Source organism: Polaromonas sp. P1_E11 (genome assembly GCF_056405995.1).
Window position 1 is genome coordinate 280851 of record NZ_JBFUBA010000003.1, and the last position, 55476, is coordinate 336326.

At 61.9% G+C, this 55476-nt stretch carries 58 protein-coding genes and 1 pseudogene (2 of these 59 running past the window's edge); 13 read left to right on the top strand and 46 right to left on the bottom strand.

The window, feature by feature from the left end; all coding sequences use genetic code 11:
• The 10 genes from odhB to AC1D11_RS15190 form a co-directional block, all read right to left on the bottom strand.
• Window positions 1–6, bottom strand: the start of a protein-coding gene (odhB, locus tag AC1D11_RS15145; RefSeq protein ID WP_477651148.1) for a 2-oxoglutarate dehydrogenase complex dihydrolipoyllysine-residue succinyltransferase. It extends 1263 nt beyond the left edge of the window; the window shows 6 of its 1269 coding nt (coding positions 1–6); the start codon lies at window positions 4–6; its stop codon lies beyond the left edge, outside the window.
• Between the two features lie 57 nt (window positions 7–63).
• Complete coding sequence (locus AC1D11_RS15150; protein WP_477649463.1) at window positions 64–2952, bottom strand: 2-oxoglutarate dehydrogenase E1 component; 2889 nt, start codon at window positions 2950–2952, stop codon at window positions 64–66.
• Window positions 2953–3228: 276 nt separating this feature from the next.
• The gene (soxB, locus tag AC1D11_RS15155) at window positions 3229–4947 is read right to left on the bottom strand and encodes a thiosulfohydrolase SoxB (RefSeq protein WP_477649462.1); all 1719 of its coding nucleotides are present in this window, start codon (window positions 4945–4947) and stop codon (window positions 3229–3231) included.
• A 106-nt stretch (window positions 4948–5053) separates the two neighbouring features.
• Window positions 5054–5713 carry a sulfur oxidation c-type cytochrome SoxX gene (gene soxX / locus AC1D11_RS15160; protein WP_477649461.1) on the bottom strand — a complete coding sequence of 220 codons (660 nt, stop codon included), beginning with the start codon at window positions 5711–5713 and terminating at the stop codon, window positions 5054–5056.
• A gap of 18 nt (window positions 5714–5731) precedes the next feature.
• Entirely contained in the window at window positions 5732–6538 is an 807-nt protein-coding gene (gene soxA, locus AC1D11_RS15165) for a sulfur oxidation c-type cytochrome SoxA (protein WP_477649460.1), read from the bottom strand.
• Window positions 6539–6599: 61 nt separating this feature from the next.
• Window positions 6600–6911 (bottom strand): thiosulfate oxidation carrier complex protein SoxZ, encoded by a 312-nt coding sequence (gene soxZ, locus AC1D11_RS15170; protein ID WP_457280652.1) that lies wholly within the window; start codon window positions 6909–6911, stop codon window positions 6600–6602.
• Window positions 6912–6961: 50 nt separating this feature from the next.
• Window positions 6962–7429 (bottom strand): thiosulfate oxidation carrier protein SoxY, encoded by a 468-nt coding sequence (soxY, locus tag AC1D11_RS15175; RefSeq protein ID WP_477651150.1) that lies wholly within the window; start codon window positions 7427–7429, stop codon window positions 6962–6964.
• A 147-nt stretch (window positions 7430–7576) separates the two neighbouring features.
• Window positions 7577–8716, bottom strand: a complete 1140-nt coding sequence (locus AC1D11_RS15180; protein WP_477651464.1) for a c-type cytochrome — start codon at window positions 8714–8716, stop codon at window positions 7577–7579.
• 34 nt (window positions 8717–8750) lie between these two features.
• The gene (gene soxC / locus AC1D11_RS15185) at window positions 8751–10085 is read right to left on the bottom strand and encodes a sulfite dehydrogenase (RefSeq protein ID WP_477651152.1); all 1335 of its coding nucleotides are present in this window, start codon (window positions 10083–10085) and stop codon (window positions 8751–8753) included.
• 17 nt (window positions 10086–10102) lie between these two features.
• Complete coding sequence (locus tag AC1D11_RS15190; RefSeq protein ID WP_477649456.1) at window positions 10103–10486, bottom strand: ArsR/SmtB family transcription factor; 384 nt, start codon at window positions 10484–10486, stop codon at window positions 10103–10105.
• 254 nt (window positions 10487–10740) lie between these two features.
• Here AC1D11_RS15190 and AC1D11_RS15195 point away from each other — a divergent pair, with 254 nt between their 5' ends.
• From AC1D11_RS15195 to AC1D11_RS15205, 3 genes are all read left to right on the top strand, one after another.
• Window positions 10741–12072 carry a surface lipoprotein assembly modifier gene (locus tag AC1D11_RS15195; protein ID WP_477651465.1) on the top strand — a complete coding sequence of 444 codons (1332 nt, stop codon included), beginning with the start codon at window positions 10741–10743 and terminating at the stop codon, window positions 12070–12072.
• Between the two features lie 38 nt (window positions 12073–12110).
• On the top strand, window positions 12111–13535 hold the full coding sequence (locus AC1D11_RS15200) for a FecR family protein (RefSeq protein ID WP_477649454.1): 1425 nt from the start codon (window positions 12111–12113) through the stop codon (window positions 13533–13535).
• Window positions 13536–13600: 65 nt separating this feature from the next.
• Window positions 13601–14920 carry a FecR family protein gene (locus tag AC1D11_RS15205; protein WP_477649453.1) on the top strand — a complete coding sequence of 440 codons (1320 nt, stop codon included), beginning with the start codon at window positions 13601–13603 and terminating at the stop codon, window positions 14918–14920.
• Between the two features lie 19 nt (window positions 14921–14939).
• Here the strand turns inward: AC1D11_RS15205 and AC1D11_RS15210 are convergent, their stop codons facing one another.
• The gene (locus tag AC1D11_RS15210; RefSeq protein WP_477649452.1) at window positions 14940–15956 is read right to left on the bottom strand and encodes a glycosyltransferase; all 1017 of its coding nucleotides are present in this window, start codon (window positions 15954–15956) and stop codon (window positions 14940–14942) included.
• 61 nt (window positions 15957–16017) lie between these two features.
• Between AC1D11_RS15210 and AC1D11_RS15215 the strand changes: the two genes are divergently transcribed.
• Window positions 16018–18216 carry an O-linked N-acetylglucosamine transferase family protein gene (locus AC1D11_RS15215; protein WP_477649451.1) on the top strand — a complete coding sequence of 733 codons (2199 nt, stop codon included), beginning with the start codon at window positions 16018–16020 and terminating at the stop codon, window positions 18214–18216.
• Window positions 18217–18301: 85 nt separating this feature from the next.
• Here the strand turns inward: AC1D11_RS15215 and AC1D11_RS15220 are convergent, their stop codons facing one another.
• Genes AC1D11_RS15220 through AC1D11_RS15230 form a run of 3 tightly spaced genes read right to left on the bottom strand, consistent with a single transcriptional unit; the run spans window position 18302 to window position 22021 of the window.
• Window positions 18302–19330: an XdhC family protein gene (locus AC1D11_RS15220; RefSeq protein WP_477649450.1), complete on the bottom strand. Its 1029-nt coding sequence runs from the start codon at window positions 19328–19330 to the stop codon at window positions 18302–18304.
• Between the two features lie 55 nt (window positions 19331–19385).
• The gene (locus AC1D11_RS15225) at window positions 19386–21545 is read right to left on the bottom strand and encodes a xanthine dehydrogenase family protein molybdopterin-binding subunit (RefSeq protein ID WP_477649449.1); all 2160 of its coding nucleotides are present in this window, start codon (window positions 21543–21545) and stop codon (window positions 19386–19388) included.
• 11 nt (window positions 21546–21556) lie between these two features.
• Window positions 21557–22021: a (2Fe-2S)-binding protein gene (locus tag AC1D11_RS15230; protein WP_477649448.1), complete on the bottom strand. Its 465-nt coding sequence runs from the start codon at window positions 22019–22021 to the stop codon at window positions 21557–21559.
• A gap of 229 nt (window positions 22022–22250) precedes the next feature.
• Between AC1D11_RS15230 and AC1D11_RS15235 the strand changes: the two genes are divergently transcribed.
• Window positions 22251–22793: a hypothetical protein gene (locus AC1D11_RS15235; protein WP_477651155.1), complete on the top strand. Its 543-nt coding sequence runs from the start codon at window positions 22251–22253 to the stop codon at window positions 22791–22793.
• A 28-nt stretch (window positions 22794–22821) separates the two neighbouring features.
• Here AC1D11_RS15235 and AC1D11_RS15240 read toward each other — a convergent pair.
• The 15 genes and pseudogenes from AC1D11_RS15240 to AC1D11_RS15310 form a co-directional block, all read right to left on the bottom strand.
• Window positions 22822–24741 (bottom strand): annotated as a pseudogene (locus AC1D11_RS15240) (propionate--CoA ligase); the annotation flags it as partial.
• A gap of 27 nt (window positions 24742–24768) precedes the next feature.
• On the bottom strand, window positions 24769–25746 hold the full coding sequence (gene acuI / locus AC1D11_RS15245; RefSeq protein ID WP_477649446.1) for an acrylyl-CoA reductase (NADPH): 978 nt from the start codon (window positions 25744–25746) through the stop codon (window positions 24769–24771).
• A gap of 391 nt (window positions 25747–26137) precedes the next feature.
• Window positions 26138–26560 carry an SgcJ/EcaC family oxidoreductase gene (locus AC1D11_RS15250; RefSeq protein WP_477651156.1) on the bottom strand — a complete coding sequence of 141 codons (423 nt, stop codon included), beginning with the start codon at window positions 26558–26560 and terminating at the stop codon, window positions 26138–26140.
• Window positions 26561–26666: 106 nt separating this feature from the next.
• On the bottom strand, window positions 26667–27338 hold the full coding sequence (locus tag AC1D11_RS15255; RefSeq protein ID WP_477649444.1) for a glutathione S-transferase family protein: 672 nt from the start codon (window positions 27336–27338) through the stop codon (window positions 26667–26669).
• A 96-nt stretch (window positions 27339–27434) separates the two neighbouring features.
• Window positions 27435–27830: an NAD(+)--rifampin ADP-ribosyltransferase gene (arr, locus tag AC1D11_RS15260; protein WP_477649443.1), complete on the bottom strand. Its 396-nt coding sequence runs from the start codon at window positions 27828–27830 to the stop codon at window positions 27435–27437.
• A gap of 89 nt (window positions 27831–27919) precedes the next feature.
• Window positions 27920–28309, bottom strand: coding sequence for a hypothetical protein (locus tag AC1D11_RS15265; RefSeq protein ID WP_477649442.1), 390 nt, complete (start codon window positions 28307–28309; stop codon window positions 27920–27922).
• A gap of 113 nt (window positions 28310–28422) precedes the next feature.
• The gene (locus tag AC1D11_RS15270) at window positions 28423–28641 is read right to left on the bottom strand and encodes a hypothetical protein (RefSeq protein WP_477649441.1); all 219 of its coding nucleotides are present in this window, start codon (window positions 28639–28641) and stop codon (window positions 28423–28425) included.
• Window positions 28642–28994: 353 nt separating this feature from the next.
• The gene (locus tag AC1D11_RS15275) at window positions 28995–29357 is read right to left on the bottom strand and encodes an energy transducer TonB (protein WP_477651466.1); all 363 of its coding nucleotides are present in this window, start codon (window positions 29355–29357) and stop codon (window positions 28995–28997) included.
• Between the two features lie 62 nt (window positions 29358–29419).
• A complete protein-coding gene (locus AC1D11_RS15280) occupies window positions 29420–29791 on the bottom strand; it encodes a hypothetical protein (protein ID WP_477649731.1) in 372 nt (123 codons plus the stop codon).
• 177 nt (window positions 29792–29968) lie between these two features.
• Window positions 29969–30772 (bottom strand): hypothetical protein, encoded by an 804-nt coding sequence (locus AC1D11_RS15285; RefSeq protein WP_477649730.1) that lies wholly within the window; start codon window positions 30770–30772, stop codon window positions 29969–29971.
• 68 nt (window positions 30773–30840) lie between these two features.
• Window positions 30841–31464: an isochorismatase family protein gene (locus AC1D11_RS15290; protein ID WP_477649729.1), complete on the bottom strand. Its 624-nt coding sequence runs from the start codon at window positions 31462–31464 to the stop codon at window positions 30841–30843.
• Window positions 31465–31506: 42 nt separating this feature from the next.
• A complete protein-coding gene (locus tag AC1D11_RS15295; protein ID WP_477649728.1) occupies window positions 31507–32130 on the bottom strand; it encodes a TetR/AcrR family transcriptional regulator in 624 nt (207 codons plus the stop codon).
• Between the two features lie 267 nt (window positions 32131–32397).
• Entirely contained in the window at window positions 32398–33405 is a 1008-nt protein-coding gene (locus tag AC1D11_RS15300) for a Bug family tripartite tricarboxylate transporter substrate binding protein (protein WP_477651157.1), read from the bottom strand.
• Between the two features lie 75 nt (window positions 33406–33480).
• Complete coding sequence (locus AC1D11_RS15305) at window positions 33481–33852, bottom strand: AtuA-related protein (protein ID WP_477649726.1); 372 nt, start codon at window positions 33850–33852, stop codon at window positions 33481–33483.
• On the bottom strand, window positions 33849–35252 hold the full coding sequence (locus tag AC1D11_RS15310; RefSeq protein ID WP_477651162.1) for an acyclic terpene utilization AtuA family protein: 1404 nt from the start codon (window positions 35250–35252) through the stop codon (window positions 33849–33851). The genes AC1D11_RS15305 and AC1D11_RS15310 overlap by 4 nt, the downstream gene beginning before the upstream one ends.
• Before the next feature lie 91 nt (window positions 35253–35343).
• On the opposite strand from AC1D11_RS15310, the gene AC1D11_RS15315 reads away from it, so the two are divergent.
• On the top strand, window positions 35344–36330 hold the full coding sequence (locus tag AC1D11_RS15315; RefSeq protein ID WP_477649733.1) for a LysR family transcriptional regulator: 987 nt from the start codon (window positions 35344–35346) through the stop codon (window positions 36328–36330).
• Window positions 36331–36351: 21 nt separating this feature from the next.
• On the opposite strand, the gene AC1D11_RS15320 is transcribed toward AC1D11_RS15315, so the two are convergent.
• The 3 genes from AC1D11_RS15320 to AC1D11_RS15330 all read right to left on the bottom strand — a co-directional run bounded on the left by AC1D11_RS15320 (window position 36352) and on the right by AC1D11_RS15330 (window position 38591).
• Window positions 36352–36906, bottom strand: coding sequence for a hypothetical protein (locus tag AC1D11_RS15320; protein WP_477649724.1), 555 nt, complete (start codon window positions 36904–36906; stop codon window positions 36352–36354).
• 384 nt (window positions 36907–37290) lie between these two features.
• Window positions 37291–37743 carry a DUF2721 domain-containing protein gene (locus AC1D11_RS15325; RefSeq protein WP_477649723.1) on the bottom strand — a complete coding sequence of 151 codons (453 nt, stop codon included), beginning with the start codon at window positions 37741–37743 and terminating at the stop codon, window positions 37291–37293.
• Between the two features lie 92 nt (window positions 37744–37835).
• Window positions 37836–38591 (bottom strand): DNA-formamidopyrimidine glycosylase family protein, encoded by a 756-nt coding sequence (locus AC1D11_RS15330; protein ID WP_477649722.1) that lies wholly within the window; start codon window positions 38589–38591, stop codon window positions 37836–37838.
• A gap of 281 nt (window positions 38592–38872) precedes the next feature.
• On the opposite strand from AC1D11_RS15330, the gene AC1D11_RS15335 reads away from it, so the two are divergent.
• Window positions 38873–39661, top strand: a complete 789-nt coding sequence (locus AC1D11_RS15335; RefSeq protein WP_477649721.1) for a glutathione peroxidase — start codon at window positions 38873–38875, stop codon at window positions 39659–39661.
• 3 nt (window positions 39662–39664) lie between these two features.
• Here AC1D11_RS15335 and AC1D11_RS15340 read toward each other — a convergent pair whose 3' ends face one another.
• The 5 genes from AC1D11_RS15340 to AC1D11_RS15360 form a co-directional block, all read right to left on the bottom strand.
• Complete coding sequence (locus AC1D11_RS15340; protein ID WP_477651158.1) at window positions 39665–40573, bottom strand: hypothetical protein; 909 nt, start codon at window positions 40571–40573, stop codon at window positions 39665–39667.
• A gap of 363 nt (window positions 40574–40936) precedes the next feature.
• Window positions 40937–42283, bottom strand: coding sequence for a type II toxin-antitoxin system HipA family toxin (locus AC1D11_RS15345; protein WP_477649719.1), 1347 nt, complete (start codon window positions 42281–42283; stop codon window positions 40937–40939).
• 3 nt (window positions 42284–42286) lie between these two features.
• Window positions 42287–42613, bottom strand: coding sequence for a helix-turn-helix domain-containing protein (locus AC1D11_RS15350; protein WP_477649718.1), 327 nt, complete (start codon window positions 42611–42613; stop codon window positions 42287–42289).
• Between the two features lie 168 nt (window positions 42614–42781).
• Window positions 42782–43756 carry a tripartite tricarboxylate transporter substrate-binding protein gene (locus tag AC1D11_RS15355; protein ID WP_477649717.1) on the bottom strand — a complete coding sequence of 325 codons (975 nt, stop codon included), beginning with the start codon at window positions 43754–43756 and terminating at the stop codon, window positions 42782–42784.
• Window positions 43757–43774: 18 nt separating this feature from the next.
• Entirely contained in the window at window positions 43775–45124 is a 1350-nt protein-coding gene (locus AC1D11_RS15360; protein WP_477649716.1) for a class-II fumarase/aspartase family protein, read from the bottom strand.
• Window positions 45125–45244: 120 nt separating this feature from the next.
• Between AC1D11_RS15360 and AC1D11_RS15365 the strand changes: the two genes are divergently transcribed.
• Entirely contained in the window at window positions 45245–46105 is an 861-nt protein-coding gene (locus AC1D11_RS15365) for a LysR substrate-binding domain-containing protein (RefSeq protein ID WP_477649715.1), read from the top strand.
• Window positions 46106–46134: 29 nt separating this feature from the next.
• Here AC1D11_RS15365 and AC1D11_RS15370 read toward each other — a convergent pair whose 3' ends face one another.
• The 3 genes from AC1D11_RS15370 to AC1D11_RS15380 all read right to left on the bottom strand — a co-directional run bounded on the left by AC1D11_RS15370 (window position 46135) and on the right by AC1D11_RS15380 (window position 48492).
• A complete protein-coding gene (locus AC1D11_RS15370; RefSeq protein WP_477649714.1) occupies window positions 46135–47391 on the bottom strand; it encodes an Hsp70 family protein in 1257 nt (418 codons plus the stop codon).
• Complete coding sequence (locus tag AC1D11_RS15375) at window positions 47388–47912, bottom strand: hypothetical protein (protein WP_477649713.1); 525 nt, start codon at window positions 47910–47912, stop codon at window positions 47388–47390. The genes AC1D11_RS15370 and AC1D11_RS15375 overlap by 4 nt, the downstream gene beginning before the upstream one ends.
• A 112-nt stretch (window positions 47913–48024) precedes the next feature.
• Window positions 48025–48492, bottom strand: coding sequence for a nuclear transport factor 2 family protein (locus tag AC1D11_RS15380; protein WP_477649712.1), 468 nt, complete (start codon window positions 48490–48492; stop codon window positions 48025–48027).
• Between the two features lie 118 nt (window positions 48493–48610).
• Between AC1D11_RS15380 and AC1D11_RS15385 the strand changes: the two genes are divergently transcribed.
• Window positions 48611–49189, top strand: coding sequence for a TetR/AcrR family transcriptional regulator (locus AC1D11_RS15385; RefSeq protein WP_477649711.1), 579 nt, complete (start codon window positions 48611–48613; stop codon window positions 49187–49189).
• On the opposite strand, the gene AC1D11_RS15390 is transcribed toward AC1D11_RS15385, so the two are convergent.
• Together AC1D11_RS15390 and AC1D11_RS15395 are read right to left on the bottom strand one after the other, a co-directional pair.
• A complete protein-coding gene (locus tag AC1D11_RS15390; RefSeq protein WP_477649710.1) occupies window positions 49186–49644 on the bottom strand; it encodes a MerR family transcriptional regulator in 459 nt (152 codons plus the stop codon). The genes AC1D11_RS15385 and AC1D11_RS15390 overlap by 4 nt on opposite strands.
• 18 nt (window positions 49645–49662) lie before the next feature.
• Complete coding sequence (locus AC1D11_RS15395; RefSeq protein WP_477649709.1) at window positions 49663–50097, bottom strand: nuclear transport factor 2 family protein; 435 nt, start codon at window positions 50095–50097, stop codon at window positions 49663–49665.
• Between the two features lie 224 nt (window positions 50098–50321).
• Between AC1D11_RS15395 and AC1D11_RS15400 the strand changes: the two genes are divergently transcribed.
• The gene (locus AC1D11_RS15400) at window positions 50322–50561 is read left to right on the top strand and encodes a hypothetical protein (RefSeq protein ID WP_457280605.1); all 240 of its coding nucleotides are present in this window, start codon (window positions 50322–50324) and stop codon (window positions 50559–50561) included.
• A gap of 21 nt (window positions 50562–50582) precedes the next feature.
• Here AC1D11_RS15400 and AC1D11_RS15405 read toward each other — a convergent pair whose 3' ends face one another.
• From AC1D11_RS15405 to AC1D11_RS15420, 4 genes are read right to left on the bottom strand one after another with little or no spacing between them, the layout of a single operon-like run.
• Window positions 50583–50888 carry a hypothetical protein gene (locus AC1D11_RS15405; RefSeq protein ID WP_477649708.1) on the bottom strand — a complete coding sequence of 102 codons (306 nt, stop codon included), beginning with the start codon at window positions 50886–50888 and terminating at the stop codon, window positions 50583–50585.
• Between the two features lie 33 nt (window positions 50889–50921).
• Window positions 50922–51599, bottom strand: coding sequence for a hypothetical protein (locus AC1D11_RS15410; RefSeq protein ID WP_477649707.1), 678 nt, complete (start codon window positions 51597–51599; stop codon window positions 50922–50924).
• Complete coding sequence (locus tag AC1D11_RS15415) at window positions 51596–52621, bottom strand: MlaD family protein (protein ID WP_477649706.1); 1026 nt, start codon at window positions 52619–52621, stop codon at window positions 51596–51598. Before AC1D11_RS15415 ends, AC1D11_RS15410 begins: the two co-directional genes overlap by 4 nt.
• Before the next feature lie 39 nt (window positions 52622–52660).
• On the bottom strand, window positions 52661–53467 hold the full coding sequence (locus tag AC1D11_RS15420; RefSeq protein WP_477650004.1) for an MlaE family ABC transporter permease: 807 nt from the start codon (window positions 53465–53467) through the stop codon (window positions 52661–52663).
• A gap of 231 nt (window positions 53468–53698) precedes the next feature.
• Between AC1D11_RS15420 and AC1D11_RS15425 the strand changes: the two genes are divergently transcribed.
• The 3 genes in view from AC1D11_RS15425 to AC1D11_RS15435 are tightly spaced (at most 1 nt apart) and all read left to right on the top strand, a layout consistent with a single transcriptional unit that may run on beyond the window.
• Window positions 53699–54169, top strand: a complete 471-nt coding sequence (locus AC1D11_RS15425) for a hypothetical protein (protein ID WP_477650003.1) — start codon at window positions 53699–53701, stop codon at window positions 54167–54169.
• Window position 54170: 1 nt separating this feature from the next.
• Complete coding sequence (locus AC1D11_RS15430) at window positions 54171–54680, top strand: hypothetical protein (protein ID WP_477650002.1); 510 nt, start codon at window positions 54171–54173, stop codon at window positions 54678–54680.
• Window positions 54677–55476 carry the 5' portion of a cohesin domain-containing protein gene (locus AC1D11_RS15435; protein ID WP_477650001.1) on the top strand. It continues 1501 nt past the right edge of the window, so only the first 800 of its 2301 coding nucleotides appear in the window; its start codon is at window positions 54677–54679; its stop codon lies off the right edge, out of view. The genes AC1D11_RS15430 and AC1D11_RS15435 overlap by 4 nt, the downstream gene beginning before the upstream one ends.

Below are 55476 nucleotides of genomic sequence, written 5' to 3' on the forward strand. Positions count from 1 at the left end.
AGCCATGTTGATTCTTTCGGGTTCGTTCTTGTGTTCGTGTTCTTGGTTCGGGAAGGGGCGACCTTACTTGGTCAGCACAAAGCCCTTGAGCTTGGCAAACGCGCCGTCCACCAGCGCCTTTTGCTGCTCCTGGTGCAGGTGCGAATAACCCACAGCCGGTGATGCCGAAGCAGCACGGCCGGAATAGCCCAGTTTTTGACCTTCGAACATGTTCTCGTGGATGTAGTGCTGCACAAAGAACCAGGCACCCTGATTTTGTGGCTCGTCCTGGCACCACACGATGTCGGTGACGTTCGGGTACTTTTTCAGCTCGGCCGCAAAAGCCTTGTGCGGGAACGGATAAAGCTGCTCAACACGAATAATGGCCGTATCGTCAATGCCCTTTTCTTCACGCTTCTTGGCCAGGTCGTAATACACCTTGCCCGAGCACGCGATGATGCGCTTGACCTTGTCTGCCTTCTTGTTAATGTCATCCTTGGTCTCGGGGATGATGGTCTGGAACCCACCCTTGGTGAATTCGGACAGCGGCGAGGTGGCGTCCTTGTTACGCAGCAGCGACTTGGGCGTCATGATGACCAGCGGCTTGCGCAGGTTGCGCACCATCTGGCGGCGCAACACGTGGAAGATCTGGCTGGCGGTCGTCGGTTGCACCACCTGCATGTTGGTGTCCGCCGACAGCTGCATGAAACGCTCCAGGCGTGCCGAACTGTGCTCCGGGCCCTGGCCTTCATAACCGTGCGGCAGCATCAGCGTGATACCGTTGACACGGCCCCACTTCACTTCACCGGAAGCGATGAACTGGTCGATCACGACCTGCGCGCCATTGGCGAAGTCGCCGAACTGGGCTTCCCAGATCACAAGCGTGTTCGGATCGTTCGAGGCATAGCCGTATTCAAACGCCAGCACGGCCTCTTCCGACAGGATGGAGTCGATGACAACGAACGGAGCCTGGTTGTCGGCCACGTTCTGCAGCGGCACATAGGTGCCGGTGTCGAACTTTTCGCGATTCTGGTCGTGAATGACGGCATGGCGGTGCGTGAACGTGCCGCGTCCGCAATCTTCGCCCGACAGGCGCACCGGATAGCCGCTTGCCACCAGTGAGGCAAACGCCATGTGCTCGCCCATGCCCCAGTCCACAGGGACATCCCCGCGGCCCATGGCTGCGCGGTCGTCATATACCTTCTTGACCAGCTGGTGCGGCGTCACGGTCGCGGGGATGGCCGTGATCTTGTCGGCAAGACGCTTCCACTCGGCCATCGGGATCGCGGTGTCGCCGGCATCGGTCCACTTCTTTCCCAGGTAAGGCACCCAGTCAACCGCATACTTGCTCTTGAAGTTGGTGAGAACCGGATCAAACGTGCTCTTGCCGGCATCCAGCGCGGCGCGCGTGGCCTTGACCATGTCATCGCCCAGGGTGTCGCCCATGCCCTGTGCCGTCAGTTTGTCGGCGTATAAGCGGCGGGTTCCGGGGTGCTGCGCAATCTTCTTGTACATCAGCGGCTGGGTCAGCGCAGGCGTGTCCTGCTCGTTGTGGCCCAGCTTGCGGAAGCAGATGATGTCGACCACGACATCCTTCTGGAACTCCATGCGGAACTCGAGGGCCAGCTGGGTAGCCAGCACCACGGCTTCCGGGTCGTCGCCATTGACGTGCAGCACCGGCGCCTCAATCATCTTGACGACGTCGGAGCAGTACAGCGTCGAGCGGCTGTCGCGCGGGTCGCTGGTGGTGAAACCGATCTGGTTGTTGATGACGATGTGCACCGTGCCGCCCGTGAAGTAACCACGGGTCTCGGCCAGCGCCAGCGTTTCCATGACAACGCCCTGCCCTGCAAAGGCGGCATCACCGTGCACCAGCACCGGCAGCACCTGCAGGCCCTTGGGGTCAGCGCGGCGGTCCATACGGGCACGCACGGAACCTTCAACCACCGGGTTGACGATTTCCAGGTGCGAGGGATTGAAAGCCAACGTCAGGTGGACCGGGCCGCCGGGGGTGGTCACGTCGGAGCTGAAGCCCTGGTGGTATTTGACGTCACCGCTTGGCAGGTCTTCAGGTGCGGTGTGGTCGAATTCGGCGAACAGGTCGGCGGGGACTTTGCCCAGGGAATTGACCAGCACATTCAGGCGGCCGCGGTGGGCCATGCCGATCACGATTTCCTGCACGCCCTTGATACCGCCTTGCTGGATCAGCTCGTCCATGCAGGCGATGAAGCTCTCGCCGCCTTCCAGCGAGAACCGCTTCTGGCCGACGTATTTGGTGTGCAGAAAGCGCTCCAGGCCTTCGGCCGCCGTCAGGCGGTCCAGGATGTGGAGTTTCTTTTCCTTGTTGAAATTGGGCTTGCTGCGAATCGACTCGAGCTTTTGCTGCCACCAGCGCTTGTGGTTCTGGTCGGTCGCGTACATGTATTCGGCGCCGATGGTGCCGCAGTACGTTTCGCGCAGTGCGTTCATGAGCTCGCGCAGGCTCATGGTGTCTTTGCCGAAGAACGTGTTGCTGGTGTTGAACACGGTTTCCTGGTCAGCGTCGCTGAAACCGTAGAAAGACGGCTCCAGTTCGGGAATTTTGTCGCGTTCGGCACGCTTGAGCGGATCCAGGTCGGCCCAGCGTGCGCCGACGTTGCGGTAGGCGGCAATCAGCTGCTGGACGGCCGTGCGCTTACGGCCCATTTCGGAGTCGGCGCCGCTGGCGACCACGACCTTGGTCTGGCCCTGCTTGGCGCGCTCGGCAAAGGCGTTGACGACCGGCAGGTGTGGAACGTCCTTGGCATTGCTGCCGTCGACGGCGGGAACGTGCTGGAGTGCGTCGAAATACTCGCGCCAGTTATCGGGCACGCTGCCAGGGTTGGCAAGGTAGTTTTCGTACATCTCTTCGACATAGGGCGCGTTGCCGCCGAAGAGATAGGTGTTGCCTTGATAGGCAGAATAGACAGACGATGCTGCCGGGTTGGAACTCATATCCGCTGACCTCCGTTTCCCTTTGGGAAACATTAGCTGGTTAAAGCTTGTTAATTAACCTTCCGCAACACGGCTGGACCGATTAGCGGATGCGACTGTGGCAGGAAGGGCCTTCAGAAACAACCCAGATTGTGCCACCGAACTGTGACAGCGGAAAGACGGTGCTCCTGACCATACCCGAAAAGGCCATGGTTTCTGCGCGCGCCCAACGCTCCCACATACCTCTTACATGCTCTCACATGCGTTGAAGTTACTGCTGTATTTGGGGGCTGAAAGTCAGGCGGCAAGGCCCGGATTGCCGGCCACACCCACAAGCCGCGGGGTGTTGGGTTTGACAGGTTGAATGACCTTTTTGGCCTTCAGGTAGCTTTCCACCACCTCCCAGACCGGAGGACCGGCATTTTTGCTGGCCTCGGCCACCGGCGCCCAGCCAGCCACCTTGTAAGTCTTGCCGGCTTCGATGGGCTTGCCGCCCAGACGCATGTCCTGGATGCGTTCACCCATTTTGGCGCCGGGCTCGCAGGTGTAGGTCAAACCGCCCACACGCACCATGTCGCCGCCCTGCTGGTAATACGGGTCGGGGTTGAACAGGTTGTCGCCCACGTCCTCGAGGATGGTCTTGATCATGTCGCCGCGCATGTCCGTCAGCGTGGTCCAGGGATACGTGATCGCGGTCTGGTCCATCACGTGCTCGCGTGTGATGGCCTGACCGGGCAGCAGAGAGGTTCCCCAGCGGAATCCGGGTGAAAACGCGATCTCGGCGCCGCGCACATCCATCAGGGCGTCCAGGATCAGCTGGTCAAAACTGCCGTTGAAATTGCCCCGGCGGTACAGCGTGCCTTCCGTCACCGCCAGTTTTTCACCCAGTTTGGCGGTGTAAGGTGCCCTCACCTTGTCGATCAGCGCATTCATGGCCGCATCGGCGGGCAGCAGATTGGCAAACACCGGCAGCAGCCGGTAGTTGAAACCGGCCACCTTGCCGTCCTTGACGTTGAGGTCCAGCACGCCCAAAAACTTGCCGTTGCTGCCGGCATTGGTCACGATGGTCTGGCCGCCGGGGTTTTTGACGATAACAGGCACTGGCACGCCGTCGTGGGTATGGCCGCCCAGAATTGCGTCGATTCCCGTGACGCGCGAGGCCATCTTCAGGTCCACATCCATGCCGTTGTGGCTGAGCAGCACCACGGCTTGCGCTCCTTTGGCACGCGCCTCATTCACCGTTTCCTGCATTTCGCTCTCGCGGATGCCGAAAGTCCAGTTCGGTGTGAGCCAGCCGGGGTTCGCAATCGGCGTATAGGGAAAAGCCTGGCCGACGATGGCGACGCGCACGCCATTCATTTCCTTGATGACGTAGGGCTTGAACACCGGGTCGCCAAAATCGCTGGTTTTGACGTTTTGCGCAATAAAGTCGACCTTGCCGGCAAAGTCCTGCTCGACGATTTTTTTGATGCGCTCTTCGCCATAGGTGAAGTCCCAATGGCCCGTCATCACATCCACGCCCAGCAGCCTGGCTGCATCCACCATGTCCTGGCCCTGTGTCCAGAGCGCCGTAGCGCTGCCCTGCCAGGTGTCACCGCCGTCGAGCAGCAAGGCACCCGGCCGGCCAGCCTTCAGTTGCTTTACCAGCGTTGCAAGGTGTGCAAAGCCGCCCACCTTGCCGTACTGGCGCGCCGCCCGCTCAAAGTTCAGGAAGGTCAGCGCATGCGCCTCGGGCGTACCCGACTTCAGGCTGGCGGCCTTGAGCAGATGTTCGCCCACCAGGTGCGGCGCCTGCCCGCGCATCGCGCCCACGCCCAGGTTGACGGAGGGCTCGCGGAAATAGATCGGCAGCAGCTGGGCATGGCAATCGGTCATGTGCAGCAGGTGCACATTGCCGGTGCGCGGCAGCTCGTACAGGCTTGCAGCCTGGGCGGCGCCGGCCTCACGCTGGAGGGGAAAACCGGCGGCCAGCGCAGCGGCCATGACACTTGCAAACTCTCGACGGGACAGGTTCATGGCGTTGGTCATCCTGCCCGGTTACCCAGGCAAAGCATCAGATTGCTATCAATTCAGGAGCTGCTTGCGCGCGCCACTATTGGCCTGGCGGCACAAAACACTCAAATCACTTGTTGACAGGCGAGTTCGGATCCAGCAGCAGCGCCATCACGTCACGGATCTGCTGCTCGTTCAGGATGGCGGCATGGCCAAACCTCGGCATGTCGGAACACGCGTTGTAGGCTTTGGCGTTCCACAGCTTGCCCCAGGTGTACTCCACGATAGGTTTGCTCTCGGGTGACGCCGGATTGCTTACACCGCGCAGCTTGCCGTAGTTGTAAAGGCTGGGGCCGATGGAGCCGAAAGACAGCTCGGCTTTGCTGATCTGGTGGCAGTTGTAACAGCTGCCGCCATTGGCTTCGCCGGGCTTGTCGCTCCAGGTCAGGCCGCGGCCGTTCTGCGCAATTTTTTCGCCCTCGCTCCAGTTGCCGAGGTACTTGCCATCGGAAGGCAGCTTCACGGTCTTGAGGTTGGCTTCTTCAATGGCTTTGGCTGCTTTTTCCTCCAGCGGTTTGCCGGCGGCTTCCGAGCAGGCCTGGTTGGACGCATCCAGCGTCAGGCGGTCCATCTTCGCGATGCCCTGCTCACGGAAGGAGCTTTTCAGCACCTGCCGGGTGGCTTCGTCTACCTCCTGCGCCGTGGGCGCAATGGCGCAACTGGACAGGAAAAAGGCGGTCAATGCCAGGCAGGCGGAAGACAGGGCGGCTTTGGTGTAAATCGTGTTCATCAGTTCTCTCCTGCCTGATTAGCGTTTGAGGGCCGGCGCAATGGAAGCACCGCCCTTGCTGTTGACGCCCATGAACACGCCCAGGGCGATGGTGGCGTCGGAGGCGTAGCCCGGGAAAGGGAAACGCTGCTGGCGATAACAGTCATTCAGTCGGCGCTGCATGCTCCACAGATCCCCGCTTGAGACACGGTAGGCCGGCCAGGCGCCAAAACCGTTGCCGGCGCCGGGCTGTTTGGTCAGGTTGGGCAGGTCCTGCAGCCGGACACGCTTGTTGTCCTCGCCATGGCACGATGCACAGGAAAAGTCGTAAGGCCCGCCGCGCAGGTAAAACACCTTTTTGCCGACTTCGTACATCAGCTTTTCCTTGGCGTGCGACTGGGGCACCTTGAAGGTCATGTCGCGCGATTCAGCCGAGATATAGGCCACCAGCGACTCGATCGATTTCTGCTCGCCCGCGCCGAAGGGGGTTTTGGCGATCTCCGCGGCATTAAAACCCTGCAGCTGCTCCATACAGGTCAGCAGGCGGGACTCCATGTCCTGCACCTTCTGGGTATCGGCAAAAAAACGCGGCAGCTCGACGAAAGCACCTTTCACGACGCCCGGGCCCTTGCCCAGGTCGCATTTTTCGAGCGAGGCATTTTTGGGGCCGCGCGCCTGTTTCCAGAGTGCCTCGCCACGGGCTTCGTACAGCTCGGCCGGGTTGCCGTCAGCCAGCATGGCGCGGTATTCGGCAATACCTTCAGCCGTGCTCTTCTGCGCCGCAGCAGGCAATGACACGGTGGCCATGGCGGCCAGGGCCGCCAGCCCAAACAGGCTCAACTTCATCGTGGACTCCTCAAATATCGTTGTGGGCAGCAAAGGTGCCGCGACGGGAAACCGTCGGGATTCAGGCAATGACGGCTTCGTCGGTGCGCTTGTCGCCGTGGTTGTCGACCCAGCTGACCGCGATCTTGTCGCCGGCCTTGCCACCTTTGAAGCTGAACTGCACAAAAGGGTTCTTGGACACGGCCGTGCCCCACTGCGCGCTCATCACGGTCTTGCCGTTCCAGGTGGCGCTGATGTTCTGGATAAACCAGGCCGGAACGGTCTTGCCGGCCGCATCCTTGCGCTGGCCGCTCTCCATTTCGTGGCTCACCAGCACGCGCACGGTGGTTTTATCGCCTTGGGCCTGTGCCCGGATTCGCATCGGTTCTGACATTTTTTTCTCCTGATTTCAAGGGTTGTGGCGGTGATCGGGTGCGGGCGGGCCTAGCCGCCGCAGCCTCCGAGCGTGACCTTCACTTCCTTGACCGCATAAAAGTACTTGTCACCGGCCTTTGCCAGCGCGTAAACATTGGAGGACTGGCCCATCTTGATGTTGGTCGAGACGTTGGCGTCGGTGCCGGCGGGAATCTCGAACATGGCAGCCAGCGCGCTGGGATTCTTTTCGACAACGAGCGCAATTTGGGTGGTGTTGGCAATGTTGCTTTGCGCGCCGACACGCACCACATTGCCGTTCTCGGCAATTTCGGGCGCCTGCAGCAGCAGGTCCTTGCTTTCAACCGGAGCGCTGGTCGCGCCCATGGCTTTGGCGGCATCGGCCAGGGACTTGCTGTCAAAAGCGGCCTTGTTCCAGCCTGGCGCGTTTTGCGCGTGGGCCGGGTTCAGCCCGGTGGCAGCTGCCAGCACCAGCGCAGTGGCGCCAGAACTGCTGGCCAGAAAATCACGACGTTCCATGGTGAACTCCTTTTTCATATAACTTGAATGTCTGAAAACTAACAACGATTGGACACAAAAACGTCAAGCCGTGGAACGGTACTTATCCCGGGCATGCTGTCAAAAAAATGAAGCCGGCTGTCTCGACATCGTAAATTTCCATGCGCCTCATTTTGACGCGCCCTGAACCAGCCATTGGGAAATCTGCGCCGACTCCGCCGCACTCAGTGCCTGCGGCGGCATGGGGATTGCGCCCCAGACACCCTGCCCTCCGGCCTTGATTTTGCCCGAGAGGTAAGCCGTCGCATCGGCGCGGTCTTTATATTTGTTGGCTATATCCTTGAAGGATGGCCCCACCAGCTTGCTGTCCATGCCATGGCAGGCGGTGCAGGTATTTTTTTGCAGCAACGGCATGACGGACGCAACGCCGGGCGCGGCGGTTTTACCGGCAGCTGGCGGCTGCACGGCAACAACCGGCGTGGAGCTTGCTATCTTTTCAGGAGCTGCTTGCGCTCGTCCTGCCTGGTCTGGAGGCGTATTTGGTTCAAATATTACGGCCATGGGGGGCCGGGTGGTGTCCACACCCCGGCTGGCACCCACCAGCCGCGACTGCTCGGCCAGGTTGCCATGGGCGTTGCGCGCGTAGTCAGGCAAAAAGCTTTTGACCACCACCTCGCCGGCGCAATTCTTCATGCAGGCCGAGCCCTGGACATCGGGGCGCGCCGTGCCGCCCAGCTCCTTGCCCGGCCACATCGCGTGCGACGTCGTCATGCCGTTGCGGTTGGGCAAACGGGCCTGTACGTCGCGGATATTGGCGTCCGACAAAGTGAAGTTGTCGGGCAGGATATTGCCCAGGTTCAGGATGTAGGCGGTGACGGCGTAAACCTCGTCGGCCGTCAAAGTTTTCGGGGCGTTCCAGGGCATGGCGCGGTTGATGTAGTCCCAGAGCGTCGACAGCGTGGAGACTTTCATCAGCGTGGTGCGGTTCGGCTGGTTGGAGCCAGGCATCAAGCCGTCCACACGGCCATTCTTGATGTCTTCAGCCGTGACGCCGCCGGCAATCGGCGTGAACACTTCGGACGACTCGGCAAAAACGCCGTGGCAGGACGCGCATTGCGCCTCCCAGATCACCTCGCCCTGCCGCACCGAGCCCTGCCCTTTGGGCAGGCCCTTGAAGTCGGGCCGCACGTCGATGTCCCAGGCCTTGATTTCAGCCGGTGTCGCCGTGCGGCCGATGCCGGAGAGAACCGCCGGTTTGTCAGCAGCCGCAGCCCATGGGGTGACACCTGCCATCAGCAGTGAGCCCATCGCAATGAGAACGCCATGAGAAACGGACAAAGCCTTAAATCTGGACATTTTTCACCTCGCCGTTTTCTTCCAGCGACCACGACTGGATGGCGTTGTTGTGATAAATGCTGCGGGACGCGCGCACTTTGCGCAGTTCGTTGTACGTGGGCTGGATCTGGCCGGTTTCATCAACGGCACGGCTCTGGAAAATGGCCGGTTTACCGTCCCACACAAAATCGGCATTAAAGCGCGTCAGGCATTTGGCCAACACCGGCCCCTCGAGGCGCGCCGGCGCCCAGTTGCGCCCACCATCCACGGAGACATCCACACGTTTGATCTTGCCCCGGCCGCTCCAGGCCAGGCCGGTGACGTTGTGAAAGCCCTTTTGCAACAGCACCTGCCCACCGCTGGGCGAGGTCACCACGCTTTTGACTTCCTGGATGCTGGTGTATTGCCGGTGCAGGCCGCTGGGCTGCAGGTCGACGTAATGGATCGTCTCATCCTTGGCGCCATAAGGCATGTCGCCCACCTCGATGCGCCGCAGGTATTTGATCCAGCTCACGCCCTGCACGCCCGGCACGACAAGCCGCAACGGGTAGCCGTTTTCAGGACGCAGCATTTCACCGTTCTGCCCGTAGGCCACCAGCACTTCGCCGCTCATCACCAGGCTCATGGGGATGGTGCGGGTCATGCCCGAGCCGTCAGCCCCCTCGGCCAGGATGAACTTCGCGCGCTTGAGGTCGGCGCCGCACAGCTCCAGCAGGGCCCGCAGCGGCACGCCGGTGAACTCGCTGCAGCTCAGCATGCCGTGGGTGTACTGCACCGTTGGCACCGCCGCATTGCCCCACTCCATGCCGGTGTTGGCGCCGCATTCGATGAAGTGCATGCGGCTGACATTCGGCAGGCGCATCAGCTCGTCCATGCTGAAGACCATAGGGCGTTTGAGCATGGCGTCATCGGAGCCATTGACCATCAGGCGATGTTTCGAAGGGTCGATGTCCCACCAGCCCTGGTGGTGGCGCTCAAAGTGCAGGCCGCTGGGCGTGATGATGCCGAACAGGCCTTGCAATGGGCAAAAGCTCACACTGGCCTGGCCGATGCGCGTGAGGCCCGGGCTCTCGCGGCGCTGCAGGTTTTTTTCCCATTCGCTGGGCAGGCCGTAACCACGGGCCGCCACGGGCTGGCCCAGGCCCTTGCTGTGGGCGGGAAGGTCCAGGATATTGGCATCGCCTTCCGGTGTCGCTGCCCGCGCCTGGCCCACCGCCGCCACCCCGGCTGACGCAGCCGCAAACGCGCCGGCCAGAAAACCGCGGCGCCCGGCACGCACATCCGCTATTTGCGCCCTTGAGAGGAAATTCTCAGGCGCACGCTGTATGAAACGGCTCAGCATAAAAGCGTTCTTTCGGTTCAGGCATCGTGGGAGGCAGGTCGCGGCGACAGGCTTTCGGCCGGCGACAATCCGCCCGGCTCATCCAGCTCAATGGCGATCTGGGTGCAGACGCTGCGGCACAGCGCCACGGCTTTTTCGCTCTGAACGCGGTAAATCACCTGGGTGCCTTCCTTGCGCTTGGCCAGTACACCGGTGCGGTACAGCACGGCCAGATGCTGGGAAAGATTGGGCTGGGTGGTGTCGATCTCCGCCAGCAACTCGTTCACGGACTTTTCACGTTCGCACAGGGCGCTCAAGACGCGAAGGCGCATCGGCGTCGCGAGCACGGCGAACAACTCGGCAGCCAGTTCAAACACACGGCCCCTCTCGACTTGCGCACTGGTCTGGATCATCTCGTTCATAGCGATTTATTCTTAATATAAGTAATTGCTGATATTACGCGTGGAGCCGCCCCAAAAAACCCGTAAATACCCTAGGCAAGCAAGCCGAACCGGTAAATATCACCAATCAACCCGCCAAACGCTCAAAAGGTGTTGCCTCCATGCACTTGAACAGGGTGGCTGGGGTGTAATAAAGCGCTGAAAGACCCCTCATCGTGATATAAAACTTTTGTTACTTACGAGTTGTTACCCGGGGCCCGTAAAACCCAATACTTATGTCTTCAAAAAACACATTCATCTTCAAAAGTACCGGCATTCTTCTTGCCGTCATGATGGCCACCGCGGCGCATGCGGAAATCGATGCACTGGTCAATGATGCGCGCACCCTGCTGGACCAGAGCCAGGCACAAAAAGCCTTTGACCTGCTGGAGCCTCAGGAAACCACGCGCGCAGGCGACCCCGACTTCGACACGGTGCTGGGTATTGCCGCCAATGAAACAGGGCAATTTACCCGCGCCATATTCGCGCTCGAACGCGTGCTGGCGGTCCAACCGGCCAACTCGCGCGCACGCGCAGAGCTTGGACGGGCGCTTTTTGCCGTCGGGGACAACGCCGGCTCACGCAAGGTGCTACTGGAAACCAAACAGGACAACATCCCGGCGGAAGCTGCTGCCACCATTGACCAATTCCTGCAGGCCATCGACCGTACGGAGGAAGCCGCCCGCTCGTCCGTCAAACCGTATCTGGAGGCCAGCGTCGGCTACGACACCAATGTCAACAGCGGCCCCGGGAACCCCAATGTCGCGGTTCCGCTTTTCGGCGGCGCAATTTTCACACTCAATGCTTCGGGTGTTGAGACCAAGGACGCCTTCATGACTCTGGGCGGCGGGCTGTCAGCCCGTTACGTCGTCGACCCACGCTGGTCGTTGATCGCGAACGCGAGCGGGAATTCGCGCATCAATGCCAAGTACAACGACTTCAACACCGGTCAGGTTGATATCAACGCCGGCGCCAGCTACCGCTACGAAAAGCACGAATTCACCGGTGTCGTCCAGGCCGGCACCTATACCGTCGCCGGATCCCGCGCGCGTGACCAGCAAGGCCTGGTCGGCGAATGGACCTACCGCATCGACGGCTTCCGCCAGTGGAGCACCTACTTGCAATGGGGCCAGTTGAGCTATCCGGGCCAATCGCTCCGTGACACGGACCGCACCGTACTGGGTACTTCCTACGCCCATGCATTCCGCGACGGTTTGCTGGTCTTCGGGGGCATCTATGTAGGTACCGAAAAGGAAAAGGCCAGCGGCGTTCCGCACATGGGCCACAACCTGTTCGGCATCCGGTTGGGTACGCAGAAATCCATCAGGGACGACCTCGCATTTTTTGGCAATATCAGTTATGAAGACCGCAAATATGGCGGCACCGATCCGCTGTTCCTGGTCACCCGCAGCGACAGGCAGCTCAACCTGAACCTCGGCCTCAACTGGATACCCGCCAAACTCTGGCGCGTGACGCCCCAGCTCTCGCTGACCTCCGTCAAGTCCAACATTGCCATTTCCGATTACAACCGCAGCCTTTTCTCCGTGACGGTGCGCCGCGACTTCTAAACCGGCTGTGCCGACTGAACACGCCCGCCAGACACTCCATGAAAACCTTCCGGAAACTCCTCCTCAAACACGCCGCCCTGCCGGTCGTGATTGCGGCGGCCTTTCCCGCGCAATCGTTCGCCGCCGGCTCGGCCGGCGTGGCCCAGTTCGTCGCCGGCGACGTCAACGTGTTGCGTGCGAACGGCAAAACCGAGGCGCTGACCAAGGGCAAACCGATTGAAAGCGGCGAATCCATACTGACGAGCACCGCCGGCCGCGCCCAGGTTCGCTTCACCGACGGCGGCCTGGTGTCCCTGCAGCCCAACACCGAATTCAAGATCGCGAACTATGTCGACGAGGCCGACCCCAAGCAGGACCGTTTCCTGGTCGATCTGTTGCGCGGCAGCATGCGGGCCATCACCGGCCTGATCGGCAAGCGCAACCGCGAGAACTACAAGGTCACTACCACCACGGCCACCATAGGCATACGCGGTTCCGGCTTCAGCGTGGGCTACAACCCGGACGGCTCACTGGGCATCACGACCGAGCTGGACGCCATCGAGGTCTGCAACGCCGGCGGCTGCGTCGGCCTGACGGCCGGCGAGTCGGTACGGGTCATTAACAGCTCCGAAGCGCCAGTTCGTACCAATACGCGTGCCAACGTACCGACACCGCCACCCGTTCAGGAGGCGGTTGTTGCGGGCAACCAGGCCACCTCCGACGGCAAGGCCGCCATTGTCCCCATCACGCCCGTCAAACAGGTGTTCACCGACCTGGCCGCAGCGATTGCGTTCACTGACAGCGCGGCCAACCCGGTGATCGAAAGCTACTACCCCGAGGCCGGCACCGCTGTGCTGACCAGCTTCCTCAGCGGCAAACCCATCGACTTCGACAGCCTCGATAGCCGCAACCTCCTGACCCAGTTCCGCAGCACGCCCGGCCTCACCACGATGGAAAAAGGCTCGCTGGGCGCACCAGCTGACCCCGACTTCGTCGGCTGGGGCAGCTGGGTGACGGGACAAAAGTTCGTGGGGGGCGCGCCCAGCGCGATTGAATCCGTTCACTTTGTGATGGGCCGGCCGACACCGACGGCCCAGATGCCGGCCGACAACATGCAGGGCACCTACCAGTTCGCCGGCGGCACCGCCTTCTCCAGCCTGCTGGGTGCGGGTCAGGTCGTCAGCGGTTCGCTGGTCGCCAATTTCGGCGCCTACAGCCCGGGCCAGGGCTATGGCAACCTGGACCTCACCACGCGCTTCGGCGGCAATGACTATGGCGTCAGCAGCAGCATCGACATCAACAACGCCAAAATCACTAACTCCTCAGGCGCGAATGTCACCGGCTTCTTCACCGGCAACAATGCCAGCCGTGCCGCACTGGTCTACAGCGCCTCATCGGTTACCGGCGCGGGCCCCAGCGCGGGCCAGGTTTCCGGTGCGGCCGTTTTCCAGCAGCTCAATTTGGTCGTAAGACCCCCCCTTTGAACGGGCCGTACCTTGCCCCACAGCAGCCCAGTGCGCACCCCTTAAAAAATACCGGAGAACCCACCATGACCCCGCAGTTCAAACTAAAGCACACCGCCCTGGCCATGGCACTGGCCGCCATTTACCCACTGCAGGCCCTGGCAGCGCCTTCCGCGGGCGTGGCCCAGTTCACCACCGGGGAAGTCAGTTTGCGGCGCACGGACGGCAAGACCGACGCACTGGTCAAAGGCAAGGACATCGAAAGTGGCCAGGCCATCATTACCGGCCTCGATGGCCGCGCCCAGGTAAAGTTCTCCGATGGCGGTGTCGTTTCGCTGCAGCCGGGAACGGAGTTCAAGGTCGCCAACTATGTGGACAAGGCCGACCCGAAGGAAGACCGCTTCCTGGTCGACCTGCTGCGCGGCAGCATGCGGGCCATCACCGGCTTGATCGGCAAACGCAACCGTGAAAACTACCGCGTCACCACCACGACGGCCACCATTGGTATCCGAGGCTCTGGTTTCAATGCAGGGTACAACCCGGACGGCTCGCTGAGCGTGACAACCGAGCTGGATGCGATTGAGGTCTGCAATGCGGGGGGATGTGTCGGGTTGACGGCAGGTGAGTCTGTCCGGGTGGTCAACAACACAGACACGCCGAAACGAACGAATGTACGCCCGCCCATACCCACGCCCGAACCTCCAATAGAGCCCATCATCATCAATAAAGCGGTTGTGACCGATGTCAAGCCAGTCAACACAGGCACGTTCACAAATTTCAAGTCAACCGCAACCTACCACTCGCAGGGCAATTTTGGCCCTTCCACCATTTCGCCTGTTGCCACGGGCACTTCCGCAACCATTGACACCGGCAAACTGACCGCACTCAGCGCCAACGGCAAGGATTTCACCCCCACCATCAACGCCTTTGCGGGCTCGGCGGGCTCTACCGATGCGGGCGACTTCATCGGGTGGGGTTCGTGGACCACGGGCACACGCAACCCAAGCACCACGAACATCAACGATCTCCACTACATCGTCGGCCAGCCTACCCTCGTGATGCCCACAGCGGGCACCCTCAGCTACAACCTGATCGGCCAGACACCAGTCACGGGCTACGACACATCCGTACAGGCGGCAGTAGCCTCCGGAACCCTGACCTCCGCAACGTTCAGCGTCAACTTCGGCACGGCCAAGCTGAGCATGGGCGTGGTCACGACACTTGGCGGTTTTGCGGCATCCAATATCAGTGTTGCAGGCGGGCAGTTCAGCTACTCCAACGGTGGACCGGTTTTCACCGTGGACGGTTTCTTCACCGGGGTGAATGCAAGCCGCGCCGGCATGGTTTACACCGGTACCAACGGAAACATCCGCTATTCAGGTGCTGCAGCGTTTGCCGCACCTTGACGGCGGCAAACGATCGAATTCACCTGAGATAAAACGCCAGGTCGCGCTCAGTTGCCTCGGGGCCGTGCACCTGGCTGGCCCGCTGTTGGGCTGCCATGCCCAGCCGAAGCCTTAACTCGACCGAATCGTTGAGCGACATCAGGGCATCGAAAGCCTGCTCCTGCGAACGGATCAAAAACCCCGAGACGCCCTGCTCGATCACTTCGGCGTAGCCGCCGTTCACGTGGGCCACTACCGGCAAACCGGCGCCCATGGCCTCCAGCACCACCCGTCCGTATGCCTCGAAAAAGTTGCCGGTGCGGTAGAACATCGCATCCAGCGACCGGTAAAAGTCCGGCACGGATTCTGCCCCCGCAGGCAGCAATTCAACACCTTCGGTTCCGGCCAGACCCGGCGCCAGGCAGGTTCCTCCCATGATGCGAACCCGTATGCCGCGGCTGGCCAGCATGCGGTAAAGCGAAAGGTCCTGCGGGTTATGCTTTTCCAGCAGATCGCGGCTGGCACGCCCGACAGTGAAGGGCCGCGGCTGGGCTCCACCATGCGGCCATCGGGCAAAACGTTCAACGGCAACCTCTGCAAAAGGCGTGAGGTCGAGCAGGCTGGGAATGACCCGCGCGGTCAATGCCGCGGTGCGGCGCAACCAGTCGGACACAGAAACGATTTCCGGGTCAAGGCCGGTGTATTCCCGCACGCCTTCGACAATGGCAAACAGCTGCCCCTGGTGGGAAATGTTGTGCAGAAGCACGATGCGCTGGAATCGCGTGTATTTCAGCCAGACTCCCGGTTGCAGGTGCACGCCGCCTATCAGCAGCGTGCCCTCCCTGGGAAACTGGTGCGCAAATGGCTGCACAGTGGTAATGCCTTCCGCGGCGTACCCTCGGTGCACCGGCACATCGGACCACAGCTTGACCGGGCGCCTGCCGGCCAGAAGCCGCGAAAGGTCCAGCAGCTCCCGCTCCGCGCCCGTGTACAACTCGCCGAAACGGCCAAGCAGGTGCAGGACGCCGGGGTCGTTGGAAGTCAGGCCTTGGGTCATCAGCCGCGATTATCTCCGCGCCCGGTGCATCCCCGGGCCCACCGTGCCACATAATTCCTGCATGCAAGATGGCGACAAAGTTGCGATGGACCAGGCCCGCCCGGCATCCCACGAGGCGGATCACGGGGAATGGATGTCGCGAGGCAGCCAGCTGGACAACGCCGGCCAGCCCGAACTGGCGCTTGCGGCTTTTGAAAAGGCACATGCCCTCTCGCCGACGGATGTCAATTCGGCATCCGCCTGCGCCACCCTGCTCAGCGTGCTGGACCGCCCGCAGGCCGCCTACCGAACGCTGCGGGGCGTTGAAGCATCGCTGCTGCAGGACGCCGACGGCGCCGCCAACCTGGCGATTGCAGCAGAGGGTTGCGGTGACCTTGAAAAGGCCCAGGCAGCCTACGCGCGGGCCCTGGAACTCAACCCCGACCACCTGCGTTCGCTGAACAACGTCGCCATCCTGGCGGCCGGTTCATCGCAGTGGGACCTGGCCATTCACCTGGCCCGCAAGTGCCTTGATCTTCAGCCCCGCCACCCGCCCTATCACGCCAACCTCGTGGAATACCTCTCAGGCGCGCGGCGCTACGCCGAGGCCGTGGAGGCCACCAGGCTGGCCCTGGCGCAATTTCCGGAACATGCCGAGCTGAGACTTCGGCACCTCGCGCTTCTGGCTTTCACCGGTGAGCTCGAAAAAGCCGACGCTACCCTGAAAGACCTCGATGGCAACACCCGCAACCTGTTGGGTGAGTTCCTGCTGAAACTGGAAACCGCCGAAGGTGCTGCGCTGGAGGGCACCATCCAGGGCAAGGCCATCGACCACTTGGCGGACGACGCGCTGCAGATCCACACCCGGCAAGCCTTCCGCAATATCGCCATCGGCGATTGGCGGCATCACCACAAGCTCACGGATATCCTGCAGAAAGCCCTGGCCGAATCCCTTGCCCCCCAAACGCCCCGCGACTGGGGCGATGCGCCTTTCCACGGACTGGTACTCGCCATGGATGAAGACGCGCTGCAGCAGATGCGCCGGCAAACTCTCGACGCAGTGAGAAGCCGGCTCAACCCCTGCCCGCCGTTCAAGCCCGATTCGCGCACACGCCGCCTGCAGAGCGACTGCCGCATCCACGTCGGCCTCGCCGTGCAAAGCCTGGCCGACGCCCGGCACATGCGGGCGCTCGAGCAGCAACTCGCGCTGCACGACAGTGGCCGCTTTGCCATCCATGTCTATGCCTTCACGGGGCGCCCGCAGCCGGAGCACCTTGAGGTTTTGCGCCGCCATGCGGCCAGCGTGAACGAACTGGGGCACATGACTGACCTCGAAGCAATGAGACGCATCCGCCTGGACAGGCTTGATATTTACATGGAACAGGCCCTGAACCCGGCCTGGACGCGGCAGGAAATCGCCTTGATGCGGGTCGCGCCCGTGCAGCTGCGCGAGCCCGGCCTTTACGGGCATCACGTACCCGGCGCATGGGACTACACCCTTTCCGACCACTTCATCCACCCGCGGGTGGAAGATCAGGCCGGCCCCGTCGTTCGCCTTCCGCAGACTTGCTGGCCGGGAAGCTTTGGCATGGATGCCGAGCCCACAACCCCCTCCCGCGAAAAAGCCGGGTTGCCCGGGGACGCCCTGGTACTGTGTTCATGCCTGTTGCCGCCCCTGCTGGATGCCGCCACCTTCGCCAGCTGGATGAAAGTGTTGCGGTCGCTGCCCGACGCGGTGCTGTGGCTGCCTTTTTGCAGCCGGGCCGCAGCCAATCTCGTGCGCGAAGCACAGGCTGCGGGCGTGGGCGCACAGCGGCTGATCTTTTCAGCCCTTGCCGCCTGGCCCGAGATACCTGCCCACCTGGGCTGTGCCGACCTCTTCCTGGACACGTTGCGCCTCAATGCCGCGCCCGGACTGGAAGAAGCCCTGCGCCAGGGCGTTCCCGCGCTCACCTGCCCCGGCAGCAGCATGGCCGCGCGCATGGGCGCAAGCATTCTGCGGGCTGCCGGCCTGCCTGAATGCATTCTGGAAAGCCCGCAGGCTTATGTTGCGGAGGCCGTCCGCCTGGGCCGCAACCCCGAGGCCTTGCAGCAGCTACGAGACAAGCTGCATGCCGCACGACAAACAGCGCCCTTGTTCGACATGACTGCGCGCGTAAGGGATCGGGAGGCTGCGTGGGCCCAAATGGTGGAACGCTCACACACTGGTTTGCCGCCAGCGGCTTTCGATGTGAACCCTGCGTCCTCCGCCAAGGCTGGATCGCTGCTATCAATAAAATAGCGGCTTGCGCCCGTCCTTATTGGGTTTAATCCCGATTTAATGCCTGAAAATTCTGCTTTGACGCACCGCAATCACGGTGCAAGAGTCACTGCGTGATGGCGCAGACTTCGCCGGTCGGCGGCAAACCAAGCTGGCTCTTGGCAGCGGCGACATTGGCCATCTGTCCTGACGTCACACCATTCTTGACGGCCGTCAGCTCCGCCAGGATGGAAATCGCAATCTCGGGCGGCGTCTTGCTGCCGATGTAGATACCGATCGGGCCGTGCAGCTTGTCCAGCTCCGCCGCCGTCATGTCGAAGTGCTCAGCCAGCCGCTCGCGGCGGCGCTGGTTGTTCAGCCGGGAGCCGATGGCGCCGACGTAGAACGCGTCGGAGCGCAGCGCCTCCATCAGCGCCAGGTCGTCCAGCTTGGGATCGTGCGTCAGCGCGATCACTGCGCAGCGTGCGTCCAGCTTCATTTCCTGCACCACGTCGTCCGGCATGCCGGTGGCCAGCTCCACGCCTTCTACCTGCCAGCTGTCACGGTATTCCTCACGCGGGTCGCACACCGTCACGGCGTAGTCCATGCCCCGCGCAATTTGCGCCACAAAACGGGAGAGTTGTCCGGCACCGATGATCAGCAGTCGCCAGCGCGGGCCGTGCAAGGTGACCAGCGCCGCTTCAGACACCTGCATGCCCTGGCTGGGCTGGGCCGTGCTGAGCGTGACGGCGCCCGTGTGCAGGTCAAGGCGGCGCGCCACCAGCTCACCCGCCTGCAGACGCTGCAGCAATTCATCGATGCGGCTGGCTTTTGACAAAGGCTCAATGGCCAGCTCGATGGTGCCGCCGCAAGGCAGGCCAAAGCGGCGCGCTTCGTCGGCTGAGACGCCGTAGGTCACGATGGCCGGTTGCGTCTGGCTGAGGCCCTCGCGGCGGGCCCGGTCAATCATGTCGTCTTCAATACAGCCGCCCGACACCGAACCCACCACCCGGCCGTCTTCACAGATGGCCAGCATGGAGCCTTCAGGCCGCGGGCTGGAACCCCAGGTTTTGAGCACAGTCACCAGCTCGCAGCGCAGGCCCGCGGCCAGCCACTGCGATGAGGTTTTCAGAACTTCGAGGTCGATGTTGTCCATGCATCAAATGCTAGCAGCCCATGCTCATCCTCGCCTCGGCCCGGCTCCAATACCCTCAAGCCTTGGCCAGGTTGTCATTCAACGGCAGCGTGCGCACCCGCTTGCCGGTGGCGGCAAACACCGCATTGGCCACCGCTGGCGCCACCAGCGCGGTAGCCGGCTCGCCAATACCGCCGGGCTTCTCGGTGCTGGGTACCAGGGTGATGTCCATCACCGGCGACTCATGCATGCGCAGCACCGGGTAATCGCCAAAATTGGTCTGCTGCACCCGGCCCTTGTCCAGCGTGATCTGGTTGTTCAGCGCGGCTGACAGGCCAAACACGATGCTCGACTGGATCTGCGCCTGCACCGTGTCGGGGTTGACCATGCGGCCCAGGTCGGCCACCACCGTCACCTTGTGCACCGTGATCTGGTTGTCCTTCACCGACACCTCGGCTACCTGCGCCATGTAGGTGTCATAACCCTCCATCAGCGCCATGCCGCGGCTGCGGCCCGCCGGCGGCGGTGTGCCCCAGCCGGACTTGTCGGCCGCCATCTTCAGCACATTGGCAAAGCGCGGCTGCTTTTCCAGCAGGGACATCCGGTAGGCATACGGGTCTTTGCCCGCCGCCAGCGCCATTTCGTCGACAAAGCTTTCATTGGCAAAAGCATTGAGCGCATGGCTCACCGAACGCCAGTAGCCCACGCGCAGCCCGCTGTCGTGGATCACCAGGTCGTACTGCGTGTTCGGGATGTCGTAAGGCATCACGCCGGCTTCGGCCATGAATGGGTCCAGCGTGTCTTTGGGCAGGCCAAAGGCGCGTTGCGTGATGGACTGCGAGGTCACCTTGAAGTTAAACGCCACCGGCTTGCCGTCGGCGCCCAGTCCGGCCGAAAGCTGGTTCACCGCCATGGGCCGGTAGAAGTCGTGCGTGGTGTCATCTTCGCGGCTCCAGAGCAGCTTGACGGGCTTGCCCACGGCTTTCGATATCTGCGCCGCCTGCACGATGAAGTCCAGCTCCAGCCGCCGGCCAAAACCGCCCCCCAGAAAGGTCGTTTTCAGCGTGATGTCTTCGGGCTTGATGCCCAGCGCCGCGGCCACACTGCCCTCAGCACCCTGCTGGAACTGCGTGGGTCCGATCAGCAGTATCTTGCCGTTCTTGTAATCCGCCGTGAAGTTCATCGGCTCCAGCGTGGCGTGCGCCAGCAACGGTGACACGTACTCGGCCTTCAGCGCCTTGGCCGCTCCCTTCATGGCGCCCGCCGTATCACCCTTGGGCGCGATGATGGGTATCACCTTGCCACTGTCGGCCGCCTTGCGGATGCCCTCCAGCATGCTCGCATTGCTGATGGACGCGACCGGGCCTTCGTCCCACTGCACCGTCAGCGCCTGGCGTGCCTTGTAAGCATGCCAGTAACTGTCAGCTACCACCGCCACGCCGTCGGGAATCTGCACCACGTCAATCACACCGGGCATGGCTTTGGCCTTGGTCGCGTCAAAGCTGATGACTTTTCCGCCGATCACCGGGCATTGCTGCAGGCTGGCGTAGACCATGCCGGGCAGCTTCACATCGATGCCGAATTCGGCCGTGCCGTTGACCTTCATCGGCGTATCCAGCCGCTTGGTGGGCTTGCCGATGACAGTAAAGTCTTTCGGGTCTTTCAGCGCCACATTCTCCGGCACCGGCAACTTGGAGGCCGCTTCGGCCAATGAACCGTAAGTCGCCTTCTTGCCATTGGGGCCAATCACCATGCCGTTCTCAGCCTTGAGCGTGGAAGCATCGACATTCCATTTGGCAGCCGCCGCCGACACCAGCATCATGCGCACCTGCGCGCCCGCAATGCGCAGCTTTTCCCAGCCGTCACGCACCGAGGTCGAGCCGCCGGTGATCTGCGCGCCCAGCAGTGCGTTGGTGTAGACCTTGCCCGGAGGCGCAATCGCCACCTTGATCTTGCGCAAATCGACATTGAGCTCTTCAGCAATCAGCATGGGCATCGAGGTGTACACGCCCTGCCCCATCTCGGAGCGGGCCGACAGCAGCGTGATGGTGTTGTCGTCGGCAATGTGCACCCAGGCATTGGGGGTGTAGAGCGTGCCGGCGGCCTGCGCGGACGTCACGGCCAGCGGCAGGCCCAGCGTGACGCCCATCATCAGCCCACCCGTGACGGCAGATGAGGCTTTGAGGAAGGTACGACGATCAGGGCGATCGAGGGAGACCAGTGTGTTGTCAGTCATGATCATTCTCCTCAGGCTTTGCGCATAGTGGAAGCAGCATCCTTGATCGCCGCCTTGATGCGCGGATAAGTGCCGCAGCGGCAAATGTTGCCGCTCATCGCCGCGTCAATATCAGCGTCGCTCGGGTTCTTGTTGCCCGTAAGCAGGGCCGCCGCGCTCATCAGCTGGCCCGACTGGCAGTAACCGCACTGCGGCACATCATGCTTGATCCACGCCACCTGCAGCGGGTGCGTGTTATTGCGGGAAAGGCTCTCAATCGTGGCCACCTTCTGGCCCGCGGCCGCAGACAGCGGTGTCTGGCAGGAGCGCACCGGGTTGCCGTTGAGGTGCACGGTGCATGCGCCGCATAGCGCCGCGCCGCAGCCAAACTTGGTGCCGGTCATGCCCAGCTCATCGCGTATCACCCACAAGAGGGGCGTGTCAGGTTCAGCGTTGACGGAAACGGCCCGGCCGTTCACGTTGAGTTTTGTTGTCATGTGGGGTCCCCTTTTGTTGAATCGCTGTCATCACAGGATCAGGCAGGCCCCCAAAAGTCAGCTACTACCCGAAGGCCTTGCGGGACTCATGCTACGACTGCACCTTGAGGGGTATCCGGGTAGAAACCCTTGGCTGAAACAAAGTGTCGAGAAGTTTTCTCAACATGAGACATGAAGGGCGCGCCCGCTGTGCCCTCTAGAATCTGCCAACACTCATGGCCATTAAGGCTTGATTCACCTGAACTTGGAAGCCAAGATGATCCGACGCACGCTGGCAGGAATACTTTTGATTGCAAGCGCCTGCACTTGGGCCAATCCCCCTGCAACGCCTTCTACGCCACAGCCTACCGAAGTTCAATTGCAGGACCCCATGCCGGGGCAAGCACTGCTGTATCTGGTGAGAATTTCCGGGGATACAGAGACCGTTACGGTGTCGGTGGACGGTGCAAAGGTGGCCACTCTGCCGCAAAACAGCTATACCGCCATCAGTGTCGCGCCAGGTACCAGGCGGCTCTCGGCCGCCACAGCTGCCGGACAAGAGCGCGTCACAGAGATTACGGCGCAAACGGACGAGCGGCGGTTTTTCTACTTGCTCGCGCCCTTCTCACGACCGACAGGAGACTTCTCCCTCATGTTTGGTTTGCTCGGTGCCATTGTTCACGAAACCATTAACCGCCCCGTTGCGACCAATGGAAACCGTGTCTGGACCGAGACCCAGGAACCCGAAGCGAAAGGCATGATGGTCGGCACCACACTTGCCCTGCCGGACTAAAGCAAATGGAAGTCTGCGCAGTAGCGCTCTACCCCGCCACCCGATCTCGAATCTGCTGCAACGCCGCCGGGTCATCCATCGTCGTCAGATCCCCTGGGTCCCTGCCCTCGCACACGGCCTGAATCGCGCGGCGCAGCATCTTGCCGCTGCGGGTTTTGGGCAAGGCTGACACGAAGTGCACGCGCGACGGGCGCGCGACGGCCCCCAGATCACCGTCCACGCGTTTCATGACCTCGCCTTCAAGCTTCATCGCCGCTGCCTTGTCGGCCAGCACGCTCGAATCTTTGGGCACGGCAAAAGCCATCGCCACCTGGCCCTTGAGCTGATCGGCCACACCGATCACGGCTACCTCGGCGACGCCGGCATGGCCTGAAATGCTTTCTTCAATCTCGCGCGTGCCCAGGCGGTGGCCTGCCACGTTGATGACGTCATCGGTGCGGCCCAGGATGAAGTAGTAACCGTCTTCGTCGCGTATGCCCCAGTCGAAGGTGCTGTAAACCATCTTGCCGGGCACGCTCTTCCAGTAGGTGTTGACGAAGCGGGCGTCATCTTTCCAGATGGTCTGCATGAAGCCGGGCGGCGTCGGGCCTTCAATAACGACCACGCCTTTTTCATTGGGCTGCGTTAATTCTTCGCCGGTGGACTCGTGCAGGATCTTGACCTTGTAGCCGTACATGGGCACGCCGGGGCTGCCGAACTTGCTGGCCTTCTTTTCAACGCCGTTGGCAATCGTGATGATGGGCCAGCCTGATTCAGTCTGCCAGTAGTTGTCGATGATGGGCACGTTCAGGCCGTCGCTGATCCAGCGGGCCGTCGGCTCATCCAGCGGCTCACCGGCCAGGAAGAAGGCGCGCAGGCTGGAGAGGTCGTGTTTTTTCAGCAGGGCCGGGTCCTGCTTTTTGAGTACGCGCACGGCGGTGGGCGCGCTGAACATGCCGGTGACCTTGTATTTTTCGACCAGGCTCCACCAGATCGCGCCATTGGGCTGCTGGTCCATGCCCTGCGTGGGCAGGCCTTCATACATGATGGTGGCCATGCCGGCGATCAGCGGGCCGTAGATGATGTAGCTGTGGCCCACGACCCAGCCGATGTCGCTGGTCGAAAAGTAGGTTTCGCCGGCGCGGCCGTCAAAGATGTGCTTCATGCTGGCGGCCAGCGCCACGGCATAGCCGCCGGTGTCGCGCTGAACGCCCTTGGGCTTGCCGGTGGTGCCGCTGGTGTAAATGGTGTAGCTGATGGCGGCGGAGTCCAGCCACACGCAGTGCACCAGCGCGTGCATGTACTTGGCGCGCAAATTTTCCCAATGCAGATCGCGCCCAGCCACCATGGGCATGGGCGCCAGGCCGCGGTCAACCAGCAGCACGGCCTCGGGCTGGTGTTTTGACAGGCGGATGGCCTCGTCAAGCAAAGGCTTGTACGCCACCACCTTGCCGCCGCGCGAGCCGGCGTCGGCGCTGATGATCACGCGCGGCGTGGCGTCGTCAATGCGCGAAGCCAGTGAGCCGCTGGCAAAGCCGCCAAACACCACGCAGTGGATGGCGCCTATGCGCGCGCAGGCCAGCATGGCAAAGGCGGCCTCGGCAATCATGGGCATGTAGATCAGCACGCGGTCACCCTTGACCACACCCATGGCCAGCAGGCTGGCAGCCATGCGCTGCACTTCGGCGTGCAGCTCGGTGAAGGTGTAGGTTTTTTCAATACCGGTTTCGCTGGAGACGTAGATCAGCGCGGGCTGGTCTGGCCGGTCTTTCAGGTGCCGGTCTACCGCGTTGTGGCACAGGTTGGTTTGCCCACCTTCAAACCACCGGGCAAACGGCGGATTGTCGTCATTGCAAACGCGGGTGAAAGGCTTGTGCCAGTCGATCAGTTGGGACTGCTCGGTCCAGAAGGCGTCGGGCTGGTCTGTGGACTGGCGGTAGAAGTCTGCGTAGCTCGTCATGTCTCGTCTCCGTTTTTGTTTTCTCGGTCGCTTTGTTTATATTTTGACGACGATGCGGCCGCGCACCTTGCCCGACATCAAGTCGGCCGCTTTTTCTGCCGCTTTCGCCATCGGAATCTCTTCCACCATGGCCTCGAGCCTGGCAGTGTCCAGGTCTTTTGCCAACCGGTCCCAGGCCTGCTGGCGCTTGGCCAGCGGCGCCATCACGCTGTCTATGCCTGCCAGCGTCACGCTGCGCAGGATAAACGGCATCACCGTCGCGGGGAAATCCGCGCCCTGCGCGAGCCCGCAGGCCGTGACCACGCCGCCGTAGCGCGTTTGCGCGCAGGCGTTGGCCAGCGTGTGCGAGCCCACCGCGTCCACCACGCCCGCCCAGCGTTCCTTTTGCAGCGGCTTGCCGGGGGCAGACAGCTCGGCCCGGTCGATCACGCTGCTGGCGCCGAGCTGCTTCAAATAGGCTTCCTCGCTGGCCTTACCGGTGGCGGCCACGACGGTGTAGCCCAGCTTGCCCAGCAAAGCGACGGCCACGCTGCCCACGCCACCGGTGGCGCCCGTCACCAGCACCTCACCTTCGCCGGGCTTCACGCCGTGCTGCTCCAGCGCCAGCACGCTCAGCATGGCGGTGTAGCCTGCGGTGCCAATTGCCATGGCCTGGCGGGTGGTGAAGGCTGCCGGCAGCTTCACCAGCCAGTCGCCCTGCAGGCGCGCCCGCTCGGCCATCAGGCCCCAGCGCGTTTCACCCAGGCCCCAGCCGTTGTGCACAAAGCGGTCACCGGCTTTCCAGCCGGGGTGGCTCGATTCGAGCACCGTGCCCGCACCGTCAATGCCCGCCACCATGGGCCAGCTGCGCACCACCGGCCCCTTGTTGGTAATGGCCAGACCGTCCTTGTAATTGAGGGTGGAGTACTCGACCTGCGCCAGCACGTCGCCCGCCGGAAGCTGGGCCTCGTCGGTGTCGGTGATGGCCGCTGAAAAGCCGGCGTCGGACTTGGTGAGCAGAAGTGACTTGAACACGGCGTTGTCTCCAGATGGGTTGTTGTCGCAAGGCCAGAAACGCTGAAAAACCGGCGAAACTGAATTCTTAATTATGGATAACGGGCTTTCAGGAGACTGACGATGCCCCTGGCATGCCGGGCGATGCTATTATTTTTATAGCTGCTTGCGCCCGCCTCTATTGGTCTGCAGCTACTTTTCGTGCCTGAATAACGTGCGTTTTGCCTTCCCTGGACCTGTTTTGGGCGCTTTTGGACTGCTTTTGGGCCTCAGGGGCATGCCTGAAGGCAGATTTTTGCCGTTTTTCAGAACAAAATTAGCCCGCAAGCCAATAAGGGCCAGCGCGAGCAGCTACTCTTTTAATAGCAAAAGACTCGACTGACAGAAGGCGCTCTGTCAGCTCCAGACTGCGCTAGCCGCGCAAGATCGCCTCACCGGTCCGCGGGTTTACAAGGGTCACATTTTCAAGCGCCCGAATGCGCCAGATGTCGTCCTGTTTTGTCAGCACTGCGAGGATCAGTGTGTCCACCACGTGGGGCCCGGCCGGGTGGCTGGCGCCGGCAGCCAGGCGGCTCCAGAAATGGACGACCGCCGCCCCGTCTGCAATATGGGCGACATCGATCAGCTCGTTCTGGAGTGTGGAGTCGCGGTAGATTGTTTCGTGAATCGGAACGTGCAGCGCCACGATCTCTTCAACGCCCCGGACATAGTGCCCGAAGCGATTCACGAACGTTGCGTCCTGATCGAACAGTTCACCGAGAGCCGTCATGTCGTGGCCATTCCAGGCGACTTGAAATGCACCGGGCGCATCTTCAGGTTTTTTTATCCTGGTCATAGGTTTGGTCCAAGGTCTCCCGGACTACTACGGCGCTAGGCATTTGGCATGAGGGCGGCTGGAGGCAAGCGAAGCTTGCCGGAAAACTTCCCCCTCGATGGAAGGATTAGGCCGCACTGTTGCCGAAAGCATGCGGCTCATATTGAGTCACGGTACGTTGCACACTTGCGCGGGTGCCAAGCCTCGCGAGCCACTCCGCCACAGCACGATGTTCGCCAATGGCTGTTTGTCCCTCAGGGGCAAGGGAGAAGTAGCGAAGCATCGGATAGGCGTGCAGATCTGCGAGAGAGAGGGTGTTGCCGGCAAGGAACGGTGAATCTCCGACAAGAGCCGCAAGCGCTTCAAGGGCGATGCGGGACTCTTTCAATGATTTGGCAACCAGAGATTCATCGGTGGAGCCGCCTGTCATGGGCAGGCGAACCCTTTGGACAAAGACTCCCCACACCATCGGCCGATAGGCGTAGGAGTCAAGCATCCCGATCACTTGCGCCATACGCGCCCGCTCACTCGGCGTTGGCGGTTGCAGCGATGGGCCGGGGAATGCCTCATCTACGTAACGGCAGATTGCCGCCGTCTCGTAAATCGACAGATCTCCGTGACATAGCACGGGGATCCGTCCAAACGGATGGCGCCTGGTGTGGGCCGCAGGCACGCCACCTGGACCGAAGATGTCGACCTCTTCGATTCGATAAGGCACGGCTTTCTCTTCGAGCGTGAGACGGGCGATCCGCGTATACACGCTGCGCGGCAAGCCATAGAGAGTTATGGTTGATGACATGGCAAAGCAAATGACCGTGCGGCCTCACGTAAAAATAATCAGGCTACCACTTTTGCGGCGAAACCTCAGATACTCTTTTCACAGGGAAGTCTCACATCAATTGATGATTTTTCCCATGCCATTCTCTATGCGATCTCTCAGTTGTTGAATGAACTGTGAGTCATAGGGTTCCCAGCTTTCGAGTTCGCCAACAACCTTGACAGGCAGCTTGCTTCGATAGGACCGCGTCGGGTTGCCCGGGAACTTCTTGTCTGTGACGTTGGGATCGTTCTCATATTCCCCCGTCGGTTCAACGATATAGACCCGCGGCCTGCCGCTGCCTTTGGCTATTTCTGCTGCAAGCCCGGCGCCTTTGGGAAGGGCTGTGAAATAGATGTGGTTCATCACAACGCTTTCATCGTAATTCGATTTAAAGCCTGGTGTCAGCAGCTCGCCTGTCTGCAATTCGGCTTTTGTGCCGTGAAAAAAAGGGCCGGTGTCCAAAGCTGTCATGGTTGTTAAGTGCAAACGGGGTTGATGCTGGAGGCGCCTGACGTTTGACTTAAGCGAGTGGCCGCAGGCCAGTCCGCTTGAAGGAAGAGTTAGGCACCATCGTCAAGAGGCCCAGGAAATCCTCGCCGAAGCTTTGAAATTGCCTCATATGATCTTGCGCCCGCCCAGATTGAAAGAAGGCAAAACAGCGTCGTTCCACTATTGAGAACATGGTTGCCTATAGCCAAGCCAACTACTCCCAATGCGAGTGCCAAAGAAAAAAGCGCTGCTGCCCTGCTCCTGCGACGACCTACGAGATAGGCGCAAAGTGCGTTGAGCACACCTACGATCAACATTGCATACGCGCCAACAAAAACCGCAGAGAGAATATCCACCGCCGCGATGACGTAAAGTGCTTTGGAGGCGTCGCGGATCATCGCTTCCGCCTGATACGGAGATTCAATCTTCGACAGGAAGGCGCGGTCGGTTGAGTCTTGCATGCTATGTCTATTTTGGAGGCACTTGACATCTCACATAAGCGGCACTGCACGACGTCCGTTGGAATGACGGGTCAGACGACATTGGCGATGGCCAGCAGTCCGATGCAAACAACTCAGTTTGCAATGGGAAAGCGTAGAGCGAAGATGATGTAAAGGCCTAAGGCGATCTCGCCCAGGCCGATAAGGATCGCTGGAAGCCCTTCAACGATACGCTGCTCATTGCTATCTTCATTCCACGTGAATTTGGCTTCCCGGCGCAGGACACTCTTCACGCCAGCGGCGATGGATGCGAGGCCAAACAGCACAACGACGACTTTTAGAAGCAGTGCCATGAGCTGCCTAACGCAATTCAGACCGCAAAAGCTGCGGTCCAACTTGACTGCTATGGTTTAACTTGGACATCGAATCCTCCCAAATCCTCTTGTTTTGGCATTACAGCAAATACGCTGGATTTTTGTGCCTGTACAAAGAATCCCATAAAGCCCTGCTTTCACTGCAGTTGATCCGTCTGCCTGATCAGCTGAGGGAGCGGTTTTGATATCCGCACTATAGCCTCTGCACCAAGAAATTTTGCGTGTAGCGGTTACGTTTTTTATCCACTGGCATGACTTGAAGCATCCGCGCGACATGGGTACCACGGGGGTTGACGATCTTTAGCGGGAAAATCGTATGCCACGCCAGCCAGCTACTCAAGAACGTACTTGATCGGCAGATCCACCCAGGAGTCCACGGCACGGCCCGACTTTGTTCTGRCCGGGTTGAACCTGAACTTTTTCACACCTTCGATTGCGGCAGCATCCAGCGTGGCAAAACCCGAGCTTTGACGGAGCCGCACCTCGCCGGCGTTGCCATTCGCCAAAACTTCCACTCGCAATCTGACAACGCCCTCCTCCATAAGACGACTGGCACGTGCTGGATACGCAAGCCTTGGCGAATCGGCCTGGCTGGCAGGCCGCACAATTTCATCCGGGCCGGTGACACAAGCTGTCAGCGCCATCGACAGAGGGAAAAGGAAGAAGATGCAGAAAATGCGAAACAGGTATTTCATGGGGTACCGGTATGGATTGCAACTGGACAAAATTCGAACGCCAGCCAGGCGGTCAAAAAGCCTCATTGATAAAGCCAGCTTAGAACCTGGCTGAAAAATACCACGGGAATCCTGCAAGCAAGACTGTTATGAAGCCCGAACCAATTGCACGCAAACCAGCCAAACGGCATGAGCAGCATCAGCAAGATGAAACCGTCCGTCAAATAGGCGGAAGGCCTTCTCTTTCGGATCTGGATGATGAGATCAATCAGGAACGCGCCGAGCATCACGAAGGTCATGAAGCCCAGAAGAATGGCGATTCCCAGGCCAGTATCTCCGTGGTGTTCTTGTGTGCGCGCGTACTCGAACGCACTTCGCGCATACAGGTACACAAAGAATAACGGCGCGATAAACGCCAGGAGCCGAGCGGCTACCGGCAGTACGTAATTTCTCATTGGAGGTCTAAAGCCTGAACGCAGGCGCACCATGAAGCGACTTCGGCATAAATGAATCGTTAAGCCGAGCTACCGGCCAGGTCTGCCTTGACAAAGAGATCATGATCATCCGGGATGCAGCTTGCAATTCATTTGATGGGCAGTGGTTTCCATCTTTCTCACTTGATTCGGATCGGCTCAGTTTCGCAGCACCTTGCAGTCGGCGGCGCTGGTGAGTGAAGGGCCTGCGACCAGGTAGAAGAGCGGCAACGGGCTGACTTTCTTTACGTTGCCAGACAGGAAACCGCAGCCGAGAAAGGCCTCTGGATTCGAGAACTTGTACCGGATACCCCAGCCCGTCACGAAGTACACAATCTCCTCCTGGCCAGGGATTGAGACTATATTGTCGAGCAACTCTCCCACACCCTGTGGAGCCCCTTCGCCTTCGCGTGTCACTACCGCGAAGCTCAAGCGACGCGCCGTTCGGCACGCGGTCGCGTCCGGCAGCGCGATACCGTTATTCATCGCCTCCAACTCCTTGGGCGAGATCTTCTGGACGTCGCTCCAGCGGAACCCACATCCGAGGAAAGCATTGGCGTTGGCAATCAGGTGCTTCGTCCCGTCCGGAAGCACGTAGTACACCTCCGGTCTGCCATCAACCATTACCGGCGCGCGATCGGCCGGCGCCTTCTGAACGGGACGCAGTCCGCGGACCATCTCGCAGGTCGGCACATCCGAAAGGGGGTACATGCGGATCCTGAACGCATAGTCGAGCCACTCCTGTTGCACCGTCACCACATCGGTCCACTTGAAGCCGCAGCCGAGGAGTGTTTCCGGATTCACGAAAGGATAGATTGGTCCGTCGGCCAGGGCCAGGTAGACCGTGGGACTTCCCTGCACGGTGACGACCTTGTCGTTCTCATGCGCTCGTGCGCTATCTGGAGCGCCAAGACATGCAGCAGCGGATAGGGCAAGCGCGACCACTAGATAAAGCTTTTTCACATGCCCCTCCCATTTTTTAGTTTTGAGAGACCGCAAGCTGCGGCCACAAGCGTCTTCTATTGCGTCTTCTATTTAACCAACCCCAGCACATCCCTGAACACTTCATGCTCCGCCGTGCGCAGCCACTCAAAGGCCACCATCTCGGTCGTCACCAGTTCGGCGCCGTTGCCGGCGAGGCGGTCAAACGCTGCATCGCGGTTGCGCTCGGTGCGTGAGCTGCAGGCGTCGGTGACCACCCAGACCTCGAACTCTTCTTCCAGCAAGTCCAGCGCGGTCTGCATCAGGCAGACGTGGGCTTCGCAGCCGGCGATGACGATGGTGCTTCTGCCCTCTTCCGGCTCGGGCGCCGGTTTTTGCAGGTGCTTGGGCAGGCTGCGGGCATTTCCGCCTGTGGGTGCCTTGCGCACCGGTGGGCGCAGCAGGTCGCCCAGGCCATCGGCCACGGCGCTGAAGAACATCTTGTCCATGGTCTTGCCGCCAGCGGCTTCAATGGCGGCCTGTAATTCGGGCACGGTGGCGCCCAGGCTTTCGGGGTTTTCTTCGGTGCCCCACACCGGTACATCCAGCAATTTGGCCATGCGGGCCAGCTTGACGGCATTGGCCATGACGAGGTTGCCTTCAAAAATGGCGGGCATCAAAAGGGTCTGGTAGTCGACCAGTACAAGTTGGGAGTCGTCGGCGTCAAGCAGCATCGGGGGTCCTGGGGAAATTCTGGAGGCGTTCTGGAAAGAAGATCAGGCCGGGCTGCGCTGCAGGCGCTCCACCAGGCCGATCACATAAGCGTCGAACAGCAGCGTGGCGTCCTGCCCGAACATGCGGATGCGACCGGTATGTTGGAGAAGCAGCAAGCCCATGCCATGCGCGAACAAAGCCGTATTTTCGCGCAATGCGTCTTCGGCGTTCAAACCCATGGCCCGCAAGGCGGCTTCGCAGGGCCGCAAGGCGTCATGAAGACGGTCATTGAGCCGCTGGTTCAGCTCAGTGCCGAGCCCGCGCGGGCGCATGCCCTGCATGAGGTAAAAACCCAGGTCCAGGTCGCGCGGGTTGGCCGCAAAAAAACCAAACCAGGCGCTGGCCTTGGCTTCCAGCACCTCAGCCGGGCCGCCCTGCGCCTCACCCGCAGACGCCACCACGCCATGGAGGCGCTCCAGGCATTCGGCCAGCAAGGCGCCGTAAATGGCTTCCTTGTTTTCAAAATAGGAATAGATGGCCCCGGCGGTGTAGCCCGCCTCCTTGGCAATCTCGCGGATGCTGGCGCCGTCAATGCCCAGGCGTTCGAAGACGGATCGGGCGGCGTCCAGCATCAGGGTTCGGCGTAAATCGTTTTGGACCTGCTGGCGATCTATTCGGGTTTGCATCGCCAGAATATAGGCGTGAAAGCCGTTTATCCAGCGTGCGATTTCCGGTGAAAATTAACGCTTGTTCTAAAAATTAAACATTGTTTAGATTCAGCGGATGACGCCAGAAGAGCCGCCACCATCGCACTTTCCTCTCGTCACATGATCGGCCTGGCCTCGCCTGCCGCCAAGCCGGCCAGCCTGATCAGCTACTCTTTTGATAGCTGCTTGCGCCCGCCCACAAAGGGCCGGAGGCGCATTTAATTCAAATCCAGCCCCCAAAAGGTGTTATTCAGGCTCGATTCCCGCGGCCTTGATGATCTTTCCCCATTTCAGCGTTTCCGCCGCCTGAAACTTGCGCAAGTCTTCCGGGTTGCTGGTGAAAATTTCGGTGCCGCTGGCCTGGTAAAACGGTGCAGCCGAAGGGCTGCGGGCTGCCTTGACCAGCATGTCGCTGAGCTTGGCCACCACATCGGCGGGCGTGCCGGCCGGCGCATAGGCAGCAAACCAGTAGGTCATTTCATAACCCTTGACGCCGGCTTCTGCGATGGTCGGCACCTCGGGCGCCAGCGGTGAACGTTGCCGGGTGGAAACACCCAGCGCCTTGAGCTTGCCGCCCTTGACCTGCGGCAGGCCGGTCGCCATGTCGGTGATCATCATGTCGATCTGGCCACCCAGCAGGTCCGTCACCGCGGGGGGGTTGCTTTTGTACGGAATGTTCAGGATGTAGGTGCCCGTCATCTGCTTGAACTGCTCGCCCGCCACGCGGCTGGACGAGCTGCCGCTGCCGAAAGACAGCTTGCCGGGTTTCGATTTGGCCAGCGCAATGAACTCCGCCACGCTGTTGACCGGCAGCGCCGGGTTGACCACCATGATCTGGCCGCCGCGGCCCAGCGCGGTCAGCGGTGCGAAGTCCTTGACCGGGTCGTAAGGCAGCTTTTTGAACAGGTGCTCATTGGCCGACTGCGTGGTGTTGGTGGTGATAAACACGGTGTAGCCGTCGGGCTTTGCCTTGGCGGCTGCCTGGGCGCCGATGAAGCTGTTGGCGCCGGGCTTGTTGTCCACCACCACGCTGACTTTGCTGTCATTGGTCACGGCCTGGCCGATGGCGCGCGCCAGCTGGTCGGTTGCGCTGCCGGCCGCAAACGGCACGACAAAGGTGATCGGCTTTTCAGGAAAGCCCTGCGCCTGAGCCGCCTTGGGCACGGCGAGGGGCGCGATGGCCCACAGCGCGGCAATGCCGAGCATGGCGGGGCGGATGCGGCTGTGGACGGATTTTTGAGTGGCGGTTTTCATGTTGTCTCCTGATGTTGTGATGAGGCGTATCTGACGTTGTTGATCTCGTCTTGGTGTCCTGGTGAATCGGTTCCGTTAAAAAGCGTGGTCTCCCCCGGCGAGCAGGCTCGCCAGCGCTGCGGGCACTTCGATAGGTAAATCCAGCAGCCAGAATGAAAGCGACTTGCCGTGCGTGTCGAGGTTGAGCGCGTCATTCACGCCGCCGTCGAGCACGTCGTCGAGCACAAAGTTCAGCGCGCCCAGCAAAGGCAGCTCAAACCGCTGCACACGGCTGGGCTTGCGGTGGGCAAAGTGGTGCGCCACTTTGGCTTCGCTCAGCTGCTGCAAAAGAACGGGATAAAGCTCAGCGTGCCAGGCAATCACGCTGATGTTGGACCGGTTGCCCTTGTCACCCGTTCGACCGTGCGCGGCGCGGTACAGCGGGACCGTGATCATGGCCTGGCTCATGCGACCTCTCCTGCGGTATCGAGCATCCTGAATGACACCTTCACAGCGTCTCGGGGCACCAGGCAGGGCAAGGTGTTGAGCCTTGGTGTCAGTGCCGTGCGCACGCCGCCGCCGCCGGCCGGGCCGCAGCAGTACAGGGCGGTGACTTCCCGCGTCAGCCGCTCGGCCTCAAGGCGGTCAGTGTGTGTGGCAGCCACGCGCAGGCGTACATCGCGCGCGTCTCCGGCCGGTGTTGCGGCCAGCAAGCTGCCGGCGTCGTCACCCATGACGCTGAGCGCGCCGATCAGGTCTACCCGCAGCGCCAGGGCTGGCAAGCGCCGGCGCAGCACATCGGCAGCCAGGCGGGCGCGGGCCTCGGCGCGCGGGCCGGCGTACGAGATTTCACCTTCGGCCAGCCAGCCGCCCTCATGGCAAAGGTTGACCTTCAGGCTGGGTGGCCGGGCACGGCCGCGCACGCCGCTCAGCGCCACGCGGTTGGGGCCAAGCTGTTCAATCTGCGCTGCGCTGATGTCGGCCACCACATCGGGTGTGAGGTAGGCGGCGGGATCATGCACTTCATACAACAACTGCTCCTTGACGCTGGCAAGGTTCACCAACCCGCCGGTGTTGGCGGCCTTGCCGATGATGCAGTTGCCGTCAGCAGTGATTTCGGCAATCGGGTAGCCGATGGCGTGCAGGTCGGGAACGTCCTTGTAGCCGGGGTCTGCAAAATAGCCGCCGCAAACCTGCGCCCCGCATTCCAGCAAATGGCCGGCCATGGTGGCGCGCGCCAGCCGGTCCCAATCATCGGCACGCCAGCCAAAGTGCGACATCGCAGGCCCGACGGCGAGCGATGGATCGGCCACACGGCCCGCCACCACAATTTGCGCGCCGGTGTCCAGCGCAGCGGCAATCGCTTCAGCACCGATGTAGGCATTGGCGCTGACCATGCGGATGCCGTCCATCGCGCTGCCCAGTTGGGCGCGCAGCAGCTCGCGATGCCGTTCTTCCGAGAGGTCGTCACCTTCGACCACCGCAATACGCGGTGCAGCCAAACCCAGCTCCCGGGCCATGGCCTGGATATGCCGCGCCGCGCCGATCGGGTTGGCCGCACCGAAGTTGCTGACGATGCGAATGTGGTGCTGCAGGCAGCGCGCCAGTACGGGACGCAGCATGTCGTCCAGCAACGGCTCAAAGCCAGCGCCGGGGTCGGCGCGGCGGCGCAGTTGCGCCAGTGCCAGCGTGCGTTCAGCCAGCGTCTCGAAAATCAAAAAAGCCGGCCCGCCCCGCGCGATCAGGGTGTCCACCACCGGGCCGGCCGCATCCACACGGTCACCCGAAAAGCCGGCCGCGCAACCGATCAGCAGGTTGGCGGGCGGTGTGGCAATAGGGGCGGCAGCGACAGCGGTGGTAGAGGTCATCATGGCCAAGCGTTGAATGCCACGAATTTAAGCCCCAGCCTTTTATTTGTAAAATGCAAAATTCCTATTGATTGACTTGAAAAGCAGATTAATGGCCGCGCCCATCACCAGCCCGAAAAATACGGCCCGCCTGCCTGCACGCAGCCCCAACCTGTCGACGCGCCAGCTGCGGGCATTCCTGGCGCTGGCCGAGCTGAGCAGCTTTACCCGGGCCGCTGCCGCCTGCCACCTGTCGCAGCCTGCGTTCAGCGCGCTGATCCAGACACTGGAAGCAGAGCTGAACACCCGGCTGTTTGACCGCGACACGCGCAGCGTACAGCTGACAGCGGAAGGTAGATTGTTTGAAGCGCCGGCTCGGCAGCTGCTGGGTGACTTCAGCGCCGCGGTGGGTGAACTGAGCGACCACGTCGAGCGCCGCAAGGGACGCGTGCATGTGGCGGCCCTGCCCTCGCTTGCGGCGGGCTGGTTGCCTTCCATCTTTGCGGAGTTCGGGCAGGCTTGGCCCGGTATTGACCTCAACCTCAGCGACCTGCTGTCTGACGCCTGCATCGAACTGGTACGCAACGGCAAGGCCGACTTCGCGCTTGCCTCAACAGGCGCCACGCATGCGGGCCTGACCACGCAGCTCCTGTGCACCGACCGTTTTCACCTGGTCTGCCGCACGGACCATCCCCTGGCCACAGAAAAAGTATTGACGCTGAAGAAACTGGCAGCCTTCCCGTTTATCCACATGTCGCGCAACAGCAGCGTGCGGCAGGCGCTGGACGCTGCGCTGCGCCCGTTGCAGACCCATACGGTGCTGGAAGTGGACCAGCTGGCAACAGTAACCGGCATGGTCGAGGCAGGCATCGGCATCAGCGTGGTGCCGGCGCTCACGCTCTTTCACTTTGAGCGAAAAAACCTGCTGACGCGGCCGCTGGCCACGCCTGGCCTGTCACGAAAAATTTATGCCGTGCGCCGGCAGGAAGGCAGCCTTTCGGTGGCAGCACAGGCACTGCACGACCTGGTCATGGAACGCATGAAAGCGTGGCAACCCGGGCTGCAGCAGCTCAAACGCCGCAAACCCGGAAAGCCTTAGGGCTTCAGGACTTTTTAGGGCTTAGAGCGAGCCCAGATCCTGCACGGCATCCACCACCATGCTGGTACCCAGCGCAATCAGCAGGATGTCGGTGGCGACACGCACATACTTGTGGCCTGAGGGCGGAGGGCCCAGACGCACCACCACCGATGCAGGCACCGGGTAATACACCACGCCCGCAGGCAGCGGTTGCCCGATGGCGTATTTTTTGGCCTGGCCCGGGGGCATGCAGCCGTTGTTTTTCTTGGCAAGGCCCGGAGGGCAATGGCCGGACTTGAACTGTTTGCCGTAGTAGTCCTGAAGCACCACACGCTGCTCGGGAACAAAATAGCCGCCGACCCTGACGTCTTCGTGTTTCTTGCCTTTGGATTTCTTGTCTTTTTTGCCGCCGTGGTCGTCCTGGTCCGACTGCTCCACCTGGCTGTGCTTGCCGCCCTTGTCCTTGTTCTTGCCGCCGCCGGCCCATTCGGGTTTCTCGGCAAAGCTTGTGGAGCACATCAGTGCACCTGCCATCAAAAGTGCCAGGCTGCGGCTGGTCAGGCGCAAACCTGTTGTCGGTGTGTGTGTTGTTGTCATCGTGGTTCTCCAGTGGTTTTCAGTACAGGGCTCGCCGGACACAGGCAACAAGTGCACAGCGTCCCTTTTTCAACGGCGGCCTGCGGTTGCCGTTGACAGGGCATTCACCTGCCCCGTTGCACTCTGCGGGCACGCCCATACGGGCATGCCGGCACACGCAGAGCTGCACAATTCTGGCGTTGAAACACAGCATGGGGGTGTAAGGAAACAAGCTGTTTCACAGTCATACGTTGTCACGTCTCAGGAGGTCTGGCGTTTCCTGCCGGTCACAATTACGACAGGAGAAAAAAATGATAGCTATATTTTTTATAGCTGCCCGCGCCCGTTCCAATTGGCCTGCAGGCACTTAAGACCTGCAAAACAATCAAACCTCAAACCATCGCGCTACTTTTTCGGTTCGGCAAACTTGAGCAGGCGTGTGGCCAGCAGCGTTTCAGCCAGGAAACAGACCAGCGCGAAAAGAAAGCACACCACGCCCGACAAAAAACAGACAGTGGCAATGCGCAGGGTCGGCAACTCACTCGTCTCACCCAAAAACAGCAGGATGATGGTGGTGCCGATCAGCATGGCGCAAAAGGTCAGAAAGGCGATGCAGATGTTGACCAGCCAGCCGCGCTGGCGCAACTCGCGCAGTTCGGCATACATGCGGTGCGCACGGGCCTCTTCCACGCCGCCGGTCTCCAGCCGGTTCTCCAGGAAACGCGCGCGGTCAATGATGCGGGCCAGCCGCCCGGCGACGGCGGCGATCATGCCTGAAACAGCGGTCAGCAAAAACACTGGCGCCACCGCCAGCTGGATGCCATGGGTGACGGTCGCAAGGTCGGGGGCGAAATTCATGCGGAGCGTCTCCAGCTGCAGGTTGAGATGGGCCGCATTTTCTCATGCCATGCCCATGCCTTCGCCAGAAAAGGGCCCCAGACACCGCGCCGCTAGCGCAGCTTGAACAGTTCGCCGTAGCGCAACTGGCAGTTTTCGCAGAAGAAACTGCGGCGATTGGTTTTACCGAGGTGAGCCTTGACGAAAGGAATGGCGCAGCGCGGGCAGGTCTTTTTGGTGTGGGCCAGCCAGTGCTGCTTGAGCACGAATGCCCTCTTCCACGCCAGAAAGTCAAAGCTGTACTGCCGCGCCTGCTCAACCAGTGCCCGCAGTTTGGGCGCGGGCAAGGCGCCCACGGTCGACAGCGGGTGCACGCGGATGCGGAATAGCACCTCGTTCTTGATGATGTTGCCGACACCGGCAAAAACCGTCTGGTCCAGCAATGCATCACAGACGAGGTTGTCCGGCATGGCCCGCAGCTTCTTGCGGGCTGCTGCCGGGTCCCAGGCGTCAGACAGCACGTCGGCGCTCCAGTCGTAGGAGGCGTCCAGCGGTCCTTCCACAAAACGTACCGAGCAGGTGTAGAAGTTCAACTCTTCCCCGCCGGCAAACCCCAGGCTGAGCCGCGGGACAGCGCCGTCCTTGCCTTCATTGATCCGGTAGGTGCCAAACATCAGCAAATGGATGCGCACGGAAAAACCCTTGAACTCGAGGAGAAAATGCTTGCCCCAGCTGCGTACCGCCACGATACGCTGGCCTGTCAGGCGCCCCATGTCGATGTTGCTGTTGCCACTGGCACGCAGCACTACCCGGCCGGCAAATGCGGTGGCCTCCTCCCTGAGGATCTGGATGGACGGCCCTTCGGGCATTCAAAGCTCCCTTTGCCGCCTGGACACGGCAGACTGTGGTGGGATTCTGGCGTGCGGCGCACGGCGCCCGATGTGGGCCGGGACCGGCTGGGCCTGACGGCGCGGGCGCGGCCCGCAGGTGGGATTGCCCTACAGCAATGTCGTCGCTGTCCGACAGCTCGCGGCGTGCGGTCGTCCCCACAATGAACTCCAAGGCAGTGCCGCGTTGCCTTCCGCGTTGCCTTTTTTCCTGCGACCGCCATCGCGGCACTGCACCGAATTATTTCCACAAAGGATTACCCATGCTCCCCAATAACGAGGGACAGCGCGTCCCGGACGTCACCTTCAAAACTCGCCGGAACGACCAGTGGGTTGACGTGAAAAGCACCGACCTGTTTGCCGGAAAAACCGTCGTGGCTTTTTCCCTGCCCGGTGCCTACACGCCCACCTGCTCTTCCACCCACTTGCCGCGCTTTAATGCGCTGGCCAACACCTTCAAGGCCAACGGCATTGACGACGTGGTCTGCTTCTCGGTCAACGACGCCTTTGTGATGAACGAATGGGGCAAGGCGCAGGAGGCCGGCAACATCACCCTGATCCCGGACGGCAATGGCGACTTCTCCCGGGGTATGGGCATGCTGGTCGACAAGAGCGATCTCGGCTTCGGCAAGCGCTCCTGGCGTTATTCCATGCTGGTGCGGGACGGCGTGGTCGAGAAGATGTTCATTGAGCCTGAAAAGGACGGCGACCCCTTTGAGGTGTCGGACGCCGACACCATGCTCAGGTACGTCGCCCCGAACGCGGTGGCGCCCGAGCCCGTCACCCTCTTCAGCAAGCCGGGCTGCCCGTTTTGCGCGAAAGCCCGGGCCATGCTGGACGAAGCAGGCCTTAGCTATGAGGAGATCACCCTGGGCCAGGGCATCACCACCAGCACACTGCAAGCGGTGGCAGGTGCCGGCACTGCACCCCAGGTGTTTGTGGGCGGCAGAAAAATCGGCGGGTCGGAGGACCTGCAAGCCTGGTTGGAGCAATCGCATTCAAAACCAGGCACTGACGCGGGCACGGCATTGCCGCGCCAGTTTCTCAGCTAGGTCCTACTTGCCCAGTCCGATCGCCGCGCGCATCTTCTCCAACTGGTCCGCTGTTGGCACCACAAAGGAGAATTGCGGACCCAGGTCCAGCGCGACGGAGAGCGGCTTGGATGGTGCTGTCAGGCCCTGGAAGGCGGCAACGGCCTTCTTGACGACGGCATCCGGCACGCTGGCGTGCAGATACAGGCCAAAGCCGACGCTGGTGGCCTTGGTCGGAACCACCACGAGGCGTGCCTGGTGCACCTTTTCGGAGCGCCCGGCAAGTCCCTTGAGGCTGATGCCCAGTGCGGCGGACTCGCGGGTGACGACGCCTGCCCAGGACTGCTCCTCCCATGCGTAGGTGGCCTTGGCAATCAAGCCCTGCTGGCCGACGGTGGCTTGCGGCGCGACATCCTCCACGTTGCCGCACAGGCCCTCGGCTTTCGCGATGGCAGCCTCCACGCCGGCCGCCGTGCCAAAGCATTTGGAACGCTGGAGCTGGTCCAGCACGGCTTTCTGCTCTGCCGGTGGCAGGGTTTTCAGCGCCACGGCGCCCGCGTCGGTCGCGGCCTTGCCGGCAGCGGTGATGGCCAGCACCGCGGGCTGGACCACTTCATTGTTGAACACCACGAGCTTGTAACCGCTCATCAGGCCAATGACCTGATTGGTGTAGACCCAGCAATAAGGTGTCCGCCCCGATGCGGTGATGTCGTCCACTTTCTTGATGGCATACAAGGGCGTCTGCGGCAAGCCGGCACGGCCGATGAAGGCATGCATTTCCTGTTCGGCCACGGCACTTTGATAGGCTGCTTCACCACGGAAGAGTTGGGGGTTCATGTAAGCCCCTCCGTCGCAGCTTTGTGCCCGGACGGCCGGTGCCAGGCATGCGGCGGCCAGTGCCAGCGAAAGGGAAATACGGGACAGATAGCGCATGTTTGGCTCCAAAGTAGTGGCATTTGACATCGCGGCAGCTTGGCTGCGGTCACCCGACTTGGTAACTAAACATGACGCGCATATATCGGGCCATCATACGGACGACCCTGCGGGAAAGGCCAGGATGTTTACCCAGGGTTCATCCGAATATTAGGCGGTAGGCGGTGTCATCAGCTTAGCAAGCTGGTACCCGGCCCTCGCTTTCAGCCGTAAGGCAGCTATAAAATCGGTAGCATTTCGGGCCCGATGGTATTGAATTACCAGCCCTTCCCGCAAAAAATACGGGCATTGTGGTTAACCGTATCTGTCCTGCGACCGGCTTTCAATAAGCCGCGAGCCGACGGATCCGGCCGGGAACATCCTCTAAAAGGCTTGCCCCCTGCGCCTGGCGCCCGCCGCGCGCCGGGCGCGCCAGCTGACCACCGCTTCGCAGGCGTCAAAGTGCTTGAGCAGGTTCTGCTTTTGCCGTTCAAGCAACGAACTGGCGGCAATCATCTGCGGCCATGACTCACACGCTTTTCCCACTGCTTCATTGAGCACGCCGCGCACGCGTGTTTCAAACATGCCCGTGGCGTTGCAAAAGCTGCGCAGCGTTTTGGCGGTCAGCCTGGCCTGCTTTTCACCACCGGGCGCAAAGCGCAGCGCGTGGCCCCTGCCGCCCAGGTACGCCGCGTACGCCACCACGTCGTAGGCCGGAGACAGCTCGGGCGTGCGGCCGTCACGGTAGACCACACCAAAGTTTTTGACATGGGCGTCATAGTTGCCGAGCATTTCATTGACCATCACGCGGCGGATCAATTCTTCTGCAGCGCCCTCTCCCAGGGGCGCCTCCAGGCTCATGCCTTCACGCAAAGTCCGGGCCATGGCGGCGTAGGTTGCAGCGGGATGCGTGTATTTTTCTTCTGGCTGGATGCGCAGGATCTGCGCAAAGTCTTCGCAATGAATGTGGCCCTCAGGCCCGCGGTCAAAGCGCTTGACGGCGAGGAAATGCCGGCTTTCGCCAAGCACAAAGGGTTGCTCGGCGACGATCTCGTCCATGGGCGCCAGCCAGGTCTCACAGACGTTCACCCCCGCTGCCCGCGCCAGCCGCAGGGAAAGCTCTTCCACTTCGGGCAACAGGGCAAATTCTGCTGTGGGCAGCTTGGCGATGATGTGGGTGCCTTGCGCATCGCGGGTGCGCGCCACGTAGCGGCCTGGCTGCTGCACCAGCGCCAGCTTGGGCTGCACGCCCGACAGCGATGTCGCGTCGGGCAAGGGGTCGGCCGTGACGGACATTTCGAGCGCATCGTTGTGCTGCGTCACCACGCCTGCCAGCGCGTCGGCATCCAGGTGCGCGGGATAGGCATACACATTGCCCGGCAGGTCTGTGCCACAGGCGGCCAGCATGTCGAAATGGTCGTTCGGCCCGCAACCGCGCAACTGCTCCAGGTGGCGGCGCAGCGGCCCTTCGGGCAGCAGGTTCTGGAAGAAGGCCGGCAGGCGCCCGCCTTCGGCATTGAAGAATGGCGTGTTCACATAACTGCGCCAGAAAATCTCCCGGCGCTGCGGATCGTCGTCGGTGGCGGCCCAGGAGAACACCGGCGAATCCGGGTTGGACCAAAAACCCTCGTCTGGAATGAAACGTGTGAGCGCGCTACTGCCCGTGCCGTACTGGAACAGCAGGCCGGCACGCAAGGTGCCGATATAAATATCGAGCGCCAGAACGTTCATGGATCAGGGCCTGACGTTCTTGGTGTTTGCCGCAGCGAGCTGGGAAGTTTCGGCCACGATGCGGTCCACCCGCGACAAGGCCGGCGCCGGCCCTTCGGCGGCTTGCGCCTGCAGCCCTGCAGCCACCACCTTGGGCAACAGCAACACCTCCAGCCCGAGCTGGTCGGCAATGGCCATCAGCGTGGTCACGCGTGGCGCCGTCTTGCCCTGCAAAACGCTGCGCACCGACAAAGGCGTCAGCCCCGTGCTTTCGGCAACGGCCTGGTAATCCAGCCCCAGGCGCTGGCGCTGGCCTTCCAGGCTGGCAGCAACTTCAGACAATGTCTTCATAGATAGAGAAATATCGTTTCTTGTTAAAACGATAGTATTTTATCTAGTCAAGCAATAAATATCAATACTAAACTAGCTTTTCATACAAAAACAATAGTTAACTATCCATTACCGAGAGGCTGGCTTAATCCCGGCGGCGACGCCGCATGCATGGGACAGCACGCACAGCTAGTCGGCATAAACACCGGCCGCCTTGATGATGGGCCCCCACCGGGCAATTTCGTTGCCCAGAAAGCTGCGGTGCCCGGCCAGCGTGGCACGGTCATCCTCCACGACCTGTATGCCTGAGGCAATTTGCGCCTGCCTGAAGGCAGGTGTTTTCATGGCCACCCGCAGCACATCATTGAGCCGCTGCTGGATGTGCGGCGGCGTGTCCTTGGGCGCGTAAAGGGCAAACCAGATGCTCAGCTCGACACCCGAAATGCCGAACCGCGCCATGGTCGGAACTGCAGCGAGCGACGTGCCGGTCAGGGGTTTGGCGGAGGTCACGGCAATTGCCTTGAGCTTGCCGGCCTGGATGTGGCCGACCGTCGTAGGGGTGGGGTCACAGATCATGTCCACATGCCCGCCAAGCAGGTCTGCCACTGCAGGCGCGCTGCCGCGGTAGGGCACAGTCGTAATGCTGACTTTCAATGAAGACTGGAGCAGCAAGCCGCACAGGTGCGATGACGAGCCAATACCGGCGTGCGCGAGCCTCACCTGCGGCTGCCGGGCCATCCAGCGGATGAGGCTCACCAAGGAGTCCGCAGGCACCTGCGGCCGCGCAACCAGCACCAGCGGCGTATCGACCACCACCCCCAGCGGCGCGAAATCCACATCCGGCTTGAAGCCCAGGTTCCGGTACAGCGCCGGCGAAGTCGCCATGCCGATGTGCCCCATCAGCAGCGTGTGGCCATCGGCTGGAGCCCGCATGGCGATGACCGTGCCGAGGTTGCCGCCGGCGCCGGACAGATTCTGGACAACGACCGGCTGGCGCAGCTGGGCCTGCATGGGCACAGCAAGCTCCCTGGCCAGTTTGTCCATGGGCCCCCCGGCAGCAAAGGGCACGATGAGGGTGACCGGTTTGGTGGGATAGGCATCCTGAGCGCACACAGACGCAGCGCAGAAGGTGAACATGAAGGCAATGCAGATGGCTCTGGTCATAAATCCCCCTCGGGTTGGTTAAACGGATGCGGATTGCGTTGCCGGGCCTTCGGCGGCTGGCGGCGGCCTGCGCGATGCGTCCACCTCGCGCGCACCAAAAGACAGGTGTTCGTTCACGTCGAGCAGCGCATTCACTGCGGCTTCGTCCAGCCCGCACTGCAAGCCCACCAGGGCAGCCGCTATCGATACGCCCTCCACCCTGGACTTCTGGCAGGCTCGGGTAACCAGTTCATGCGCGCGGTTCAGGCCGATGCGCCTGGCCAGCGCCATCTGCACGGTCTCGGTGACGATCGCCCCGTCTGTGAGGGCAACGTTGCGCGCCATCCTGGCGGAGTCCACCACCAGCTCGTCCAGCATGGTCGTGGCCTGCGCCAGAAGGGCTCCCGTCAGGGAGAAGCACAGCGGCACTGCATGCAGCTCGATATACCAGGCGTCCAGCGATCTTTCGTTCTCCACCTGCGCCGCGTCCAGCATCATCGGGGCCGTGTGGAACAGCATTCTCGAAAGAGCGACGACGGACGACGCCGCGACCGGATTGTTTTTCTGCGGCATGGTGCTGCTGGCGCCCCTGCCGGCGGCAAAAGCCACTTCACCGACTTCCGTGCTGGAAAGCATCAGCAGGTCCCGGCCGATCTTTCCGAGCGTCGCAGCGATCTGCGACAAAAGAAGCACCGCCTCGGCCGGGCCGTCACGCATGCAATGCCACGCAATATCCGGTTCGTTCAAGCCCAGCTTTTGCATCAGGCGCCGGCGTATTTCATGCCCCGCGCCGGAGAAGGAAGCCAGCGTGCCCACGGCGCCACCCAGCTGCCCGGTCGCCACGCGCGGCACAGCCTGTGCAAGCCGGTCCATCTGCCGCAGCACGCCCGAATTCCAGACCACAGCCTTGAAGCCGAACGTGACGGGCAACGCATGCTGCTGGTTGGTCCGTCCGGCCTGGATGGTGCGCTGGTGGGCCGTGGCCAATGCGCCCAGCGCCCCCGAAAACTGCGCCAGCGAATCGCCGATCAGCGCGAACGCTTCCTGCATCTGAAGCGCCAGTGCGCAATCCATCACGTCCTGGGTCGTTGCGCCATAGTGGACATACTGGCCCAGGTCACAGCGGCACAGCTTGACCACCTGGTTCACCAGCCCCACCATGGGCAGGCCGACCAGGCGCGTCTTCTGCTTGAGTTGCGCAAAATCGATGTTTTCGACGTGGGCAACGCGACAGATTTCATCAGCCGCATCCTGAGGAATCACACCCAGTTCAGCCTGCACAGCGGCAAGTTCACGCTCAAAGCGAAGGCAGCGGTCGACAAAATTCCGCTCCGAAAAAATGCCCGCGATGGCCCCGCCGTCATGCAAATCACTGAAGAGCTGGTTCATTCGTCATGCCCTTTGCGTTGCCACAGATGTTGCTAGGTGAAACAAACTGTATCCAATATGATGTCTCTGTAAAAACGATTTGTTGTGATCCCTCCGTTCTCTTTTAGCGATGGGTTGACCATGAATGTTCTGGGCCTGAAAACGTTTGCCGCCGTCGCCAGCCAGGGCGGCATTACCTCTGCCGCGCAAACGCTGCACACCGTGCAATCCAATATCACCCAGCGCATCCGGATGCTGGAATCGGAGCTGGGCCTGGCGCTTTTCAAGCGCCACAGCCGCGGCATGGAACTGACGCGGGCAGGCCAGCGGCTGCTGCCCTATGCCAACCGCATCGTGGCGCTGATGGATGAAGCGCAGGCCGCGGCCAAAGGAGAGGAAGAAGCTCCCGCCGTCCTGACAATCGGCTCGATGGAGACCACCGCTGCGGTCCGGCTGCCCTCACTGCTCGCCGCATACCGCCGCGTGCTTCCGCAGGTGGCCATCTCGCTGGAAACCGGTCCGACCGCGGCACTGATCGAGGCCGTGCTCACGCGGCGCCTGGACGGCGCGTTCATCGCCGGCCCGCTCAACAACCATGCGCTGGTCAGCCTGGTCGCGTTCGAAGAAGAACTGGTGCTCGTCTCGTCTGCCGGCTGGGTGCGCCCCAGTGAGCTCGGCAGGCGCCTGGAAAACGGCGCGGCGGCGATCATGTTCAAGACCGGCTGCTCTTATCGCCAGCGGTTCGAACAGCTTCTGAGCGAGCGCGGCTGGCCCAGGTACACCCGGCTTGAAATGGGCACACTGGAAGGCATCCTGGGCTGTGTTGCCGCGGAGGTCGGCATCTCGCTGCTTCCGCGGTCCGTTGTCGAAAACGCGGCCAACAGGTCCGCCTTACGGTGCCATCCATCGACGGGCAAAAAATACGCCGTCAAAACACTTTTTATCCGCCGGCGCGACGAGCATCCCGGCGAAGCCTTGCAGCAATTCATGAACCTGCTGTGAGCCAAGCGCACGGCATCAGAACACAGCCCCTAACCAAATTTGCGCGCTGCATCCAGTGCCAGCCCGGCGCCGATGCTGCCGAAACGGTCGCCTTCCACACTGCGTGCCTGCGGCAGCAATGCTGAAATTTGCTCACGCAGCAAAGGCACCCCGCTGGAGCCACCGGTGAAGAACACGGTGTCAATGTCGTCGGCGTTGACAATCGCGTCCTTGACCAGCCCCATCACGGTACGCGCCACGGTGCCGACCAGTTCATTGATGGCCGCGTCGAAATCGGGCCGGTGCAGGGTGAGCGTCTCGCCGGGCGCAATGCGCCCCAGGTCCATAACGGTTTCGGGCGCATCGGACAGCGCGATCTTGGCCGCTTCCACTTGCATGGCCAGCCAGTGCCCTGCCCGTTCGCGCACCAGGTTTTGCAGGCGGTCCAGTTTGTCTTTCTCGATTGCGCCGCGCCGGATATCGCTGATCTGCGTCCACGACTTCTTGCTGTAGACCTGGTTGATGGTGTGCCAGGTCGCCAGGTTGAAGTACTGGGCCGACGGCACCTGCAAGCCGCTGTGAAGCAGGCTGCCCAGGCCCAGCGTGGGCATCACACTCGCAAGGCTCAGGTATTTGTCAAAGTCGGTGCCGCCTATGTGCACACCGCCACTGGCCAGGATGTCGTCACGCCGGTCAGCCTTGCGGGCCCGCTCGGGCGACAGGCGCACCAGCGCGAAGTCCGAGGTACCACCGCCGATGTCAACCACCAGCACCAGCTCTTCACGCCTGATCTGCGACTCGTAGTCGAACGCCGCCGCAATCGGCTCGTACTGAAAGGCAATGTCTTTCAGGCCCACTGCATGGGCGATCTCGGCCAATGTGTTTTCGGCTTTCTTGTCTGCGGCAGCATCGTCGTCAACAAAAAACACCGGGCGACCCAGCACGGCCTGCGTGAAAGGCTGGTCGGCGGCTTTTTCAGCGCGGTGCTTGAGCTCACCGATGAACTGCGCCAGCAGCACACGAAACGGCAGTGCACGGCCGGCGACTTCGGTGTGGTCGTCGATCATCGACGTGCCGAGCAGGCTTTTGAGCGAACGCATCAGGCGGCCTTCATAGCCGGCAAGGTAGTCGGCCAGCGCCGCGCGGCCGTAGCTCACATGCTCGTCCTCGGCATGAAAGAACACCACCGAGGGCAGCGTGGGTTTGCCGCCTTCAAGCGCCAACAATGCGGGAAGCCCCGGCCGGTTCCAGCCCGCAGTGGAGTTGGAGGTGCCGAAGTCGATGCCGCAGGCGCGGGGCGCGCTCACCGCCCGGCCGGCCTGGCGAAGCCGTTGTCGGCCCACGCCACGGCGCTGGCACGGTTGAGCTTGAAGGAAGGCGCCACGCGCACCTGCGCCAGTTGCTCACCCGCCTCGTCGCTGGCACTGAGCAAACCGTGCGGGTTGTCTTCGTCAGGAACAATATCAAGCGAGACCGTGATGCGCCCGGCATTGGCCGTCACGGTAATGCTCTGGTGCAGCGTGGCATGCAGCTGCTGCTCATGCCTGCGCACAAATTCGGAAGCGGTTTTGACCAGCGTGCTGAAGGCCGGGCCGTCGAGCGGCTTGGGGTTCTTCTTGTCGCGCCCCATGGTCCAGGGGCCCACCAGTGCAGGCTCGGGCTCGCCGTCCTTGATCATCGCGACAGCCCAGCCGTCGTCGTCTTCATTCTTGATGACTTTGGCCGTCCAGCCGTCGCCGCACCAAAGGCGCGGCTCCTGGGTGTTGGGCGGGGTGTCGTGGAGAGATTCATCGGCCGGGCCGGCCGGCAGGGTGCGGGAGTCAGTCAAAACGCGGGTCACTCGGGTCGGGCACCCCGGCAGCGGGGCCAGGGGCAAATTCAGGTACACACACCGCCTTCAAATAACACGGTGCGCCTCGGACCCGGATTTTAACGCCCGCTCACAAACCAAATTCGCTCAAGCCCGGATGGTCGTCCGGCCGGCGCCCGAGCGGCCAATGGAACTTGCGATCGGCGGCCTTGATGGGCAGGTCGTTGATGCTGGCGTGGCGTACAGCCATCAGGCCGTTGTCGTCGAACTCCCAGTTCTCGTTGCCATAGGAGCGAAACCAGTTGCCGGCGTCGTCATGCCACTCATAGGCAAAACGCACGGCGATGCGGTTGCCGCCAAAGGCCCAGAGCTCCTTGATGAGGCGGTAGTCCAGCTCGCGTACCCATTTGCGCGTCAGCAGCCCCGCGATTTCCTCACGCCCCGTGACGAACTCGGCGCGGTTGCGCCATTTGCTTTGCGGTGTGTAGGCCATAGCCACGCGCTGAGGCTCACGCGTGTTCCAGCCGTCTTCGGCGGCGCGGACTTTCTGCACGGCGGTTTCAAAAGTAAAAGGGGGAAGCGGCGGCCGTGACTCCATGGGGATCTCCTGGGGTTGAAAAAAATTGAGAAAAACCAGATGTAGACAGATCTGTCTACTTTTGTGAAATTCTGGCACATGTAGACAGATCTGTCTATGTCGCGTCTACAATGTCGCCATGGACGTCTCCACCCTCCCCGCGCGCGCGCGAATCCTCGTCACGGCACACGAACTTTTCTACCGCGACGGCTTGCGCGCCACCGGTATCGACCGCATCATCGCCGAGTCTGGCGTGGCCAAGCTCACCTTCTACCGGCACTTTCCCAGCAAGGACGAGTTGATCCGCACGTTCCTGGACTACCGGCATGAACGCTGGATGGGCTGGTTTGTCGACGCGCTGGGCCGCCATGGTGCGCAACCCGGCGGTGGGCTGGCCCCGCTGGTGCAGGCCATGGCCGAGTGGTTTGCCGACCCGGCATTTCGCGGTTGCGCTTTCATCAACGCCGTGGCGGAAGTGGGCGGCACCCTGCCGGGCGTGGCAGACATTGCACACCGGCACAAGCAGGACATGCAGCAGGTCATTGCCGATTTGCTACCCGGTGGCGCGGGCCAGGCAGAGGCGGCGCGGGCAGCCGCGCTGGCAGTGGATGGCGCCATCGTGCGGGCGCAGATGGACGGCGCTGACACGGCGCTGGCAGGCCTGCGCCTGCTGCTGGGCGGGCTGGACAGCCCGGCCGGCAAAGCGGGCAGCCGCTAGGTTTTTGCAGGCCGGCGCGATTTTTCTTTGGGCCGCGACGCGAGCGCAGCGCCCGCACGCTCAACCACCTTCACGGCCGGGCGTTTGCCCGACGCCACCCACTCGCCGTAAAAGTCGATCTTGCTGTCCAGCAGCTTGAGCGCCAGCTGCCATTCGGCAATCATGTCCTTGACCTGCGCGCGGTGCGCGGCGAGCAGTGCCTGCCGCTGCCTGAGTGTGCTGCTGCCCTGCTTGACCAGCGCGGTGTACTCCCGCATTTCGGCAATCGACATGCCGGTGCGCCGAAGCCGGTCCATCAGGTCCAGCCAGCTGATGTGCAGGTCGCCATAGACGCGTCGGCCACCGGCGTCGCGCGTCACGCCGGGGATCAGGCCCTGCGCCTCGTACCAGCGTATGGTGTGCACGCTGCGCCCGGTGCGTGCGGCAAGCTGCCCGATCAGAAAACTTTCAGCCATGCCCGACTGTATAACGGCTCAGGCGGCAAGCACGGGTGCCTCCAGCGCAGAGCTCACCAGTGCGGTGTCGAAGTACTCCGTCAGTTCTTTCATCTGCCCGCCTTCCATGCGGCAAACATAGCAATAGCGGTTGTTGTAGGCCTTGCCGGCCCGGGTGGTGACTTTCCCCCGGAACTCGATGACAACCATGTCGCCGTCGGCCATCACACGCTCTGTGGTGCTGACATAAGGCGTGGCGAACTGGGCAAACAGCGGCCGCAGCAGTTCGGTGACGACCGCCTGCTTGCCGCGGTAAGTACGCGACCAGGGCGTGCTGCCCTCCAGGGTCCAGCAGAAATCATCTGCCATGGCGTCGACAAATGCCTGGCCGTTGCCTTTGTCCAGTTCGGCCATGACCTCCTGCATGCGCAGGCGGTTGGCGGCTGTGATGTCGGTGGTGGGTGCTGCACTCATGATGAAACTCCTTGAAGGCTTCTTCGCACGGAATGCGAAGTGGGTATGAAGCGGGTAAAGGCCGGCGACATTGCCGGGGCCCTGAAAGGATTGGAATACCTTGAGTGCACTCAAGGTCAAGCCCTGGAGACAAAATGCCGCAAAATTCACCATGAAATAGGCTTTTGGCGCAATAAGGACGGGCGCAAGCAGCTATGCTTTTAATAGCAAACCTACAATGGCGCATGAACCCCAAAAAGCCTGCAACAAGTGAATGGGTCAGCAAGATGCTGGCGGTGCTGAAAACCGGCAACACCCCGGCGGCGCTGGCCCAGATCAAGGCCACCACCAGCAGCAAGGACTTGCAGCAATTGCACGCCGCGCTGGAAAAAGCGCAGTTGCTCAAACAGCTCAAGCCTGTCGACATTGCGATTGCCGACCAGCTCCAGGCACTGGCCTCGCCGCGGCTGAGCCGCTCGCCCTGAACGCTTCAGGTCCGTTCCCTTTCAGGCGGGGCGGATTTCAAACTGCGCGTCGCCCATGTAGCGGTTTGGGCCCAGTGCGGCCGTCACGGCAGCCAGCTCGGCTGCCTGCCACTGGTTAAAGATTTCCAGCTCGTCGCCTGACAGCACATCTTCGGCCGGCGCTTCGCCGTAAGTCGCCACCAGTTTCATGTAGGCCGCATACACCGGCCAGACCAGGCTTTCGTCTCCCAGCTCGGCTTCCAGCGCCGTCCGGAAGCGTTGCTCGGCGGCCTGCAGTTCTGCTGCGGAGGCGTCTTCATAGGCGTAAAGCCTGAGGCGGTAGCTCACGGTTGTTTCTCTCAAGGCAAAACGGGACAAGGATCAGGGCGTTTGCGGTTTCACCGGTACAGGCATGCCCTGCGTCAGCTCGATGCGGCGCCGCAGCTTTGCCGCTTCCTGGGTATCGCCACCCTGCTCTGCCCGGCGCAGCTGAACGCCCAGCCAGGCCAGCAGCGGCCTGCGCCATCCCTGCACCGACGCCGTATCGATGGCCTGGGTGATCACCGCAGGGCTGGCTTTGCCGGCCTGCAGCATCACGCCGGCAGCCACCAGTTTCGACAAGGGGTCGGCAATGGCCGCCACAGCACCGGCGTCGCCAGCCGCGGCACGGCGCTGCGCTTCAGGCAGCAAGGCGATGCCCTGCGGCTGCACCTGACCCTTGAGGTAATCAGCGTAGGCACGCTGGGCATCAGTGGCGTCCTCGCGCAGTTTCTCAAAGCCGGTGCAGGGCTCATCGAGCACCAGGCTGGCCACCCGGGTGGCGCAGTGCAGCAGCTCGGCAGTAGCTAACAGCTCGGCCCGGCCGGAGCGTGTGAGCTGGGTGCGGGCGCGCCCGAGTTCGGCCATCTCGACGCGGCTGTTGCCTTCCATGTAGGCGGCCACAGAGCGGTCCATTGAGCCTTTGGCCTCGAGTTGCCAGTCGGGCGGTTGCGGGCCGCCGGCACAGGCGGCCAGCAGCAAAGCCGAAGTCAGTGCGGCATACGTAAAGATGTTCTTCATGGCAACTTCATCTCCGCGTCGCGGGCGTCTTTGGCGAAAGGCCATTTGCGGCTGATTTCGTTGATGAGGCCTTCGACCTTGCGCAGGCTGGCTTCCACGTCGGCGCGCAGCGCGCCCAGGTCGTCAGTGGCATCTTTGGCGTTGCGGGTAACAGCCTGGGCGTCCTGCAGCAATGCATCCACCTTCTTGAGGCTGGTGCGGGCCTCGCCCAGCATGGCGTTGAGCTGAACCACGGTGGCCCGGGTTTCGGGCATCAGTCCCTTGTCGCCGAACACCTGGGTATCGGTCTTTGCGGCCAGCCCGTCGAGTTTGGTGAGCAGCGAGTTGGTGCGCTCCAGCGTGGCGGCAAACTTCTTGGCCTCTGCCTCGCTGCCCAGCAACACCGTCAGCGCGCCACCCGGCCCGTTCAGCCGCTCTGTCAGAGTCTGCAGGTTGGCCAGGCTGGTACCCACCGCACCCCCGCTACCCGTCAGGGTATTGAGGTTTTCAATCAGGTCCTTGGCGGCAGCGATCACTTTGGGCACTTCGCCGGCCGCATCGCCCAGCAGCACGGTGCGTTCCGCGCCGTCGGGCAGCGGTGGGTCGTTCAGCAGGCCGGTGTAGGCGCGGATGTTGGTGCCGCCTACCAGGCCGCGCACCAGCGTGAAGACGCTGGTGGTGCGCAGCCAGTGGGCATCCTTGGCGGCCACATCCACCAATATGCGGGCCTTGCCGTCGCTGGCCAGCTCGATGCGCTTGACACGGCCTATCGGGAAACCCGAGAAAGTCAGGTCCATGCCGACCACCACGCCTTCGGAATCCTCCGCAATGAGTACCAGGCTTTGCGTGGACTCAAACGCCCCGCGCGCATACATCACATAAAGGGCCGAGCCCACCACCAGCAGCAGCATGAAGATCAGGAGAAGCCGGGCCTTGAACTCCAGGCTGGCGATCTCCGCCGGCGAAGACTCTGCCTCGCGCGCCGGCTGGAGCGGGTCCGGCCGGCCGTGCTCCTGGGATGAAGGGTCGTGGGGTGAACTCATGGTTTGTTTTGGTGTTGTTTTTGGTATTTTTTGAGGAGGTCAATAGTAGTTGCCGACCAGCGAAGCCACTTCAATCAGCAAAATCACGGCAAACATGCGCACGAGGCCGCGCATCTCGGCGCTGGTGCGCACGCTGGCTTCGCCCATGCCGTAAAGCGCCGAGGCCATGGGGATCAACGACACGGCCAGGCAGAAGAACAGGGTTTTGAGCACAAAGATCAGCGTGACGGAAGGGCTGAAGACCTGGCCGAAGAGCCGGGTGTAGGCCGCCAGGCCCGACAAGGCAAAGCCGTAGGTCGCCATATATGCCACCACCAGTGCCACCACGCAGCTGAGCGCAGCCAGCGTGATGCCGGAGAACATGCCCGCCACCACACGCGGCAGCACTTCGCGCCGCACCGGCTCAATGCCGCGCTGGCGCATATCGTCGAGTTCACCGCTGGCCTGCATGGCGGTGAGTTCGGCGCCGTCGGGGATGGTGCAACGCAACGCCACAAAAAGCGCCGCCGTCAGCGGAATCAGCTCCAGCACCAGCACACGGATCACGACCTGCAACGCATACTGCGACAAGCCATAGCTCAGCGCAGTCACCAGCACGATGCGCGTGAGCACCACAGTGACCAGCGCGCACAGCAAGGTAAAGCCCAGCAGGATGGGTGCGGTGTTGATGTAAATGTGGCGGGACAGCACCGTGCGGCTTTGCGGGCTGTAGCTGGAAGGCGAGAGGGTCAGCACCAGGATGATCGCGCCCAATTTCACCAGACGCCACCATTCGACCAGCCAGTGCTGGGCGGTGCGGCGTGTTTGCGAGAGGCGGCCTTGCCAGAATGATGCTGTTGAAGCCATTGGGGCCATGATACCCAAGCACGTGCTGGCACAGGTTTTGCACGTTGGCAGCAAGGTCTCCCCCATTTGGATGAGGACCAGACCGCTGGTCTCCAATGCAAATGAGCGGCTAAAAACGGTGCGGGTCACATAGAATCCATGGGCCGCCTTTCGCCCCTGTAAACCCCGTCAAACCGCTCCATGCTCCCTTTTAGTGTTCCCCTGTCAAGGTGGCCCTTGCGGTTCCATGCCATGGCAGCGTGCCTGGCAGTAACGGCCATGGCGGGCCTGGCAGGCTTGTGGGTGTATGCCACCGCCGAAAAAGCCGCCAGACAGCGGGGGGAACTGCAGGCATCGGAAACCCGCCTGCAAATACTCGTGCAGGACGAAAGAAAGCGGTCCGCAGGCAACTTCACGCAAAACCTTCCCCTTGCTTCGAGCGCCGACGAAATCGTGCGCGATATGGGCCGGCATGCCCAGGCCATGAAGATCCAGGTGGCCTCCCTGTCCATCGCCGTAGCCGACCCCGCGCCAAGCCTCATCCGGAAAGTCCAGTTCAATGTCACTGCCAGCGGCGATTACGCGTCGCTGAAGAACTGGCTCGCCGAAATGCTGGGCCGCTATCCGTCCCTGGGCATCCAGACCCTCTCCCTGCGCGGGCTCCCCAATGACGCCCTGCGCCAGGAAATGCAGCTGGCGCTGGTTCTTTTCGTCAAGGATTGAGATGGCGAGCCGGCTCCAGATTTATTCATCGGTGGGTGTGATTGCCATCATCGCGTGGGTTGCGGCGCCCCCGCTGGCATCTTCCCCTGTTGAAACCTCACGCAGCACAGGCGCCCAGAGTGCGGCAATGCGGGCATCCAAACCCTCCATGCCCCTGCCCGCGATTCTTGAGCGGCCGGCCCTGGAGGCTGCAAGCCGGGACCCTTTCGCCATTGTTGCAGCCCCCGCCCCGGTCATCACGACGCCCAAGCCGGTACAGGTTGCACCACCGCCCCCTTCACCGCCGCCCCTGAACCTGCAGTTCACCGGCAGGATGACCGGCCCGGACGGCAAGCAGGTCATTTTTGTGGCTTTGGGCGACACCACCCTGTCGTTGTCGGTGGGCCAGACCTTGCCGAACGGCTACAAGGTGAACGCCATCCATGAACGGTCCGTGGAACTCAGCTACCTGCCCATGAACTTTCACACCCGCCTCGACCTTCCCGCTCCTCCTACTTACGAGATCCGATGAAAATCCGCACACTGCAACTGGCGACCTGGAGCAGCCTGGCTTCCTTTTTTGTATTGACGGGGTGCGCACAATTTGTTCGCGACGACGTCAATACCAAGATGCGCCAGGGGGACTATGAAGGCGCCATCCAGGGGGTCCAGGAAGGCCTTGTCAAATACCCCGACAACACGGCCCTGCGCGCGACGCTGATCTCCGTGCAAAACGAGGCCGTCTCCCGGCTGGTAGCGCAGGCCATACAGCTCCGGGCAACAGGCCGCTTTGACGACGCCGACAACGTACTGCTCCGCGCGCAGGCGCTGGATCCGAAGAATGACCGGATCATGGCGCTGCAAAACGACATCACCGCGCAGCGCCGGGCCGAAAAAAGCCTGGATGAAGCCCTGACCTTGATGAATGCCAAAAACAGGGAGCAGGCCTTGCGCGTGGTCGAGAAAGGTCTGCGCGACTCCCCCCGGCAGCCTGAACTGCTGGCCTTGCAGCGGCGCCTGGAGGCCGAACTGCGGTTTGAAACCGAGCCCGCCGGACGGCGCGGCCTGGCGGAAAGCCGCCCCATCACGCTGGATTTCCGCAACGCCCCGTTGTCTACGGTGCTGGAGGCCATTACACGCGGCAGCGGCATCAACTTCATCCTTGACCGCGACGTCAAACAGGACAACCGCGTGACCCTGTACCTTCGCTCGGCGAAGGTCGACGATGCCATTGACCTGGTCGTGGGCGCGCACCAGCTGTCGCGGCGGACCATCGACCCCCAAACCGTGCTGATCTACCCCAACACGCCCGAGAAACAGCGTGAACA

Coding starts and splice junctions, on each gene's coding strand:
- AC1D11_RS15380 (WP_477649712.1), bottom strand. CDS start 48,492: ATGGAGTCACGGCCGCCGCTTCCCCCTTTTACTTTTGAAACCGCCGTG.
- AC1D11_RS15350 (WP_477649718.1), bottom strand. CDS start 42,613: ATGAAGACATTGTCTGAAGTTGCTGCCAGCCTGGAAGGCCAGCGCCAG.
- AC1D11_RS15390 (WP_477649710.1), bottom strand. CDS start 49,644: ATGGCTGAAAGTTTTCTGATCGGGCAGCTTGCCGCACGCACCGGGCGC.
- AC1D11_RS15330 (WP_477649722.1), bottom strand. CDS start 38,591: ATGCCCGAAGGGCCGTCCATCCAGATCCTCAGGGAGGAGGCCACCGCA.
- AC1D11_RS15315 (WP_477649733.1), top strand. CDS start 35,344: ATGGCCGCGCCCATCACCAGCCCGAAAAATACGGCCCGCCTGCCTGCA.
- AC1D11_RS15300 (WP_477651157.1), bottom strand. CDS start 33,405: ATGAAAACCGCCACTCAAAAATCCGTCCACAGCCGCATCCGCCCCGCC.
- AC1D11_RS15385 (WP_477649711.1), top strand. CDS start 48,611: ATGGACGTCTCCACCCTCCCCGCGCGCGCGCGAATCCTCGTCACGGCA.
- AC1D11_RS15365 (WP_477649715.1), top strand. CDS start 45,245: ATGAATGTTCTGGGCCTGAAAACGTTTGCCGCCGTCGCCAGCCAGGGC.
- arr (WP_477649443.1), bottom strand. CDS start 27,830: ATGACAGCTTTGGACACCGGCCCTTTTTTTCACGGCACAAAAGCCGAA.
- AC1D11_RS15225 (WP_477649449.1), bottom strand. CDS start 21,545: ATGACTGACAACACACTGGTCTCCCTCGATCGCCCTGATCGTCGTACC.
- AC1D11_RS15205 (WP_477649453.1), top strand. CDS start 13,601: ATGACCCCGCAGTTCAAACTAAAGCACACCGCCCTGGCCATGGCACTG.
- AC1D11_RS15325 (WP_477649723.1), bottom strand. CDS start 37,743: ATGAATTTCGCCCCCGACCTTGCGACCGTCACCCATGGCATCCAGCTG.
- soxC (WP_477651152.1), bottom strand. CDS start 10,085: ATGCTGAGCCGTTTCATACAGCGTGCGCCTGAGAATTTCCTCTCAAGG.
- AC1D11_RS15320 (WP_477649724.1), bottom strand. CDS start 36,906: ATGACAACAACACACACACCGACAACAGGTTTGCGCCTGACCAGCCGC.
- AC1D11_RS15280 (WP_477649731.1), bottom strand. CDS start 29,791: ATGAGAAATTACGTACTGCCGGTAGCCGCTCGGCTCCTGGCGTTTATC.
- AC1D11_RS15415 (WP_477649706.1), bottom strand. CDS start 52,621: ATGAGTTCACCCCACGACCCTTCATCCCAGGAGCACGGCCGGCCGGAC.
- AC1D11_RS15430 (WP_477650002.1), top strand. CDS start 54,171: ATGGCGAGCCGGCTCCAGATTTATTCATCGGTGGGTGTGATTGCCATC.
- AC1D11_RS15360 (WP_477649716.1), bottom strand. CDS start 45,124: ATGAACCAGCTCTTCAGTGATTTGCATGACGGCGGGGCCATCGCGGGC.
- AC1D11_RS15400 (WP_457280605.1), top strand. CDS start 50,322: ATGAACCCCAAAAAGCCTGCAACAAGTGAATGGGTCAGCAAGATGCTG.
- AC1D11_RS15250 (WP_477651156.1), bottom strand. CDS start 26,560: ATGACCAGGATAAAAAAACCTGAAGATGCGCCCGGTGCATTTCAAGTC.
- AC1D11_RS15255 (WP_477649444.1), bottom strand. CDS start 27,338: ATGTCATCAACCATAACTCTCTATGGCTTGCCGCGCAGCGTGTATACG.
- AC1D11_RS15265 (WP_477649442.1), bottom strand. CDS start 28,309: ATGCAAGACTCAACCGACCGCGCCTTCCTGTCGAAGATTGAATCTCCG.
- AC1D11_RS15345 (WP_477649719.1), bottom strand. CDS start 42,283: ATGAACGTTCTGGCGCTCGATATTTATATCGGCACCTTGCGTGCCGGC.
- AC1D11_RS15210 (WP_477649452.1), bottom strand. CDS start 15,956: ATGACCCAAGGCCTGACTTCCAACGACCCCGGCGTCCTGCACCTGCTT.
- AC1D11_RS15270 (WP_477649441.1), bottom strand. CDS start 28,641: ATGGCACTGCTTCTAAAAGTCGTCGTTGTGCTGTTTGGCCTCGCATCC.
- AC1D11_RS15190 (WP_477649456.1), bottom strand. CDS start 10,486: ATGAACGAGATGATCCAGACCAGTGCGCAAGTCGAGAGGGGCCGTGTG.
- AC1D11_RS15310 (WP_477651162.1), bottom strand. CDS start 35,252: ATGACCTCTACCACCGCTGTCGCTGCCGCCCCTATTGCCACACCGCCC.
- AC1D11_RS15195 (WP_477651465.1), top strand. CDS start 10,741: ATGTCTTCAAAAAACACATTCATCTTCAAAAGTACCGGCATTCTTCTT.
- AC1D11_RS15410 (WP_477649707.1), bottom strand. CDS start 51,599: ATGAAGAACATCTTTACGTATGCCGCACTGACTTCGGCTTTGCTGCTG.
- AC1D11_RS15290 (WP_477649729.1), bottom strand. CDS start 31,464: ATGCTGCTTGACGCCGACGACTCCCAACTTGTACTGGTCGACTACCAG.
- AC1D11_RS15305 (WP_477649726.1), bottom strand. CDS start 33,852: ATGAGCCAGGCCATGATCACGGTCCCGCTGTACCGCGCCGCGCACGGT.
- AC1D11_RS15200 (WP_477649454.1), top strand. CDS start 12,111: ATGAAAACCTTCCGGAAACTCCTCCTCAAACACGCCGCCCTGCCGGTC.
- AC1D11_RS15420 (WP_477650004.1), bottom strand. CDS start 53,467: ATGGCTTCAACAGCATCATTCTGGCAAGGCCGCCTCTCGCAAACACGC.
- soxY (WP_477651150.1), bottom strand. CDS start 7,429: ATGGAACGTCGTGATTTTCTGGCCAGCAGTTCTGGCGCCACTGCGCTG.
- AC1D11_RS15230 (WP_477649448.1), bottom strand. CDS start 22,021: ATGACAACAAAACTCAACGTGAACGGCCGGGCCGTTTCCGTCAACGCT.
- AC1D11_RS15295 (WP_477649728.1), bottom strand. CDS start 32,130: ATGCAAACCCGAATAGATCGCCAGCAGGTCCAAAACGATTTACGCCGA.
- soxX (WP_477649461.1), bottom strand. CDS start 5,713: ATGAACACGATTTACACCAAAGCCGCCCTGTCTTCCGCCTGCCTGGCA.
- soxZ (WP_457280652.1), bottom strand. CDS start 6,911: ATGTCAGAACCGATGCGAATCCGGGCACAGGCCCAAGGCGATAAAACC.
- AC1D11_RS15150 (WP_477649463.1), bottom strand. CDS start 2,952: ATGAGTTCCAACCCGGCAGCATCGTCTGTCTATTCTGCCTATCAAGGC.
- AC1D11_RS15340 (WP_477651158.1), bottom strand. CDS start 40,573: ATGCGCTATCTGTCCCGTATTTCCCTTTCGCTGGCACTGGCCGCCGCA.
- AC1D11_RS15395 (WP_477649709.1), bottom strand. CDS start 50,097: ATGAGTGCAGCACCCACCACCGACATCACAGCCGCCAACCGCCTGCGC.
- soxB (WP_477649462.1), bottom strand. CDS start 4,947: ATGAACCTGTCCCGTCGAGAGTTTGCAAGTGTCATGGCCGCTGCGCTG.
- AC1D11_RS15215 (WP_477649451.1), top strand. CDS start 16,018: ATGCAAGATGGCGACAAAGTTGCGATGGACCAGGCCCGCCCGGCATCC.
- soxA (WP_477649460.1), bottom strand. CDS start 6,538: ATGAAGTTGAGCCTGTTTGGGCTGGCGGCCCTGGCCGCCATGGCCACC.
- AC1D11_RS15425 (WP_477650003.1), top strand. CDS start 53,699: ATGGCAGCGTGCCTGGCAGTAACGGCCATGGCGGGCCTGGCAGGCTTG.
- AC1D11_RS15220 (WP_477649450.1), bottom strand. CDS start 19,330: ATGGACAACATCGACCTCGAAGTTCTGAAAACCTCATCGCAGTGGCTG.
- AC1D11_RS15180 (WP_477651464.1), bottom strand. CDS start 8,716: ATGGGCTCACTGCTGATGGCAGGTGTCACCCCATGGGCTGCGGCTGCT.
- AC1D11_RS15355 (WP_477649717.1), bottom strand. CDS start 43,756: ATGACCAGAGCCATCTGCATTGCCTTCATGTTCACCTTCTGCGCTGCG.
- AC1D11_RS15335 (WP_477649721.1), top strand. CDS start 38,873: ATGCTCCCCAATAACGAGGGACAGCGCGTCCCGGACGTCACCTTCAAA.